Raw genomic sequence first — 56,658 nt, forward strand, 5'->3', positions numbered from 1 at the left:
GCGGCGCACGATGCGGGAGGGGGCGGGGGCGACGGGGAAGCGGGCGGCGGCGACGTAGCTGAACTTCTCGTCCTCGTAGGGCAGTGATCCGCCCTTGACCTTGCGGTGCAGCGAGGAGCGGCTGACCCGGGCGGAGAAGTGGCACCAGTCCTGGCCGGGGACGATCGGGCAGGCGGCGCTGTGCGGGCAGGGGGCGGCGATCCGGAAGCCGGCGCCGATCAGCCGGTCGCGGGCCTCGATGACGCGGGCGTAGCCGGCGGGTGTGCCGGCCTCGACGATCACGACGGCCTGGGCGGCGGAGGCGGCGGCGTCGACGAGGGCGGCGCGGTCGGCCTCGGTCAGCTCGTTGAGGACGTAGGAGACCGTGACGAGATCAGTGCTCTCGACGTTGAGCGCCGCTCCGATCCGAGAGCGCTGCCAACGGGCGTCGCGCAGGTCGGGGTTGGCCGCCGCGAGCTCCTTGCCGAGGGCGAGAGCGGGTTCGGCCCAGTCGAGCACGGTCACACCGCGCGCACCGGGCCAGACGTCGGTGACGGCCCAGGTGGCGGCGCCGGTCCCGCCCCCGACGTCCACCTGGCTGCCGGGCACCCAGTCGGGCACGGCCGCGGCGAACGCGGCGAGGGCCGACCGCACGGCCTCGAAGGTGGCCGGCATCCGGTAGGCGGCGTAGGCGGCGACGTCGGCCCGGTCGCGCAGGATGGGGGCGTCGGTCGGGGTGGCGCCCCGGTAGGTGGCGATCAGCCGCTCGACGGCCTGCGCGGCCTGCCTGGGCGGCAGACCGTCGAGCAGGTCGGCGAGGGTGCCGCGCAGGGTCTCGGCCGGGGATACGGGGGCGTTCACCGGGCGATTCTAAGGCGTCCCCCGGCGACCCCGGTCAGGCGTCCTCAGTCCGTGCGGCGTTTGCGGACGAGGCCCGTTCAGGGCCGACGGGGGTCCGGGACGGAGCCCCCAGCACGGCCCGCGCAACCCGCGTCGCCGCGGCCGCCCGCGGCCCGCTGTCCCCCCGCCGCCGCCTCGGATGCACCGTGTTCCCGAGCAGCACCACGAACGTGTCCGTGGCCGGGTCCAGCACCAGCGACGTCCCCGTGAACCCGGTGTGCCCCGCCGCCCCCCGCCCGGCCAACTCCCCCATGAACCACGCCTGGTCCACCGCGAACCCCAGCCCGGGAGGGTGCAGCAGCAGCTCCACGAAGTCCGGGCCGAGGATGCGCGCGGGCCCGTACGACCCCCCGGCGAGCAGGGTCCGGCAGAAGACCGCCAGGTCCCGTCCCGTGGAGAACAGTCCGGCGTGTCCGGCGACCCCGCCCAGCGCCCAGGCGTTCTCGTCGTGGACGACCCCCCGCAGCATCCCCCGGTCCGCCTTGGCCCAGGGCCGCCGCTGGTCCTCGGTCGCCGCCGCGCCGGGGCAGGGCCCGAAGTCGGTAGCACTCATGCCGAGGGGGCGGGTGATGCCCTCGTGGATCAGGACGTCCAGCGTCCGGCCGGTGATGCGCTCCAGGAGGTGTTGCAGGAGCAGCATGTTGAGGTCGGAGTAGGTGTAGGTGCCGGGCACGATGGGGGCCTCGGCGCGCAGCAGCGCCATCCGTTCGGCGTCGTCGGCGCAGTCGTACAGGGGGAGTTCGGGCCGCAGTCCCGAGGTGTGCGTGAGCAGTTCCCGCACGGTGATCCCGTGCCGGGCCGCCGCGCGGAACTCCGGCAGGTAGGCGCCGACCCGCGCGTCGATGCCGAGGGTGCCGCGCTCGATCTGCTGCACGGCGGCGACGGAGGTGAACAGTTTGGTGAGGGAGGCCAGGTCGAAGGGGGTGTCGACGGTCATCGGCACCCGGTCCCGCGCGGGCAGCTCCACGCCGGTATCGGTGTCGGGGTCGTAGGCGCAGTAGCGCATGGCGAAGCCCGCCGCCTCCTCGACGGCGATCACCGGTCCGCGCCCGGCGACCACCACGACCCCGGCGGCCCAGGGGCGCTCCCCGGCGGTGAGGTCGTGGACCTCCCGGGCGAGGAGGCGCAGCTCCCCGGGGTCCAGGCCGGCCCGTTCCGGGGTGTCGACCCGCAGTTTCGGCGCGCTCAGCTCTCCGCTCCCTCCGCCGTCGCACGGCTGTTCCAGGGACGGCACATTCCCACGAAGCAGGCCAGCGCCACCAGTGCGCCCACCAGTTGGACGACGGCCATCGGGACGGCGGAGTGCTCGCCGGCGATGCCGACCAGCGAGGAGGCGACGGCGCCGATGAGGAAGGAGGTCGTGCCGAGCAGCGCGGACGCGGACCCGGCGGCGTGCCGGGTGCGCATCAGGGCGAGGGCCTGGGCGTTGGGGAGGGTGACGCCCATGGCCGACATCAGCACGAACAGCGCGGCGGCGACCGGCACGAGCCCGGTCTCACCGAAGACGCCCGTCGACATCAGCAGCAGGGCGGTGGCGGCCGCGATGACGACCGCGAGGCCGATCCCGAGGACCTTCTCCAGGCTGACCCGTCCGACCAGGACCTTGCCGTTGATCTGGCCGACCGCGACCAGCCCGACGGAGTTCAGGCCGAACAGCAGGCTGAAGGTCTGCGGGGAGGCGCCGTAGATCTCCTGGATCACGAACGGCGAGGCGGCGATGTAGGCGAACAGCGCCGCGAAGGCGAACCCGCCGGCCAGCATGAACCCGCTGAACGGCAGGTCGGCCAGCAGCCGCCGCATGGAGTGCAGCGCCTCGCCCACTCCCCCGCCGTGCCGCTCGCCGGCCGGCAGCGTCTCGGGCAGCCGCGCCCACACCAGGCCGCCCAGCAGCAGCCCGACGACGGTGAGGACCAGGAACACGCCTCGCCAGTCCGTCACCCGCAGGATCTGCCCGCCGATCAGCGGCGCGACGATCGGCGCGACGCCGGAGACCAGCATCAGGGTGGAGAAGAAGCGGGCCATCGCCACCCCGTCGTACAGGTCGCGTACGACGGCCCGGGCGATGACGATCCCGGCCGCGCCGGCCAGGCCCTGTGCCAGCCGGAAGGCGACCAGGGCCTCGACGGTCGGCGCGAGGGCGCACAGGGCGGTGGCGACGACGTACACGGCGAGGCCGGTCAGCAGGGGCCGTCTGCGCCCCCACTTGTCGCTCATCGGGCCGACCACCAGCTGCCCGAGGGCCATGCCGAGCAGGCAGGCGGTGAGGGTGAGCTGGACGGTGGCGGCGGGGGCGTGCAGGGAGCGGGTGACCTCGGGCAGGGAGGGCAGGTACATGTCCATCGCCAGCGGGGGCGTGGCGGTGAGGCCGCCCAGGACGAGGGTGACCAGAAGCCCGGTGCGGCGCGCGGCGGCACCGGCGGCCGGTTCCGTGTCCGGACCGGCCGCCCGCTGTATGTGGGGTGTCGGTGCGCCCTGCTCGGGCATGCGCCCCTCCCTTTCCGAGTGGTCCGGCACCTATGCTCTCAGCTCGTACAGGGTGCCGGGCGTCACATGAGCGAGGGTGGGCATGACGGCGGAATGCGTGCGGTGGGGGATTCTGGCGACCGGCGGGATCGCCGCCGCGTTCACGGCGGACCTGGTGGACCTGCCGGACGCGGAGGTCGTCGCGGTGGCCTCGCGGTCACAGGCGTCGGCGGAGGCGTTCGCGGAACGGTTCGGGATCGAGCGGGCCTACGGCGAGTGGGGCGCGCTGGCCGAGGACGCGGACATCGATGTCGTGTACGTCGCCACCCCGCACGCGGCGCACCGGGCGGCGGCCGGCTTGTGCCTGGAGGCCGGGCGGAACGTGCTGTGCGAGAAGGCGTTCACCCTGAACGCGCGCGAGGCGGAGGAACTGGTCGCGCTGGCGCGGGGGCGCGGGAGCTTCCTGATGGAAGCGATGTGGATGTACTGCAATCCGCTGGTGCGGCGGCTGAAGGCGCTGGTCGACGACGGTGCGGTCGGCGAGGTGCGGCATGTGCAGGCGGACTTCGGGCTGGCCGGGCCGTTTCCTCCCGCGCACCGGCTGCGCGACCCGCTGCAGGGCGGCGGGTCGCTGCTGGACCTCGGGGTGTATCCGGTGTCGTTCGCGCACCTGCTGCTGGGTGAGCCGTCGGACGTCACGGCGAGAGCGGTGCTCTCCGACGAGGGCGTCGATCTGCAGACCGGAGCACTGCTCTCGTGGGAGAGCGGCGCTCTCGCCTCGGTGCACTGCTCCATCGTCGGCGGCACGGCGACCTCGGCGTCGGTGACCGGCTCGCAGGGCCGCATCGACATCCCGAACGGCTTCTTCTTCCCGGACCGCTTCGTGCTGCACCGGGACGGCCGCGACCCCGAGGAGTTCGCCGCCGACCCGGCCGACGGCCCGCGCAACAGCCTCCGGCACGAGGCCAGGGAGGTCATGCGGGCCCTGCGCGCGGGCGAGACCGAGTCCCCGCTCGTCCCGCTCGACGGCACGCTCGCGGTGATGCGGACGCTGGACGCGATCCGGGAGCGCGTCGGCGTCCGCTACCCCGGCGAGAGCCCCGAAGGGGAAGGCCCGCTGCGGCCGGTGGAGGCCGTCACGCCGGCTTGAGCCCCTGGTCGCCGACCTCCGTCACGAAGGAGGCGGCCGTGGAGATCGGCGCGCCGGTCGTGGTCACGTACGGCACGGTCTTGAAGTCGGCGCGCGCCTGCAGGGTGAAGGGGTCGCCGTCGATGCGGGCCGCGTCCAGGGTGGTGGCGGCTGCGGTGCCGGTGGCCGGCAGGTCGACGGCGAAGGCGAGCGCGGCGGCGGCCGCGGTCAGGGTCAGAAAGCGGCGGCGGCCGAGCTGCCGGGCGGCGGCGCGGACCTCGGGGGTGTGCCACCGCGAACGGCGTGTGGTGATGGTCCTCCAGTCCTCCCCTCGCAGTTGAGGGAGCGGGGCTGTCACCGGCCACGGCCGACACACCTTGTCGGGTGCACAACACCCGGATGGCGGGCGGGCCGGTCCCGGATGCCGGACACTCGCCTACGCTGCCGGGCATGACTGAGACGGGATCGAGGACCGCGGTGGTGACCGGCGCCGGATCGGGGATCGGGCGGGCGGTCGCCGTGGAACTGCTGCGGGCGGGCTGGTCCGTGGCGCTGGCGGGGCGGCGGCCGGAGACACTGGTGGGGACGGCGGAGCTGGTGCCCCAGGGCGCCTGCGTCACCGTACGCACCGACGTCTCGCGGCCGGAGGACGTCACCGCGCTGTTCGCCGCCGCCGTGGAGCGGTTCGGGCGGGTGGACCTGCTGTTCAACAACGCGGGCACGTTCGGGCCGGGCGGGGTGCCGGTGGAGGAGCTGTCGTACGACGCCTGGCGGCATGTGGTGGACACCAACCTCAACGGGGCGTTCCTGTGCGCGCAGGCGGCGTTCCGGCAGATGAAGGAGCAGCGGCCGCAGGGCGGGCGGATCATCAACAACGGGTCGATCTCCGCGCACACGCCCCGGCCGTTGTCGGTGGCCTACACGGCGACCAAGCACGCCCTGACCGGCCTGACCAAGTCGCTGTCCCTGGACGGGCGGCCGTACCGGATCGCCGTCGGGCAGATCGACATCGGCAACGCGGCCACCGACATGACGCAGCGAATGCAGGCGGGCGTCATGCAGGCGAACGGTTCCGTGGCGCCCGAGCCGGTGATGGACGTCGCCGATGTGGCGCGCACGGTGCGGCACATGGCGGAGCTGCCGCTGGAGGCGAACGTGCAGTTCGCGACGGTGTTGGCGACCGCGATGCCGTACATCGGTCGCGGCTGAGCGCCTTCCTGAAGCACCGAAGAACCGTCAACTCCTCAACGTGCACAAACGGAATTGAAGCGTCCGTACCATTGCGGCCGGTCGTGGATCTATGCTCAAATCTCCTACACAAGAGCTTCACACTTGGAGCAGTGAGGTTCCGTAGGCCCAGGCTGCTCGCACGTCTCGCAAGGCCAAACCGAGGGGGGAGGCGGCAGTCGTTCCGCCGCATCGGGTGGGGGTGGATCCCGCGTGACATCGCGGGATACGCACCGGTGCGCGGAACGGCTGCCGCACGCATCTCACCGGCGGCCCCGCCCCGTCAACCGGCGTGTTCGCCCGCGTCCTTGCGTCGCCGGCGCAGCGCCCACGCCCCGCCAGCCAGCAGCGCGACCGTGCCGCCCGCGCCCTCCAGCAGCCGCCAGCCCGAGGGCGAGCCGGAGCCCGCGTCGGAAGCGCCGGCCGCCCCCTGCACCGCCGTGCGGCTCGGCGTGGCCCGGGCTCCGCCCTCGCTCAGCGGCTCGACCAGCCGGCCCACCGCTTCCACCGAACTCCCCCGCCCGAATCCCCAGTCGAGGAGCGCGGCCGTCTCCTCGTAGACCGCGTTGTAGCCGCTCGTGGGATGCATCACCGTCACCAGCAGGGTGCGGCCGCCGCGGGTCGCGGCACCGGTGAAGGTGTTGCCGGCGTGGCTGGTGTAGCCGTTCTTGACGCCGAGCAGCCCGTCGTACGTCTTCACGCCCCACGCGCCCGTCAGCAGGCGGTCGGTGTTCTGTATCTGGAAGGTCTTCTTCCCACCGGCCGGGAAGTCCGCGGTCCTGGTGTGGCAGTAGGCGCGGAAGTCGGCGTTCTTCAGGCCGTGCCGGGCGAACAGGGTCAGGTCGTAGGCGGAGGAGAGCTGGCCCTTGTGGTCGAAGCCGTCGGGGCTGACGACATGGGTGTCGAGGGCCTGCAGGTCCTCGGCCCTGGCCTGCATCTCGGCGACCGTCTTCGCGATGCCGCCGTTCATGTGGGCCAGCACGTGCACGGCGTCGTTGCCGGAGCGCAGGAAGACGCCCTGCCACAACTGCTCGACGGTGTAGGTGATCCCGGGCTTGATGCCGACCAGGCTGGATCCGGAGGGGACGTCGGCGAGGTCCGCGTCGGTCACCTTGTAGCGCTCGGCGCGGTCGAACTTCTTCAGGACCGTGTCGGCGAAGAGCATCTTCAGCGTGGAGGCGGGGGCGAGCCGCCTGTGCGCGTCGCAGGAGGCGAGGACCTCTCCGGTGTCGCCGTCGGCCACGAGCCAGGCGGCGGCGGTGAGCTTCTTCGGCAGCCCTTCGCCCTGGACTCCGGGGCGGGCGAGACGCGCCCCGCCGACGACGGTCGTGGCGTGCGCGGGGGTCGCCGCGGCGACCGGCAGCGCGGCGGCGGCCAGGCCCAGAACGGCACGCCGGGAGAGGGGTGAAGAACCATGCACCCCGGGACCGTACTGCATCTTTCTGAGGGACAGCCCTCGGACCCCCGGGCCACTCAACTGGGGTTTCCTGGCAGGAGCCCCTCTGCTGCCCAGGAATCGCCTGTCTGACGAAAATCTGAGGGCACACGCCGCTTTCTCAGCTGTGACACATCCTTTACTCAGTCCGGCGCAAAGGTTCCTCCCTAGCTTGTGGCAGCGCCCACAGCGGGCGCCAAGAACCTTCGAGGAACGGGATGTTTGGCATCTATCTCAAGCGCGAACTGGGCCGCAGAAAGAAGGCGGCCCTGGTCATCGCACTGGGTCTGGCGCTCGGTATCGCGCTGGTCATCACCGTCGACTCGGTGTCGGCCGGTATGACGCAGGCACAGGACAAGGTCCTCAAGTCGCTCTACGGCCTCGGCACGGACATGACCGTGACCAAGGCGCGGTCGGCCCCCACGGCGGGCAGCTCGCAGGGCCCGAACTTCAAGTTCGACGCGAAGTCGAGCAGCGGCGACAAGCAGAGTTCGGACCGCGTCATGACGCAGGGCGGTCAGGCCCTGTCGTCCTCGCTGGTCGGCAAGGTGGGCGCGCAGAAGGGCGTGGCGAGCGCGGTCGGCGCCCTCACGCTGAACGTCACCAAGGTCGACGGCTCCTTCACCCAGGGCAAGGCCAAGTCCTCCACGTCGTCCTCCTCGGGCTCCCAGCAGCAGGGCGGCCCGGGCGGCGGCACGAGCAGCGGCGGCGGTCAGCCGCAGGTCCAGGGCGGCGGCGCGAACTTCAGCGTCAACTCCTACTCCGTGGCCGGCATCGACGTCACGAACCAGGACCTGGGCCCGCTGGCCACCTCCAAGATCACCTCGGGGACGACCTTCACCTCCGCGCAGACGAACGCGAAGGTCGCCGTCGTCGGCAAGTCCTTCGCCAAGACGAAGAAGTACAAGGTCGGTTCGACCTTCAAGATCTCCGGCACCAAGTTCACGGTCATCGGCATCGCCACGCCCGACAGCGGCGACTCCACGACCGACGTGTTCGTCCCGCTCAAGCAGGCGCAGACGCTGGGCGACGCGAAGAACAAGGTCACCACGATCTACGTCAAGGCGACCGACTCCCAGCAGATCTCGGCCGTGAAGAAGGCGATCCAGTCCCACATCTCCGGGACGACGGTCACCACCTCCGCCGACCTGGCGTCCACCGTCTCCGGCTCCCTGTCCACCGCCTCCGACCTCGCCACCAGTGTCGGCAAGTGGCTGTCGGTCGCCGTGCTGGCCGCGGCGTTCCTGGTGGCGGCGCTGCTGACCTCCGCCGCCGTCTCCCGGCGGGTGCGTGAGTTCGGCACCCTGAAGGCGCTGGGCTGGCCGAGCCGCAAGGTGACCCGGCAGGTCGTCGGCGAGTCCATGGTCAACGGCCTGATCGGCGGCGCCCTCGGCATCGCGCTCGGCCTCGCCGCCGCCTACACGGTCACCGCGATCAGCCCGAAGCTGACCGCGCAGCTCGGCAGCGGCAGCGGTGGCGGCATGGCCGGGCCGGGCGGCGGCCCCGGCGCCGGCCCCGGTCAGCAGTCGGCCTCCAGCTCCATGGAGATCGCCCTGTCCGCCCCGGTCTCCCTGACCACCATCGCGCTCGCGGTGGGCCTGGCGGTCACCGGCGGCCTGATCGCCGGCGCGATGGGCGGCTGGCGCGCCTCCCGCATGCGCCCGGCGGACGCCCTGCGCAGCGTCTCGTAGCCCCCGCCCCCGAACCGGGGCGTCGCCTCCGTACATCCCCCCGGGAGGCGGCGCCCCACCCCTACCTTCCTGTGGAGAAGCCCATGTACAGACTCACCGGCGTCACCAAGCGCTACACGCGGGGCAAGGAGACCGTGGAGGCGCTGCGCGGCGTCGACCTCACCATCGCCGACGGCGACCAGCTCGTCATCCAGGGTCCCACCGGCGGCGGCAAGTCCACCCTGCTGCAGATGATCGGCGGCCTGGACCGGCCGACCGAGGGCAGTGTCGAGCTGGACGGCGTCGATCTGGCCCGCATCAGCGAGACGAAGCTGACCCGGGTGCGCGCCGAGAACATCGGCATCATCTTCCAGTCGTTCAACCTCATCCCGACGCTGACCGCGCAGGAGAACGTCGAGACGGCCCTGGTGCCGCTGGGCGTGAAGCCGGCCGAGCGCCGGGAGCGCGCCGCCGAGGCACTGCGCTCGGTCGGTCTCGGAGAGCGCCTCGGCCATGCCCCCTCGGAGATGTCCGGCGGCCAGCAGCAGCGCGTCGCCATCGCGCGGGCGCTGGTGAAGAAGCCGAAGGTGCTGCTGGCCGACGAGCCCACCGGCAACCTCGACGAGGGCACCCGCGACGACATCATGGCCCTGCTGGAGGGGCTGTGGCGCGAGCACGGGCTGACGTTCGTCATGGTCACCCACGACTCCTCCATCGCCCGCCGCGCACCGCGCCTGGCCACCATCGCGGCGGGGCGGCTGACGCTGACGGAGCAGCAGCCGTACGGCGTGGGGGCGTACGACGGTCAGATCGCCAACTGACCCCGTCCGGCGGGCCCGTCGGGGCCGCTCACCTCCCCAGGATCCGGTCGATCTCGGCCAACTGGCCTGCGGTGAGCGGCCCCTTGGCGAGGGCGCCGGCGTTCTGCTCGGCCTGGGCGACCGACCGGAAGCCGGGGACGGGGACCGTGCGCGGGCTGCGGGCCCAGATCCAGCCGAGGGCGCCCTGGGCGAGCGTGCGGCCGTCGCTGCCGAGGATCTCCCTGATCGCGTCGACGCGGGAGAGCCAGTCGGAGGCGGCTCCCGAGCCCTCCTCGAAGCCCGGCAGCCAGGCCGGCGGCCTGCTGCGGATGTCACCCGCCTCCAGCTCGCCCTGACGCCTGCCCGCCAGCAACCCCATCGCCAGGGGGCTGCGGTTGATGCTCGCCAGGTCCGCCTCCTCGCACAGCGCGAGCATGGCGGGGGCGTCCTGGAAGACGTTCAGCGCGTGCTGGACGGCGGCGCAGTGGGCGCCTTCGGCGAAGACGGCGGCGCGGTCGGGGTCGTCGGTGCTCCAGGCGTAGGCACGGATCAGGCCCTCCCCGACCAACCCCTCGCAGGCGTCGCGGAGTCGGGCGGCCTGTTCGGGGTGGGCGTCGGAGATGTGGAGCTGGTACAGGTCCACGTGGTCGGTGCCGAGGCGGGCGAGCGAGGCGGTGAGCGCCTCACGGACGTACTCCGCCGAGACGTCCGCGCCCTTCAGGGTGCGGGTGGTCTCGTCGAAGACGTTGCCCCACTTGGTGGCGATCACGACCTCGTCGCGCCGCTTGCCGAGGGCGCGGCCGAGGACACGCTCGCTGTGCCCGGCGCCGTAGGTGTCGGCCGTGTCGAAGAAGGTGACTCCGAGGTCGAGGGCGCGGTGGATCGCCCGTACGGACTCCTCGTCGTCGACCTTTCCCCAGCCGAGAGGCTGCCCGCTCGGGTCGGACCACTCACCGCCGATCGCCCAGCAGCCGAAGCCGAGGGCGCTGACCTCCATGCCGCTGCGTCCCAAAGTCCTGTTGGTCTCCATGGGCACAGACGCTAGGAGTTGGAGTGCACCCCAGGGCAAGCCCTTTCACCGGACGTGTCACGCCTGCCCGGTCTCGAACCGGGCGATCCTGCCGTCGTCGGTGACGTCGAAGCTCCAGCGGGTGCGCATCTCGCCCCAGGTGTCGTTGCGGTAGTGGGCGACGAACGCCCGGCCGCCCCGGGACTCGTTGTCCACGTCCAGGTGGCCGTGGGAGGAGAAGATCTCCCGGTCGATCCAGTCGCCGAGGTCGCGGTCGGAGCCGTCGTCCGACATGGTCGCGTCATCGGTGAGCAGGGCCATGAACGCGTCGCGGTCGTGGGCGTTGACGGCGGTGACGAAGGCGCGCACGACCGGGTCGCTGAGTTTGGCCGGTTGAATCGTCATACCGGTCAGACTCACACCGCTCCCCTGCCGCCGCCACCCGAACGGCGGCGCGGAACGGTCTGCCGGGGGCCGGCGATGCGACGGTGAGTACGGGGAGGGGATCGTCCTGTGTCTTGTGCGGAGGGGACTGCCCTGTGTCTGCTGCCATTGTCCGTTCCTGTTCTTCCCGGGAGTCATCGTGACCGCTTTCGACCGACGTGATGTGGGCCTGCTGCTGCTCCGGCTGGGGGCCGGAGGGGTGCTGGCGGCGCACGGCGCGCAGAAACTGCTGGGCTGGTTCGGCGGCCACGGCATCGAGGGGACCGGCCGTTTCATGGAGTCCGTCGGCTATGCGCCGGGCCGGGCGAGCGCCACGGCGGCGGGCCTGGCGGAGGCGGGCGGCGGCACGCTGCTGGCGCTGGGACTGGCGACGCCCGCGGCCGGTGCGGCGGCGGCCGGCGCGATGGCGGGAGCGGCCGCCGTGCACGCCCCGAACGGCTTCTTCAACCAGGAGGGCGGCTACGAGTACGCGGCCACCCTGGGCCTGGCCGCCACCGGCCTCGCGGTCACCGGCCCCGGCCGGCTCTCCCTCGACCACGCCCTCGGCCACGCCCTGGACCGCGGCTGGATGGTCCCGGCGGCACTCGGTGCGACGGCGGCCGTCACGGCGATGGTCGTGGGCGCGCGGAACCGCAGGCTGAGGAAGCCGGAGCAGGACGACTCGGCGGGGCGGTTCGACGCCCAGGAGTCGCTGTCCGGGGAGTGACCCTCCTTTGGGAAGGTGGGCCCATGACCGATCAGCACATCCCCACCCCCTCCCGCCCCTCCTCGCCCTCCTCCCCCGACGTCTGGTCCTCGGTCGACGCCCTGTGGACCTGGCTGGACGGCGAACAACCGCACGGCGGCCAGGAGGGGCTCCTGCTGCGCGTCCTCAAGCTCTCCGAGGAGGTCGGCGAGGTCGCCCAGGCGGTGATCGGCGTGACCGGCCAGAACCCCCGCAAGGGGGTGACCCACACCTGGGAGGAGGTCCAGGGCGAGCTGTGCGACGTGGTGATCACGGCCCTGGTGGCCCTGCGCACGCTCACCCCGGACACCCGCGAGGTGTTCACCCGGCATCTGGAGAAGGTCACGGCACGCTCCCTCGGACCGTCGGCGCCCCGATGACGGGACGTCAAAGTGCCTGTGCCGCAGGTGACTTGCGCCGGATACTGACGCCATGATGGCGACGTCGTACCAGCAGGGCGCATCCGACGAGGAACTGCTCGGCGAGACCGTGGGGGCGCTGCTGCGCCGGGCGGCAGGGCTGGCGCCGGACACGGTCGCCCTGGTCGAGGGCGTACCGGAGCCCGCCGAACGGCGCAGATGGACGTACGCTGCCCTCCTCGACGAGGCCGAGCGCGCGACCCGGGCCCTGCTCGGCCGGTTCTCGCCCGGCGAGCGGGTGGCGGTGTGGGCGAACAACATCCCGGAGTGGGTGATCCTCGAACTCGCCGCCGCCCTCGCGGACATCACGCTCGTCACGGTCAACCCGGCGCTGCGCGCGGCGGAGTTGCGGCACGTACTGGGCCACTCCCGGGCGAGCGGCGTCTTCCTGCGCCGGGAGTACCGCGGGAACCCGATGGCGGCGACGCTGGACGAGATCCGCGCCGACCTGCCCGGCCTGCGCACGAGCGTGCTGTTCGAGGACTGGGCGGAGTTCTGCGCCGAGGGCTCCCCCGGCCTGGCGCTGCCGGAAGTCGCGTCCTCGTCGCCGGCCCAGATCCAGTACACCTCGGGCACGACCGGCGTACCCAAGGGCGTGGTGCTGCACCACCGGGGCATCACCGACAACGCGCGCCTGGCCTACGTCCGCACCTTCGGTCTGCGGCCCGGCGAGGCCGCGCTCAACCCGATGCCGCTGTTCCACACCGCGGGCTGCGTGCTGGCCACCCTGTCGGCGATCGCCGGTCTCGGCACGCAGGTGCTGCCGCCGTACTTCGACCCGGGGCTGATGCTGGAACTCACCGCGTCCGAACGGCCTGTCATGACCGGCGGTGTGCCGACCATGCTCCTGGCCATGCTGGAGCACCCGGCGTTCCCCGAGAGCGACCTCTCCTCGTTGCGCTTCGTGCTGTCGGGCGGCGCCACCGTGCCGCCCGAGCTGGCCCGTCGGGTCGAGCAGGCCTTCGGCGTGCCGATGGCGGTCGTCTACGCCCAGACCGAGGCCTCCCCGGCCATCACCATCACCCGACTCGACGACACCCCGTACGACCGCACCCACACGGTCGGCAGGCCGCTGCCGCGGACCGAGGTGAAGATCGTGGACGCGTCGGGCGCGGTCGTGCCGTCGGGCGTCACCGGGGAGCTGTGCACCCGCGGCTACCACGTCATGACCGGCTACCTGGACGCCCCGGACCACACGGCCGCCGCCGTGGACGCCGACGGCTGGCTGCACACCGGCGACCTGGCCTCGATGGACGACCGCGGGTACTGCCGCATCGAGGGCCGTCTGAAGGACATGATCATCCGAGGTGGCGAGAACATCTACCCCCGCGAGATCGAACAGGTCCTCGCCACCCATCCCGCGGTCGCCGAGGCCGCCGTCGTCGGGCTGCCGGACCCGGTCTGGGGCGAGGGGGTCGCCGCCTTCGTCCGCCGCGCCCCGGGCGGCCGAGTCGGCGAGAAGGAGCTCTTCGACCACGTCCGCGCCCAGCTGGCCCCGCACAAGACGCCCCGCACCTGGGTGTTCGTCGACGCCTTCCCGCTGACGGGCTCGGGCAAGATCCGCAAGACCGCACTGCGGGAGGCGTACGTCGCGGGGCGGCTGCCGGAGTCGACCGGGGGCGAGTGACGGGCCTCTGAGGCGGGTTTCCGCAGCTGAAGGACGTACTGCACGTTCTTCGCGGGCACCCGTGTGTGCGGATATTGGGCAACTCATTGACCGGTGTAGAAAATCTGCCTACATTCGCAGCGTTTCCCGGCGCCGCCCCGTCCCCGTCCTCCGCTCGAAGGGGAGCCCCCCGTGTCCACCGAAACCCGCACCCAACCCGACGGCACCGCCACCGAACCGGCATCCGGCGGACTGCCCGTCGGCACGCTGGTGGCCGGCTGTTTCGCGGTCTGCCTGGCCCAGATCGCCCTCGCCATGCCGGCCACCCTCAACGGTCTCTTCCAGGAGGACCTGCACCCCGTCGGCTCGCAGCTGACCTGGATCTCGGACGCGTTCCTGCTGCCGGTATCGGTGCTGGAGCTGACGTTCGGCGTCCTCGGCGACCTGTTCGGCCGCAAGCGGCTGCTGGTCGGCGGCGGCGGGCTGCTCGTGCTCGGTGAGGCGCTGGCCGCCGCCAGCACCGGCATCCATGTCCTGTGGCTGGGCCAGGCCATCGCCGGCCTGGGCGCGGCCGCGCTGTTCCCGACGTCGCTCGCGATGATCGCCGCCGGCACGCACTCGGCCCGGGACCGGGCCCGCACCATCACCCTCTGGGCCGCCGCCCTGTCCAGCGGCGGCTTCGTCGCCCCCGTGCTGGGCGGCATCACCGGCGACTACGGTTCCTGGCGCTGGGCGTTCATCGTCGTCACCGGTCTCGCCGTGGTCAGCACGCTGCTCAGCCAGCTCTTCGCCCGGAACTCCAGTGCCCCGGAGGGCCGTTCGCTCGACCTCGCCGGTCAGGTCACCATCGGCGTCGGCATGTTCGCGCTGCTCTACGCGGTGATCCAGGGCCCCGCGGACGGCTGGACCGCGACACCGGTGGTGATCGCGTACGTCGTCGCCGTGGTGTTCGTCGGCCTGTTCGTGGTGGCCGAACTGCGCTCCGACGCACCGCTGTTGCGTCTCGACCTGTTCCGCAACAGGGCGTTCGCGGTGGCGTCGTTCGTCGCGGTGGTCGGCATGTTCAGCTACCTCGGCACCGCGTACGCCACCAGCATCCGGCTCGGTCCGATCCAGCACCAGAGCCCGCTGCGCGGCTCGTTCGCGTTCATCCTGCTCAACGCCTGGACCCTGCTGCTGATGCCGCTGATCTCCCGGCTGCTGGAGCGGGTCAGCGCGCGCTGGGTGCTCGGCGCCGGTCTGGGGCTGATGGCCGCCGGTGACTTCGTGGCCGCCACCCTCTCGGTCCACGACCGCGCCCTGACCTCGCTGATCCTGCCCATCGGCCTGGTCGGCATCGGCTTCGCGCTGACCGTCTCCTCGATCACGGCGACCGCCGTCAACACGGTCGAGGTCCGCTACGCCGGTATGGCCAGCGCCTCCACCAGCCTGCTGCGCGACTTCGGCTTCACGCTCGGCCCGGCGGTCATCGGCGCGATCGCGCTCAGCCGCGCCGCCGACGAGTTCACCCGAAAGCTCGCCGCCTCCGACCTGTCCGCCCAGGCCAAGGCCGCGGCGGCGCAGGTCGCGGCGGAGGGCGGCCCGCTCGCCTCCAACTCGGTCCCGCCGGCGTCCCCGCCGGGCGGCGGGGTGCCGATCGCGCTGGAGGCGCTCGGCAACGGCTACGCGATCGGGTACGTCGTCTGCGGCATCGCCGCCCTGGCCTGCTGCCTGCTCAGCGTGGTCGCGCTGGGCGGCAAGGGCGACGAGGACGCGACGGTGGGCATCGTCAAGGAGGAGGAAGCGGCGGCGACGGCGGTCTGATCGGCGGTCCGACCTGCGTTGTGTCACCGCTGCGTCACAGGTGACCCACAGGGGAAACCCGTCGCACCCGAGATCGGTCTCCCTCGGCGAAAGCCGGCGGAGACCGGCTCGTGCGAACCGACCTCGGGGGACCCCATGCATCACGTCGACACTGTCCGCAAGGCCGCGCTGGCGGTGGCCGCGCTCTCCGCGACGCTGGCGATGACCGCCTGCCAGCCGGGGGACTCCACGTCCGGCACCGGCGGCTCCTCAGCGACGCCCAGCGCCTCGGCGCCCGCCTCCTCCACGCCGGGCTCCGCCTCCTCGGCGCCGCCCGCGACCGCCTCCCCCGCCTCCCACTCCAGCTCCGGCACGGGTACCGGCACCGGCACGGGTACCGGCACCGGTTCGGGCTCCGGCTCCTCCTCGGGTACGTCGGTGAAGACCTGTGCGGCGACCGCCCTGGACGTCACCGCCCACCAGGCCGCCAACCGGCCGGTCGGCACCGGGACGGGCGCGGCGGTCTTCGAGTTCACCAACACCTCCAAGCAGACCTGCGTCCTGCAGGGCCACCCCACGGTGGCCGGTGCCGGCAACGGCTCCCCGCAGCACAACGCCCCGCTGAAGGTGACGCCCACCGGCACCGCCACCCAGGTCAAGCTGGCCCCCGGCGGCAAGGCGTGGCTCAAGCTGACCTTCGTCCAGGTCCAGGGCGAGGCCGACGGCTACTGCAAGTCCGGCGCCACACCGACGACGTACCCGACGATGGTGATCGGTCTGCCGGGCGCCGGTGCCCACCAGGTCGCCCTGGACGACGGGGTGTTCGCCGAGTGCGACAACACGGTGACGGCCACCGCGGTGTCGGGGGCGGCGCTGTCCTGACCCCTGTCCTGGAATAGCCGTTCGAAGGTACGAACCACGGTTTCTGCGGCTACTGTCCCCGGCGTGGACACAAGTGCAATGGTGTCGTTCCGGTTCTCTCTGTTGGGTCCGCTGCGCGCCTGGCGGCAGGATGCGGAGCTGGCGCTCGGCCCCCCTCAACAGCGGGCCGTTCTCGCACTGTTGCTGCTGCGCCGGGGACAAACGGTCGGCGTCGGCGAACTCGTGGACGCGCTGTGGGGCACCGACGCGCCGGCGGCCGCCGTCTCCGTGCTGCGCACGTACGTCTCCCGGCTGCGCGGACTCCTCGAACCCGACCGGCCCGCGGACGGGTCACCGCGGCTCCTGGTGTCCTTGGGCGACGGTTACGCCCTGCGCCCCGACGCCGTCGCCAGCGACCTCGAACGGTTCGGGGACCTCGTCGCCCGGGCCGGGGCGCGGCAGGCCGAGGGCGACGACCTGGCCGCCGTGGAGCTGCTGCGCACCGCGCTCGACCTGTGGGAGGGCACCCCGCTGGCCGGGGTGCCCGGACCGCGTGCCGAGACCGAGCGGCGCCGCCTGGAGGAACGACGGCTGGCCGCCCTGGAGACGCGGCTGCGCATCGAGCTGGACCTCGGCCGGCACGCCCGGGTGCTGCCCGAACTGACCGCCCTGTACGAGGCGCACCCCCTGCGGGAGGAGCTGTGCGAACTCCTCGTCCGCGCCCTGCAGCGCGGCGGACGCCGGGCGGAGGCTCTCGCCGTGTACGACCGAACCCGGCGCACGCTCGTCGACGAACTCGGCATCGAACCGGGCCCGTCGCTGCTGGCTCTGCGTGCCGGGCTTCTCGCCGAGGGGGGTTCCGGTTCGGCGGAACCCCCCGCCCGGCGGGAAGCACCGGGCACCGGGCACCCTTCCGGTACGGCGACGGGCGGCGGCGACGTCCCCGGCCCGACCACCGGGACCGGCGCACCCTTCGGTGCGGTGGCTGAAGCGGGCGGGCCTGACGAAGTGCCCTTCGGTGACGGCGGGCTCACGGACGTGGCGAGCACGGACGGGACCGGCGACGGCCCGGGCGGTCCCGGTTCGGTCGGTCCCGGTTCGGCCGGTCCCGGTTCAGGCGGTCCCGGTTCGGCCGGGAGTGTCGTACGGCCGTCCCAACTGCCCACCGACCTCGCGACGTTCACCGGGCGCAGGGCCCAACTGGACAATGCCGTCGCGCTGCTGCCCGACCGGGGGCAGCAGCGGACCAGCGTGATCGGCCTGATCAGCGGAATGGCCGGCGCGGGCAAGACGACCCTCGCGGTGCACTGGGCGCATCGGATCGCCCACCGCTTTCCCGACGGCAGCCTCTACGTCAACCTCCGCGGCTACGACCCCTCCGGCGCGCGGATGGCCCCCGGCGAGGCGATCGAGTCGTTCCTCGTCGCGCTCGGCGTCGCCCAGCAGGCGGTGCCCGAGGAACTGGAGGCGCGGGCCGCCCTCTACCGCGGTGTCCTCGCCGGCCGGCGCGTGCTGATCGTGCTGGACAACGCCGCCGACAGCGAGCAGGTGACGCCCCTGCTGCCCGCCGCCCCCGGCTGCCTCGTCATCGTCACCAGCCGCAGCCGGCTCAGCGGTCTGGTCGCCCGGCACGGCGCGCATCCCCTCGCCCTCGCCCCGCTGTCCGCCGAGGAGTCCCTGGAACTGCTCGCCCGGCGGCTGGGCGACGCCCGGGTCGACGCCGAGCCGGAGGCCGCCCGGGCCATCGTCGGGCTGTGCGCCGGGCTGCCGCTGGCCCTGTCGATCGTGGCGGCGCGGGCCGCCCTCCACCCCGGCTTCCGGCTCGCCGGCATCGCCGCGGAACTCCGTCAGGACCACGGCAGCCTGGACGCCTTCGCCGGCGGCGACGCCGGCACCGACGCCCGCGCCGTCTTCTCCTGGTCGTACCACGCCCTGTCGCCGGAGGCGGCCGCCCTCTTCCGGCGGCTCGCCCTGCACCCCGGTCCGGACATCACCGTCGCCGCGGCCGCCGCGCTGGCCGGTGTGCCCCGTCGCGCGGTGCGCGCCCTGCTGACCGAGCTGACCGGGTCGAGCCTGCTCATCGAACGCGCTCCGGGCCGGTACGTCTTCCACGATCTGCTGCGCGCCTACGCGGCGGAGCTCACCGAGGCCGAGGACGACGAGGCGGTGTGCGGGGCGGCGCTGCTGCGGATGCACGATCACTTCCTGTTCACCGCCCACGACGCCTCCATGGTCCTCGACCCGTTCCGGGAGGCCATCCCCCTCCCGGCGAGCACAACGGAGGCCGCGCCCCTGCGGTTCAACGACCGGGCGGAGGCGACCGCCTGGCTGCGCACGGAGCGGTACGTGCTGCGCGAGATCGTCACGCACGCCGCCGCGCACGGCTTCGACACGCACGCGTGGCGTACGGCGGCGGCCCTGGACGTCTACTTCAACCGGCTCGGCTACTGGCACGACCTCCTCGAGATCAACGGCGCGGCGCTGCGCTCCGCCCGGGCGGTCGGCTCCGTGGCGGGTGAGGCGTACTCGCTGTGCGGGCTCGGCGTCGCGCACTCCCAGCTCGACCACGCGGCGCAGGCGCAGCGGTATCTGGAGGACGCGCTGGGGCTGTTCCGGTCGGCGGACCACGCCGGCGGGCAGGCCCGGGTGCACCGCGGTCTCGCCTATCTGTGCAACCGCACGGACCGCCGTCCCGCCGCGCTCGACCACTACGCGCGGGCGATCGAGCTGTACCGGTCCGAGGACGACCGCAGTGGTGAGGCCGGTGTGCTCAACCAGGTCGCGTGGACGTACATCCTGCTGGGAGAGCACGAGAAGGCCCTCGAACACTGCGAGGAGGCCGTCCTGTCCTACCAGGAGCTCGGCGACCCCTACGGCGAGGCGTCGACGCAGGACACGCTCGGTTACGCCCTGCACCATCTCGCCCTGCACAGGGAGGCCATCGGGCACTTCGAGCGCTCGGCGCGGCTGTTCCACGGGATCGGCGACCGCTATCTCGAGTCCGAAGTGCTGCGGCACCTCGGCGACGCCCATCTCGCCACCGGCGACCGCGACGCCGCCCGGGCGGCACGGCGGGCCGCGCTGGCCCTGCTGGAGGAACTCGGCCACGCGCAGGCGGACGAGGTCCGGAGGGAACTGCGCGAGCCGGCCGAGGTGAGCCCGGTCGGCGAGGTGAGCGGCTCGGCGCCGGGGGAACCGGCGGTCTGAGGCGCGGCGCTCACCTGACCCCGCTGTCCTCCAGGGCCGCCTTCAGGCTGCGCAGGGCGTAGTAGACCCGCGACTTCACCGTGCCCTGCGGGACGCCCAGCGCCTCGGCCGCCTGCTGTGTGGTGCGGTCGGCGAAGATCGTCGCGCGCAGGGCCTCGCGGTGGGCCGGCGTCAGCGACCGCAGGGCGTCCTGCACCACGATCGACGACAGCATCCGCTCGATGTCGTCGGCCTCGGCGCACATGTCGCTCAACCAGGAGTTGCCGCTGATCTCCGTCGGCCGCGCCGTCCGGGTCCGGTGCGCGTCGATGACGAGGTTGCGGGCGACCCGGAACATCCACGGCCGTACGGCCATGCCCTCGCCGTCGGCGAGGGTCTGCTTGTTCCAGCAGCGCAGCAGGGTCTCCTGGAGGATGTCCTCCGTGCGGTGGGTGTCTCCACCCAGCATGCGCAGGACGTACGAGTAGAGCGCCGGACCGTGTTCCAGGTAGAGGTCCCGCAGCGCCCGTTCCTCGGGCGAGACCGCGCTCGCGGATCCGATGACCGTCACGTTCATGGTGTGCTCCTGCTCCTTCGGGGCGGCCTGCCCCGGTCCGCGGACGGGGGGCGGGGCCGCCTGGAGCTCGGAGTGTTGCGACGGGCGATGCACATTCGTTCGACGAGCGGGCCACGAGCCGGTTGACGATCGGTCCACGCGGTGGACGGATCGATATACGCGCAGGTCGTGGGCGTCAAAGGGGAGCGGGACCGCGGTCAGACGTAGGCGGCCTCCAGAGCGTCGACGCGTCTGCGGACCCGGTCGGCGAGCTCCGCGTCGGCCGATGCCAGCAGGCCGCGACGGTGCAACCGGTCCCACATGTGCAGCAGTTCGCGGCCGTGGGCCACGGCCGCGCGGTCGTCGTCGATGCCCTGCCAGGCGGCCGCCGCCCGGGCCACCTCCTCGGACGCCCGCCGGTCCCCGGCCCGGCACCGGATCCTCGCCACGGCCAGGGCCAGCACGGTGGCCTCCCGGTGGTCGCCGCGCAGGTGGGCGATGTAGGCCTCCACCGCCCGCGCCTCCACCGCGCGCGGATCCTCGGCCCCCGCCTCCTCGGTGAGGTGCTCGCGCAGCCGGCTCGCGAGGAGGTGGGCCTCCTCCAGCCGACCGACGGTCACGAGAGCGTTGATCCGGCCGACGGGCCCGGCGAGTTCGGCGGGCGGCGCGACGACGGGGACGGAACCGGTGGCGCGGCTCGGGGCGACCACCTGGCGCTCGGCGGCGGCCCGGGCGACGGCGGTGGCACGGGCGACGGCGGTGGCGACCGCCGAGCCCAGGGCGGAGGGGGGCGTGGCCGGGCGGCCGGGGCCGGTGGCTGCGGACCCCTCCGGGGGTCCGTCCTCGGGCATCAGCCCGGAAACGGCTTCGGTCTCGGCGCACACCCCCGTCGCCGGCACGGGGAGCCCCGGCTCCGACACGGGGAAGCCCGGCTCCGGCACGGGGAGCCCCGGCTCCGGCACGGGGAGGCCGGTCTCCGGCACGGCCTCGGCATCCGCCCCCGGCTCGGGCTCAGGCTCGGGCTCGGGCTCGAGCGCGGCCTGGGGCGCGACTTCGGGTTCCGGCTCGGCAAGCGATCCGAACGCGGCCCCGGCCGGGGGTTCCGCCTCGGCCGCCGGGCCGGCCTCGGGCCCGCCCTCCCCTTCGAGATCCGCCGCTCCAGTGGGGTCCAGGACGCGGCTGGAGCCGTCCGGGAAGACCTCCAGGACGAAGTGGCCGGTGTCGGGGCCGTCGTTCACGGTCGCCTCGACGGCCTCGCCGCGTTCGGCGGCGTACCGCTGCAGCCGGTCCAGGACGGCCTCGTGCAGGGACTGGCCCGGCGCGGGGAGGAGGGGTTCGCCGTCGATCGCGGCGAGCCCCTCGTCGGAGATGTACACCTCGTAGCGGTCCATGGCGTTCCTCCTCAGGGAGTGGGGGTGGGGGTGAGGGACTCGGTGGGGACGGCGGTGGGCAGCGAGGTCTGGATGCCGGTGGGGGTGGGGGTGCCGGACGGGATGGCGGCGACCCCCGCGTACTTGGCGAACTGGGCGCGTACGGCGGCCACATAACCCTGGGCCTCCGCGGTCTTGGGCACGCCCTTGGCCGCGCGGACGGCGTCCATCCCGACGTCGTAGCCGGCCAGAGCGAGGTCCAGGACGCTGCCGGTGGCCTCGTTGGCGTCGATCATCTTCTGGGCCTCGTCGGCCATGGCGCAGATGTAGCGGCCCTGGGCCATGATCGAGTCCTTCGCGTCCAGCGCGGAGGTCTTGCCGTTGTCGTCGTCGTCCTTGCCGTACGTGGTGAAGACGTCGGGCGGCAGCTGCGAGATGCCCTGCCTGCCGTCCGGGCCGACCAGGGAGGCGTTGAAGCCGGACGCCTTCTCGATCTGGGAGGCGATCACGATCGGCCCGATGGCGCCGCACAGTTGGCCGGCCTTCTGGATGGGGTCGACCAGGTCCTCGGGGACCGTGGAGGTGTCCAGGTCGCCGTGGCCGTCCCCCTGGAAGACGGCCAGCACCGAGCTCGCGTCGCTCGGGCCGGGCAGGTCACCGCCCCCGCCACCGCCGCCGAAGATGCTGTGGAAGAGCAGGTAGATGGCGATCAGCGGGGCCAGCAGGACACCGAAACCGCAGAACACGATGACGATGACGGTCCCGCCGGCCAGGCCGACCGGGAACAGCAGGCAGCCCGCGCCGCCGGCGGCGATCGCCGTGTTCCTGACGGCGTTCGACCCGCCCTCCCCGTCCGGCTGAGCCGGTGCCTGCGCCGGAGGGCCGCCCTGCTCGCCCGTGTCCACGCCCATGGGTGTCCGCCTTCTTCCCCTCGCCTTGAACCGCTGTGCCGCAACGGCCCGTTGTGCTGTCCGTCGGGCTCGGCAGATCGAAACGGGCCTCAGAACAAATAAGTTCAAAACGGTGGAAACCAAATGAGTCAGAGCAGCGGACGTACGAGGCAAGAGGGGGGCGGGGCACACATGGGCACACCTTCGGCGACGCCGTCGGGCCGGGGAGGTTGGGTGCGGGGGCCGAAACCCGCTTCCCCGCACCCCGCCCCCGGGAGCGAGGGCGCCGGTATGCCGGCGGGACCGGCTCCCGCCGGCCACGGAGTCAGCGGCGCACCCGCGCCCGCACCGGCGCCCGCCACCGCACCGGCCGCCGTGTCCGCGGCCCCCGCCCACACCGCGGCCGGCACAGCCGTCCAGACGGCTGCCGCGCCCCACACCCCGAACCGCACCGGCGGTCAGGGCGGCGCCCTACCCGCCGTCCAGCCCCGCACCAAGCGTCTCTCGGCCGCCCCGGCCGCCGAACCGGCCTGGGGTGAGCCCCGGCGGCCGCGGACGGTCCGGGGCCGGTCCCGCAACGAGGTCGGCTGGGTCAAGGCCCACGGCGGCGCCGGGGTGACCTCGCTGGTCGAGGTGCTCGGCGGCGTGGACGTCGGGGCGCGCTGGCCCGATCCGGCCCGCGGCGAGCCGCGACGGGTCGTCCTCGTCGGGCGGACCAGCGCCCGCGGACTGAAGTCGGTGTCCCAGGCGCTGGGCTCGCTGCACGACGGCCGCGCCCCGCAGGGGCTGGAGCTGCTCGCCGTCGTCCTCGTCGCCGACGCCCCCGGCCGGCTGCCGCTCGGCCTGCTGCGCCGGGTCCGGGTGCTGCGCTCCGCCGCCCGGGTGCAGCGGGTGCCGTGGATACCGGCGTGGCGCACCGGCGGCAGCCCCAAGATGCTGCCCCGGCAGTTCGACCGGCTCGCCGAGCTGGTGGGAAGCGAGCTGTACGCCGAGGGGGCCGCGTCATGACCCGTGCCCTGCCCGTCGCCCGCCTCCTGGCCGACACCTACACCCCGCCCGGGGGCGCGCAGACCATCATCGACACCCTCGCCTGGTGCGTCACGGCCGCCGGCGTCTTCGGCCTGATGGCCGTCGGCATCAACATGGCGATCCAGCTCAACCGGGGCGACCCGGGCGAGGGCGGCGCGCACTTCCGCGGTGTCTTCTACGTCGCCCTGGCCTGTCTGGTCGCCGCGACGGCCGGTCCGCTCGTCGCCTTCCTCGGCGACCTCTCCCTCCTCGGGCCGTAGGCCCGCCGCACACCTTCCCTACCCCGGTCATTTCTCGCCCGCCGCTCGCGCGGGGCGCCGACTCCACGGAGATCTCCCATGTCCTCACTGCTCATCGAAGCCTCCAACTACCTCGCCGCCGGCGTGCCCCAGCCGGTGAGCAACGCCCCCGGCGAGCTGTCCACCAAGGTCGACAAGGTTCTCGGCATCGTCGCCTGGGCGGGCACCGCGGCCGGTGTGCTGGGCGTGCTGATCACCGGCGCGATGATGGCCGTCTCCCTCAAGCGGGGCGAGAGCTCGGAGCACATGAGCCGCCTCGGCATGGTCCTCGGCGGCTGTGTGCTGGTCTCCACCGCCGGGCCGCTGGTCGGCTTCGTCTTCAACTGAGCGGGCGGACGGTCGAGATGCTCATGCGCAGGCAGCGACGGGTCGAGCCGTCCGGGCCGTACTGGAGGCAGCGCAACTGGCAGGTGTCGGCGGGGTTCCTCGCCGTCGTGGTGCTGCTCGGCGTGTTCGTCGCGCTGACGTCCGACGGCGACGGCTCGAAAGCGGCCGCCGCCGAGGGCCCGCTGTCCCACGGCGCCGTGCTGAAGGACGGCCGCCCCCAGGGGTGCACCACCGACGACAGCGCGGGCGACGCGCTGCCCAAGTCGGCGCCGAAGGACATCAGTTGGCAGACCCTCGGTATCGCCCGGGTGCCCGTCTCCGCCTCGCTGGGGCCCACCCGGACGACCGGGCCGATGCGCTGGTGCTACGCGCACACGCCCGTCGGTGCCGCCCTGGCCGCCACCGTCATCCCCTCCCAGATGAGCGGGTCCGGCTGGAAGACGGTCAGCCGGCAGCAGGTGGTGGCGGGGCGTGGGCGCGACCTGTTCGAGTTCCAGCGCGCGACCGTCCAGGACATCGACAGCGCCGCCCAGAGCGGCGGCACCTCCGCCGGCTCGTACGCCGGCTTCTCGGTGACGTCGTACACGCGCGCGGCGGCGAACGTCAGCCTGCTGATCAGGACCGGGCAGGGCTATGCGACGACCACGATCGCGCTGCGCTGGACCGGCGGCGACTGGAAGGTCGTACCCGATGACGGCGGGTCCCTGCACACGCCGGTGACGACGGTTCAGGGCAGCCCCTCCGGCTATGTCCTGTGGGGAGCGTGAGATGAACTGCGGTTCGACCGGAAATCCGGTCCTCGACCTGGTGAAGGGCTTCTTCGACTTCCTCGGTGACCCCATCGGGACCATCGTCGAACTGATCGCGAAGACGATCCTCGCGGGCGCGATCGCGGTGTTCGGGGCGCTGACCACCGGGGTGCCCACGCTGACGGGCACGACCACGGCGAAGGACGTCAACGGCCAGACGCAATGGCTCGTGGTCTATCTCGCCGTCGGCTCGCTGCTCTTCGCGTCCGCGCGCATGGCCATCGAGCGGCGCGGCACGGCGGGGACGACCGCCCTGAAGGGCATGCTCCGGGTCATCGCGGTCTCCGGCGGCGCCACCACGATCGTCACCGCCGCGGCCGCCGTCGCGGACGACTACTCCACGCACCTGTTCAACACGGGCGCCCAGGACGTGCTGACGAAGGTAGGCGCCTGCTCCAGCGGCTCCGGGATCGAGGCGTTCCTGCTCCTGATCCTTGCGTTCCTGCTGCTGATCGCCGGGATCATCCAGACGATCCTGATGTACATCCGGCTCGGCGTCATGATCCTGCTGCTCGGCACGCTTCCGCTGGCCGCGGCGGCGTCCATGACCGACTGGGGCGGCGGCTGGTGGCGCAAGCACATCGGCTGGATGATCGCGTGGCTGCTGTACAAGCCCGCGGCCGGTCTCGTGCTGTACGCCGGTTCGCAGATGATCGTCTCCAGCCAGACCGGCGGGCAGGGCGGCAACGCGGTCAACGAACGCATCGCCGGTATCGGCGTGATGCTGCTGTCCGCGGTGGCGCTGCCCGCGCTGCTGAAGCTGGTGGTGCCCGCGACCGCCGCGCTCGGCGGGGCGTCCGCGTACTCCGGCGCGATGCAGTCGGTGGGCGGCGGCCTGGCCACCGGGGCGCGGTCGCTGGGTGGCAGCGGCGGGTCCGGCGGCCAGGGCAGCCCCGGTCCGAGCGGCGCGTCCGGCGGCTCCGGCGGCTCGGGTTCGTCCGGCGCGTCCGGCGCGTCCGGCGCGTCCGGGTCGGACGGGGCGGGCGGCGCCTCGGGCGGCGGCAAGTCGTCGGCCGGTGGCGGCGGGTCCGCGGCCGGTGGCGGAGGCGCGGCGAGCGGGGCCGGCCGGGCCGCGGCGGCGGCCGGCGGACCGGCCGGTGTGGCCGTCGCGGCGGCGGTGACCGCGGCGCAGGTCGTCGGCCGGGCCGCCTCCGGCTCCCTGGAGGGCGCCGACGGCGACCAGGGCCACAACCCGAGCCCGCACCGCTGACCGGGCGGCGGCCCGCCCGCACGCCGCTCCCCTGATCGGGCCGCCGGACTCCCGCTCCCCCCGGAGAGTCCGGCGGCCCTCCCCGCTCTGCGGCTCACCCGGCCCAGCGCCGAGGCCGTATCACCTCACGAAGGGAAACCGGACCCCCATGTCCACGGAAGCCGTCACTCATCCGACCTACGGGAACTGGCGCCGGCCACGGCGGCCGGGGCTCGGACCGCTCGGGCTCGTCGGCACGTTCGGTGTCTTCGGCGGGCTCGTCGTCACCCTGCTCGCGTCCCTGATCTCGCTGTACGCGGCGCTGACCGTGCTCGTCCCGGTCGTGCTGTTCCTGACGCCGCTCGCCCTGCGCACCCAGGACGGGCGCAACGTCTACCAGTTGCTCGCCCTGCGCATCGGCTGGCGCAGCCGCAAGGCCAAGGGCGCGCACCTGTACGTCTCCGGGCCGCTGTCCGCCCGGCCGGGCGGCCGGTTCCGCCCGCCGGGCCTGCTCAACAAGGTCGCCGCGATCGAGGGCCGGGACGCCTACGACCGTCCCTTCGGCGTCCTGCACCACCCGGCGCGCAACCTGTACACGATCGTGCTGGGCTGCGACCCGGACGGCGGCTCGCTGGTCGACCCCGACCAGGTCGACGTATGGGTCGCGCTGTGGGGCGAGTGGCTGGCCCGGCTGTCCCACGAGCCCGGGCTGCGCGGCGCGTCCCTGATCGTGGAGACCGCGCCCGACCCGGGCACCACCCTGGCCCACGAGGTGCTGCCGCGCATCCGCCCCGACGCACCGCCCGCGGCCCGCGCGGTGATGGAGGAGGTCGTCGAGCGCTATCCGACCGCCTCCTCGGAGATGCACACCTACGTCACCCTCACCTACGGCATGCCCGCGGGCCAGAAGCGCAGCAAGGAGGACGTGATCACCGACCTCGCGATCCGTATCCCCGGCCTGCTCAGCGGGCTCGTCGCGGCCGGTGGCGGGGCCGCGTACCCGCTGTCGGCGGAGCGGATCGCCGAGGTCGTGCGGGTCGCCTACGACCCCGCGGTCGCCGCCGACGTCCTCGACGCCCGTGCCCAGTACGGCGGTACGGGCCTGGAGTGGGAGGACGCGGGTCCGGCCGCCGCCGTGGAGACGGTGGGCAGTTACCAGCACGACTCGGGGGTGTCCCGGACCTGGCTGCTGACGCTGGCGCCGCGCGGCACCGTACGGTCCTCGGTGCTGCGGGGGCTGCTGGAGGCCGCCCCCGGCACCCGCCGCAAGCGGGTCGCGCTGGTCTATCGGCCCATCGACCCGGCCACCTCGGCGCGGATCGTCGAGGCGGACCGGCGCGCCGCCCAGTTCATGGCCACCTCGGGACGCGGCATGGTGCAGGCGCGGGCCGCCTCCGAGATGCGGGCGGCCGAGCAGACCGCGGCGGAGGAGGCGTCGGGCGCCGGACTCGTGGAGTTCTCGCTGATGCTGACGGTCACCGTCGACGACATGGACCAGCTGGCGGACGCGACCGTCGCCGTACGGAACCTGACCGCGGCCTCGCGGGTGCTGATGCGTCCCGCGGACCGGATGCAGGCGGCCGCGTTCGCCTGCACGCTGCCGGCCGGGATCCTGCCGTGGGAGCAGACCCTGATCCCGCACGAGCTGCAGGAGGCGCTGTGAGCCGCCGGAGCGAGGAGAAGAGGGCGGAGCGGGCGGACCGGCTCGCCGAGGAGTCGGCCTGGCGGTCACCGGCGGGGGCGGCTTCTGCGGCGTCATTGGCGGAACTCGACCCGTCCTGGGCGGAGAAGAAGCCGGGGGGAAAGAAGGCCGACGGCGGTAAGAAGGCCGCCCGGCCCAAGGAGCTCTACGTCCCCCCGCGCGGCTGGTACGGCCCCGGTGGCGGCCGGGTCGGCTATATGGATCCGCCGACCATGTGGCGGGCCACCACCGTGCAGGCCTGCGGCATGTGGCCGTTCGCCGCCGGTTCGGGCTCGCCGATGACCGGAGTGCCGCTCGGGCAGCACCTGTTCACCGGCGCCACCGTGTGCGGCGACCCGCTGAACTGGTTCACCCGGGCCCGCTACATCTCCAACCCGTCGCTGTTCATGCTCGGCATGCCGGGCCTGGGCAAGTCCACACTCGTCAACCGGATGCTGATCGGGCTCAGCGCCACCGGCGTCGTACCGCTGGTGCTCGGCGACCTCAAGCCCGACTACGCCGACACCGTGCGCGCGCTGGGCGGCCAGGTGATCTCCATCGGGCGTGGCCGGGGCGGCATCAACGTCCTGGACCCGGGCGCGATGGGCGCGGCGGCGGCGCGGATCGGCGGCGAGGCGGGCGAGGTCCTGAAGGCCGAGACGCACGGCCGTGTGCTGAACATGGTGGCGGCGCTGGTCACCATCGTGCGCGGACGTCCCATGGACGACCACGAGCAGTCCGTGCTGTCCGCCGTGCTGCACCACCTGCGCGAGCGCACCCCGAAGGGCCGCGCGGCGCTGCTGCCGGACCTGCTGCGGGTGCTCACCGAGGGCCCCGACCGGGTCCGGGCGGTGACCCTGGACCGCGGGGACGACACCCGTTACCGGGACGCGGTCGACCCGCTGCATCGCTCCCTGCTGGGCATCCTCGACGGTCCGCTGGGCGACACCTTCGCCTCCGAGACGTCCACCCGGATCGATCCGGACGCGCCGGCGGTGTGCATCGACATCTCCGGCATCGGTGAGGCCGACACCCAGCTGACCGCTGCCGCGATGCTCGCCGCCTGGTCGGACGGGCTGGGCACGGTGGCCGCCTCGCACGCCCTGGCGGACGCGGGACTCGCGCCCCGGCGCTGGTTCTTCACCGTCCTGGACGAGCTGTGGCGTCCGCTGCGGGCCGCCTCGGGCATCGTCGACCGCATCGACGCGCTGACCCGCCTCAACCGGTCGCTGGGCCTCGGCGACGCCAAGATCACCCACACCCTCAAGGACGCCGAGGCGCTCGGCACCGACTCCGACCGGGCCAAGGCGCGCGGCTTCGTCGAGCGGGCCGGAATGGTGGTCTGCGCGGGACTGCCGAAGGCCGAGATGGAGGACCTCGGCAAGGTGGTGGGTCTGTCCCGGCGCGAGATCGAACTGGTGTCGTCGTGGTCCTCGCCGCCCGGCTGGGGCGTCTCCGGCGAGCACGAGGAGCCGCCCGGCCGGGGCCGTTTCCTGATCAAGGTCGGCGGCCGGCCCGGCATCCCCATCAAGGTCGCCATCACCGACGCCGAACGGCGGCTGCACAACACCAACACCCGCTGGACGCCCAACGAGACGGCCGTCGAACAGGCCGTCGCGCACACCGCCGCGCAGGTCGCGCGGGCCGCCCAGGAGGAACCCCGTCCGCTGCCCGGAAGGTGGACCGCATGACCGGCAGGCCGCCCTCGACCGGCGGCGTCCACGAACTCGCCCCCTGGGCGATCGTGGCCGTCGCCGCGGCATCCCTCACCGTGTTCACCGTCGGCTGGGCCGGCGGCACCCTGGGGGCCGGGATCACCGGGCACGGCTGGGACGCACCGCCGTTCGCCCTGTCCACCGCCTCCCGCCTCGTCGGCGACGGTCCCGGAGCGCTGTGGCCGGGCACGCCGCCCGCCGCGGTCTACGGCGGGATGCTCGCCCTGCTCGCCCTGATCGCGGTTCCCGCGGTCGTGGTCGTACGGCTGCTGCTGGCGCGGACGGGACGCGCCCAGGGGCTGGCCGGCCGGCGCGAGCTGGCGGGCATGTGCCCCAAGGGCATCGAGGCCCGGGCCCGGGAGCTGCGCCCCAGCCTCAAGGGCAGGGACGAACTCCACCCCGACGAGACCGGCAACCTGCTCGGCGACCTCGCCCCCGACGGGCCGGAGCTGCGCAGCAGTCACGAGGACGTCGAACTCGACCTGATGGCCCCGCGGGCCGGCAAGTCGACCGGCATCGCCGTCCCCCGCGTTCTGCGCGCTCAGGGCGCCGTCCTGCTGACCTCCAACAAGTCCGACGTGTACTCCGTCACCCGCGCCGAACGGGCGAAGGCGGGCCGGGTGTGGACGTTCGACCCGCAGGGCATCGCCCACACCGAGCGCGCCATGTGGTGGAACCTGCTCGGCGACTGCCACACCATCGAGGGTGCCCGCCGGCTGGCCGGGCACTTCGTCGCGTCCGTCAACGACGACACCGCGAAGAAGGACTTCTGGATCTCGGCCGCGCAGAACACGCTCACCGCGCTCTTCCTGGCCGCGGCGCGCGGCGGCGCCCCGGTCACCGACCTGCTGGGCTGGCTCGCCGACCCCGCCGACCGCACCCCGATCGACCTGCTGCGCGACGCGCGTCTCGTCGCGATGGCGGAGCAGTTGCAGGGCACGGTGCGCGGCGCCGTGGAGACCCGGGACGGCATCTACGAGACCGCCCGGCAGACCGTGTCCTGTCTCCTGGACCCGGAGATCCTCGCCTGGGTCACCCCGGATCCGTATCTGCCCGAGTTCCGCCCGGACCGGCACGTCGTCGGCAAGGACACCCTCTACCTGCTGTCCAAGGACGGCGGCGGCTCGGCGGGCCGGCGTCATCGCGGGCCTCGCGGACGCGACGATGCGGGCGGGCGTGGTGGCGGCGGAGCGCATGGGCGGACGCCTCGACCCGCCGCTGACCGCGGTCCTCGACGAGGCCGCCAACGTGTGCCGCATCTCCGATCTGCCCGACCTCTACTCGCACTTCGGCTCCCGCGGCATCAACGTGGTGACGTTGCTGCAGAGTTACCGGCAGGGCGCCCGGGTGTGGGGTGAGGTGGGGATGGACGCGCTGTGGAGCGCGGCGACGGTGAAGCTGCTCGGCGCGGGCCTGGACGACGCCGACTTCGTGCAGAAGATCTCCACACTGGTCGGCCAGCACGATGTGAAGACGCCGAGCCTGTCCCGCAGCAAGGACGGCACGCAACGCTCGTACTCCTACCGGCAGGAGTCGATCCTGCCGCCCGACAAGATCCGCGCCCTGCCCAAGGGCACCGCCCTTCTGCTGGCCACCGGTGTCCGGCCGGCCCTGATCCGGCTGCGCCCCTGGTACAAGGAGCCGGGCGCCGCCGTCATCTCGGCGCAGGCGAAGGCCGAGGCGAACGCCATCACGGCCCGGGCGGCGGCCCGCGCGACCGGCGGGGTGCCGCTGACGAAGAAGAGCCGCTGGGAGCGGGACGCCACGCCGGCGTGAGGGCGCCGGCCGGGCGGCCGGTACGGCGGCGGCGGTGTCAGGGGGACACCGCCACCGCCGTGCCGAAGGCGACGGTCGAGGACAGGAACCAGCCGAACGACGGTGCGAGCAGGTGCCGTACGGTCCACAGCCTGGCCGTCGTGGGCCGCTCGCGCACGAAGACCACGGGCACGGTCCGGCCGAGCGGCGGCAGCCCGCACAGCGGCGCATACGCACCCGGATCGAGGACGAGGTCGCGCCCGAGGTGGTCGGAGAAGGCGACGAGCCCGCCGCGCCGCCGGTCGGCCGCCGTACGCGCGGTGACGACGCCCATCACGCGCAGGCCGCGCGCCCACAGCCGGCCGGCCGTCAGCAGGCCGCGGGCGGCGAGCAGCAGGCAGCCGAGCCCGAATCCCGTGCACAGGGCTGTCAGCAGCAACTCCGCGTCCATCGCGTCCCCTTGTCCTCGACACCGGCGTAGGCCCCCACGACAGGGCACAACGGGCCACGGCCCACCCCGGTTCACGCGGTCTCCTTGAACCACTGCGCACGGCCACCCCGTTGTGTGAGCGAAGCCGTCACCACGTCGGCTGTGAAGGGAGCTTCGGACGGCATGAGACGGATTCGGCGCGCGCACCGCAACCGGACGGCGGCGGCCCTCACCCTGTTGTGCGCCCTGACGGCGACGACCCAGTCGGCGGCCCTCGCGGCCCCCGCCCCCGGTCCCGTCACCCTCGAAGAGGTCCGAGCTCAGCTCGACGACCTCTACCACCAGGCGGAGGTGGCCACCGAGAAGTACAACGCCGCCGACGAGAAGGCCACCGCCCAGCGCAAGAAGGTCGACACGCTGCACGGCCGGATCAAGCAGGCGGAGCGGCAGGAGGCGCGGCTGAAGGCGCTGCTCGGCGCCGCGGCCCGGGCCCAGTACCGCGGCGGCGGACTGCCGGCCGAGATGCAGTTCGCACTGGCCCCGGACCCCGAACACGCCCTGGACGACGCCGCGTTGGCCCAGCGGGCGCAGCAGGGTACACAGGACCGGCTGACGGCGCTGGAGGCGGCCCGCAAAGAACTGCGCACCCGCACGGACGAGGCCACCGCCGAACTGAAGGGCCTGCGGGCGAGCCGTCGCGCGATGGACGACAACCGCGACAAGATCGAGAAGCGCATCGCGACCGCCCGCGCCCTGGAGTCGCAACTGCGCGCCGAACAGCTTCAGAAGCTGGCCCAGTTGGAGAAGCGGGCGCAGGACAAGGCGCAGGCGAAGTGGGAGGACACCGGCGTCCTCGACAAGGTCTCCTCGAAGGCGACCCCGGCCGGCCGGAAGGCCATCGCCTACGCGACCAAGCAGCTGGGCAAGCCCTACGTGTGGGGCGCCGAGGGCCCCGACTCCTTCGACTGCTCCGGCCTGACCTCCCAGGCCTGGCTGCACGCGGGCGTGGTCATCCCCCGCACCTCCGAGGAGCAGTGGGCCCGCCTCCCCCACGTCCCGGTCTCCCAGATGCGCCCCGGCGACCTCATCATCTACTTCTCCGACGCGAGCCACGTGGCCCTCTACATCGGCGACGGCAAGATCATCTCCGCGCCGCGGCCCGGGCGGTGGGTGTACGTGTCGCCGGCGGGGTCGATGGAGATCCTGGGGGTGGTGCGGCCGGGCACGTGAGGGCCTGCGGGGGCCGAGCGTACGAAGAGCGGCTGTGCACGTGGTGTGTACAGCCGCTCGGCACGAAGGGCGCGCGAAGGGTCGGTGCTCCACCCCGGTCCGGGGTGGAGCACCGTGGAACGGCACACGGCCGCTCCATGTGCTCGGCGGCACGCGGTCAGGACTTCACAGATCGCGCTGCCGCCTGGCGCCTGCCGTCCGTTCCGGACGGTCGGCAGGTCCGGTGCACGGGTTGATCACGCAGCGCCACCACCACCGCCACGGCCTCGCCGCTGCGCGGCCTGATTCTGGTGGCGACCGGTGTGCTGGGTGGCCTGCGTGGCCGAGTTGCCGTATCCGTCGCCCTGCTGCTGTGCCGCCTGGCGCGCGAGGTACCGCGGGTCGACCTGCTGGTTGTACTGGGGCAGGCCGGGACCGTAGTTCTGCTGATCGGCGCTCGGGTAATGCATCTGCTGGGACGACAGCCCCGCGATCGTGTGCCCGAGGGCCGCGGTCGCCGCACCACCCGCCTGCCAGTACGGCGCGGTTCCGTTCTGGGCGGCCTCACCCGAGGCACCGTAGCCATAGGCTCCCCAGCCGGCCGAGGCGATGGCGTTTCCGGCGGCAATGCCCGGGCTGAAGGCGGGCTGCGTCGCTTCCGGGTGCCGATGCGTCTGGACCGCATAGTAGGCCTGTTGCGCCACCGCTCCCATGGGGGCCATCGCGGTCGCGCCGATCGTGCCGCCGTAGGCGTTTGCGGCCCTCACGGTCGCGGGGTCGTTGCCCTGGCCGGCGTAGTGCGCCACCATGCCCTGCGCGATGGACTGACCCGCCAGGGGCACTGCCACCGCGGCGGTGTTCCAGCGCTGGGCCGTCGCGTTGGCGGCCTGCTGGGTCGGGTACGCGTAGGAGTGCGACGACGTGGTCGATCCCAGGTACGACGAGGCGTCCTCGGTGTCGGACTCCTCGGAATCGCTCGCGGAGTACCCGGACGCACTGGCGTCGTATCCGGAATAGCTCTGGCCGCTGTTTCCCGTGGAGGACGGATACCCCGACGAGGACGCGCTGTGGTGACTTGCGCTGCTCTGCTGACTGTGGGCGGAGTAGTACGATCCGCTCGAATCGCTATCTGACATATCACTCTTCCTGTTTGCTCATGGAGCGCAGCGACCACCGCGTCTCCAGTGCCAGGTCCCACACGGTGTCCCGGGAAGCCTTTCCGGCGGCATTCACCAACTCCTCATACGCTTCCCCTCCGCAAATACCACCCCTTTCCTTTGTCGTCGCCGAGGACTCCGTTGTGGGGTCAGGGGGCATAACGGACCCCGAGCGGCAGGGGTTCAAAACCTCGACGCCGCGCTCGGCGGATGAACCGCAAGCGGTGGGCACACGTTTCGACCGTGTACCGATCCAGCCGATGCGGACGAGAGGAACCAGGACGGCCATGTCCACCGAGACTGTCGCGGTCCCCGCCGACGAGCGGGGAGCCGCTCCCGAGACGGGAGCGATTCCTCGAGAGGAACCTGCGAACCCGCCGAACTTCATCCTCTACCTGGACGGGCCCGCATACGTCAGCGCCTTGCGGGAGTTGACCCTGTGGACCCACCACGTCCTGCTCCCGGTCTACGGCAGAGAGGTCACGTCCACAGCCCCTTGGTGCCCCCGCTGGTGGGAACATCCCGAAGCGGTCGCCCAGCTGCACGGCCTCCGGCTCGCCTGGAACGAGTTGACCGGTCCCGGCTCCGGACTGTGCGGGCCCGCGAACTGGCACCGCGACTACCTGGGGCCGGCGATGAACTCCCTGCGGGACCCGATGGGCCCCTTCGCCGGCTGCAAGCCCGGTTCCCACCGGGCCAAGGAGAAGCCGGCTGTGGACGCCCTCGACCCCTTCGGGCCGCCACCTCCGCCTGCCCGGGCCTGAGACGCGCGAGGCGGACCCGAGCAGGCCGACCAGTGTCGGTGTCGGCATGCCGTCCGCCCGGGGCCCGCCGTATTGAACCGTTCGCCCGCGCCTCCCGTCGTGTCTCGTGCCAGAACCCATGCCCGCAGGGGTGCCGTTCACGGAAGGCGAGAGGGAGGCCAGCATGGCCATCGACAGTCCAGGCCCCCGGTCGGCGCGTCCCGAGTCAAGGTGGACCAGGCCTGCCCCGGCGACGCCGGCGCAGCAACTGGCAGGTGAACTGATCGACGAGGATCTGCGCGCGAGTGCGGCGCAGCCGCAGCCCAACCGGCCAGGTGCGCTGGCCCGACTGCGGGAGTGGCTTCGAAGGAGGTTCTCCTCGGGCGGTACGGCGCCCGCCGTGAGCCGGCAGGAGCAGGCGAACCCTCAGGGCCGACAGGGGGATCCTTCTCCGTACTCCCCTGACAGGTACGCCCCCGGCGGAGCGGACTCCGCCGGTCGCACCCGGTTGACGAAGCAGCCGCCGCCCGGACGCGGCAACGGCGCCTCCGAGGCCGGGAAGTCGGCACGCGAGCAGATGGCCGGGTTCTCGGTCCCGGAGCTCCAGCAAGTCCTGCACGCGGCCCTGGAACGGATCTCGCAGGACCCCCGACTGCAACAGGCGTACAAAGACGGAAGACTGCCGATCGTGGAGGACCTCCTCCGGAGGACCGAACCCTCGCGCAGCGACGCGTCGTCACAGACGAACCCGGTGCCCTCGCGCAGCGACGCGTCGTCACAGACGAACCCGGCGTCCGGGACGACGCAGCGGCCTCCGGTGGACCGGCCCTCGAACGGCAACCAGCCGGCCGAAGGCAACCGCACCGATCACGACCGGACGGGAACCCAGTCACAGGACGCCCCGGGCCGGCAGTCCGAGGCTGCGAGCGCGCGTCTTGAAACCCCGTTCTCCACAGCCGAGTTCTCCGAAGAGGCCCAGCAGTCCCCCACGATGGGGGACTTCGTGACCACGGCCCACCCGGCGGCGCCTTCTGATCGCCCCTCCGCCACGGTGAACTTCGCGGAAAGCACCGCCCATCCCGCCGTGCCGCCGAGTGACCAGCGGCAAGCAACGGCGTCACAAAACCCTTCTTCCCCTCCCACCGCGGGCACCGACGTCGACACCACCCCGTCGAACCCCGTGTCGGACATGCGAGCTCTGACGTTCAACGTCAACATCAATGTGACGCAGGAGGCGCCTCGGTCGAACTCAGGGAGCGCAACCCGCCCCGCCGTCACGCAGACCCGGCAGGCCACGGCTCGATCCCGGACAGCCCGCTGACGGACCGCCCAGCGGCATCGCGTGTCTCACACGGGGATTGAACCGCGCACCCGGTGGCGCCCGTTGTACTCGCAGCCGGAACGCCAGGAAGGGATGGGCATGAGCCGGGACGAAGAGACGGACGACCGCGGCGCGGTGGGCGAGCCCCCCGCACTCGGGCGTCCGGTGGACATGAGCAAGCGCGAGCCCTTCGCGGAGGTGCCGGAACCGGCGCCGTACCTCTCGGTGGTCATCACCGCCGACGGTTCGGCCGCCATCGACGGAGTGCCCGTGCCGGCGAGGGACGGGGAATCCGTCGACGCGGCGATCCTCGACGCGCTGCACGCACACGCGGTCGGTCGTGACTCCCCGGTCACTGCGGCCATTTCCGACCCTGCGGTCGAACAGGTCACCTTTGTCGAGGTGGCCCCCGACGGTTCGAGCAGCCTGGTGGACGGGCCGCCACTGCCGGCACCGGGCCGCTCGCAAGGCCCTGCCGGTGTACTCGGCGAACCGGAGGGTCCCGCAGGGTATGGCCACGAACACGGACCTGGAGCCCCCGACTTCGACGATGCGGCTGACGACGACCTCGGCGACGAGGAGGCATACGGTAGGCCGCACGCCTCCCCGGTGCCGCCCGTAGGCGGCCCCCTGCTGCGCCGCGAAAAGCGGGACGGCTCCAACGCCTCGCGGCAGTCCGACGACGAGTACCGGGCGTCCGGTCTGCTGCACCGCCCCCTGGTCGTCGGGCCGGTGGCGCTCGGCGTGGCCGCCCTCGTCGTCGTACCGCTGGTGCTGCTGGGCAGCGGCGGTTCGGGGGGCGGGGAGAACAAGGCCGCCGGTGCCAGCGACGAGCTGACCAAGGGGCCCTCGCGCCAGAGCCCTTCGGCGACACCGACGCCGACCGTCTCCGTCTCGCCCAGCCTGCTGTCCCCCTCACCCAGCGCCTCCCCGTCAGGGAAGGGCAAACGCGGAGGGAAGGGCAAGAAGCACACCGACGGTGCCACCGGCGTGACGACCACGGTGACCGTACGGCCCCCCGCGGCCACGGCGACCGTGACCGCCAGGCCCGCCGCGGACACCGCCGCCTCCGCCGTGAACCGGCTCGCCAGGAACGACCCCGGACGGCACATCTGCTACCGCGCGTACGTGTCCGGACAGGGCTGGCAGAAGCCCGTGTGCGACGGCACGGTGGCCGGTACGACGGGTCAGAACCGGTCGATCAAGGCGCTCAACATCGCGGTGCGCGGGACGGGTGGTACGGCAGCCAACGCCTTCGTCCACAAACCCGGTTCGACCGACGGCAAGGGCGTGTGGATGCCGCACTGGACGGCCAACACCGCCGACGGCAAGGACATCTACATCGGCCATGCGCAGAAGAGCGCACCGAACATGCTCGGATTCGCCATCAACATCGGCAGCGGCGGCCAGGTCTGCCAGTCCGCCCGCGTCCACAACTCCGACTGGGGACAGTGGGGTTGTGTCGGACCGCGGCCCGAGTACGTCTTCGGCGGCACCCTCACCAACGACGTGTGGCTGGAGGCGGTCAAGTTCAGCGTGTGAGCCGCGTCATGGGTGTGACGTACTGAATGTCACGTCGTGTGGCGTCCCCGGAAGGAAACAGTTCAACACCCGGGCAACATTGAGCACATGAAGTGTCACTAGAGTCCGCAGCGTGAACGCAGTGAACTCGACCGACTTACGTTTCTCCGTGCTGGGTCCCGTCCGGGCCTGGCACGCGGACCGGGAGCTTGACCTCGGTTCACCGCAGCAGCGGGCGGTGCTGGCCGCGCTGCTGCTGCGGCGTGGGCATCCCGTCTCGCTCGCCGAACTCGTCGACGCCGTGTGGGGTGTCGAGCCCCCGGCCGCCGCCGTGTCCGTCCTGCGCACCTATGTCTCACGGCTGCGCAAGGTGCTGGAACCCGGCCGCGGCCCGCAGGACCCGCCCCGCACGATCGTCTCGGTAGGGGACGGCTACCGCGCCTGTGTCCCCGAACAGGCCCTGGACCTCGCCGTGTTCGAGCGCAGTACGGCGGACGCGGCGAGGGCTGCCGCCGCAGGGGACGAGTCCACCGCCGCGCGGCTGCTGCACGACGCACTCGGCGGATGGCCGGGCGCCGCACTGGCCGGCCTGCCCGGCCCGCTGGCCGAATCGGAGCGGGCCCGGCTGGCCGAGGAGCGGCTGAGCGCGCTGGAGGCGCGACTGGACCTCGACGTCCGGCTCGGCCGTCACGGCCAGGTCGTCGCGGAGTTGCTGTCGCTGACCGGTGAGCACCCGCTGCGGGAGGAGCTGTGCCGGCTGCTCATGCTGGCCCTGTACCGGTCCGGCAGGCAGGCCGAGGCCCTCGCCGCGTACCGCAGGACCCGTGCCACGCTGGTGACGGACCTGGGCATCGAACCGGGCGCACCTCTGCAGGAGTTGCACGCACGCATACTGGCGACGGACGCCGGCCTGATCTCGGGGACCTCGCCGCGGTCGGCTTCGGCAGCCGGTTCTCCCAAGCAGTCGCCTTCGGCCGCCGATCCTCTCGGGCAGGCGGCTCCGGCCTCCGACGCTTCCTCGCAGCCGGTACCGGCCATGGACACTCCGCAGTACCAGGAGTCCCAGGAGTCCCAGCCGTCGGCCGCCCCGTCCACGCCAGCCGCCCAGTCCGTCCCGGCCGCCTCTGCCGCCGTACCCGCCCCCTCCGCCGTACCCGCCCAGGCCACCGATGAGCCGCAGCCCGCCCCCCGCCGCCCCGCCTACGCACCCCGCCTCGCCCAACTCCCGGCCGACCTGCCCACCTTCACCGGCCGCCAGGCCGAACTGAAAGCGACACTGGGCATGTTGCCGCTGGACGGCAGCGCCCCCGCCACCCTGGTGATCACCGCGATCGGCGGCATGGCCGGCGTCGGCAAGACGACCTTGGCGGTGCACCTGGCGCACCAGGTCGCCGACCGCTTCCCGGACGGACAGCTCTGCGTCAACCTGCGCGGCTTCGACCCGACCGGCTCGGTGATGTGCTCGCAGGATGCGATCCGTGTGCTGCTCGACGCCCTGGGCGTCCCCCCGCAGCGGCTGCCCGCCGGCCTGGAGGCGCAGACGGCGCTCTACCGCAGTGTGCTCGCCGAGCGGCGCGTGCTGATCCTTCTCGACAACGCCCGTGACGCCGAGCAGGTCCGCCCGCTGCTGCCCGGCTCCCCCGGCTGCTTCGTCATCGTCACCAGCCGCAACCAGCTCACCGGCCTGGTCGCCGGTGAGGGAGCGCACCCGCTGACGCTGAACCAGCTGACGCCCGCCGAGGCCCACGAGTTCCTGGCCCGGCGGCTCGGCGCCGCGCGCCTGGAGAAGGAACCCCGGGCGGTGGACGAGATCATCGCGCGCTGCGCACTGCTGCCGCTGGCCCTCGCCGTGGTCGCGGCCCGCGCCGCCACCCACCCCGACTTCCCGCTCAGCGCCATCGCGGAGGAGCTGCGGGACAGCGACGACAGCCTCGACGCGTTCGCGGGCGACGACATCACCATCGACGTACGAACGGTCTTCTCCCTGTCGTACGAGGCCCTCTCCCCGCCCGCCGCACGGCTGTTCCGGCTGCTTGGCCTGCACGCCGGCCCGGATCTGTCCTCTCCCGCGGCCGCAGCGCTCGCCGGGCTCACCCCGCGCGAGACCCGCGGCCTGCTCGTCGAGCTGACCCGGGCCCACCTGCTCACCGAGCACTTCCCCGGCCGGTACACCCTGCACGACCTGCTGCGGGTGTACGCCGCCGAGCGCGTCCGCGCCGAGGAGACACCGCGGGACCGGGACCTGGCGGTGGAACGGCTGCTGTCCTGGTATCTGCACACCGCTGCCGCGGCCTATCCCCTGATCACCCCGAACCGCAACCCGATCCCCCTCGAACCGCCGCCGGCCTCCTGCCGCCCCCTGTCGTTCAGCACCCTCGACCAGGCCGTGGACTGGTGCGAGACCGAACGGCCCAGCCTGGTCGACGCGGTCCACCAGGCGGCCGCCTCCGGGCAGCCGGGCATCGCCTGGCGGCTGCCCGCCGTGCTGTGGGGGTTCTTCTACCTCCGCAGCCATCTGGGCGACTGGCTCGACACCACCCGCACGGGCCTGTCCGCCGCCCGGGCCGCGCAGGACCGCCGGGGCGAGTCGCAGGCGCTCGCGGACGCGGCCGCGGCGCTGCGCAGCAACGACCGCTTCGACGAGGCCATCGCGCTCTTCCACCGGTCGATCGTCGTCTGCCGCGAACTCGGTGACATCGACGGCCGGTTGCGTGCCGTGGGCAACCTCGGGGACGCCTACCTCCAGACCGGCCGGCTCGACAAGGCCGTCGAGTACAGCCGCCGGGGCCTGGTACTGGACCGAGCGCTGGGCAACACCTGGGGCGAGGGCATCGCCCTGAGCAACCTGGGAGACGCCTACCAGCGGCTCGGCCGGTTCGACGAAGCCGTCGACTGCCTGGAACAGGCCCTGACGGTGTTGCGCGCGAGCGGCAACCGCTGGGTGGAGGGGGTTGCCCTCGACGTGCTCGGCACCGTCCACCACCGGCTCGGGGCGCGTGATCGCGCTGTGGCGTACTACTGGGAAGCGCTCGCCGCCCACCGGGACATCGGCAACCGCTGGGGAGAGGGCCACACCCTGGGCCACCTCGGCGACGTCCAACTGGCCGCCGGCGAACCGGAGGCGGCCGACGGCAGCTGGCGTCAAGCCCTCGGGATCTTCGCGGAGTTCGACCATCCGGACGCCGCGAAGATCCGAGAGAAACTGCACTCCCTTCAGCTGGCGTCGCGGTAGGCCTGGCCGGCGGCGTTCGCGGTGGTCCCGTCGTACAGGCCGGTCGGACTGGTCGTGGTGGACAGCGTGAACCAGGCGTAGCGCTCGACGTAGTCCAGGCCGTCCAGCATCCGCGCGGAGGAGTTGATGAAGGCGGCCTCTTCCTGCTGGCTGGGGTAGCGGGGGGTGGCCTGGGAGAAGTCGATCAGGCCGTACTCGGTCAGCCAGATCGGCTTGTGGTAGCGGTCGTGGACGCGCTGGATGTACTGGCTGAGCTGGTTGGCCGCGTCGGGGCCGAAGTCGGCGCCGTACCAGTGCAGGGGGATGAAGTCGACGCGCATGCCGCGCTGTTCGGCTCCTTGCATGAAGCGGTCCAGCCAGCCGCCGGGGGTGTCGGCGCCGGTGGCGACGGCGGGGGCGCCCAGGCGCATGCCGGTGCTCTGCAGCCGGGGCCACAGGTCCAGGGCCTGCTCAACGGTCATGTTGGCCTGCGAGCCGGAGTCGGGCTCGTTGAAGCCGAGCAGCTCACTGCCCTCGTTCTTGGCGCTGCCGAGCTGCTCGTCGGTGACGGAGCCGGGACCCCAGATCATCGGGACGTACTCGACGCCGTCGGGCTTCGTGACGCTCCCGGTGGACGAGGCCCAGTTGAAGTACCAGGAGGCCTTGGAGTCGACGAGCGCCTGCGAGGCACCGTCGACGGGGTTGAGGCTGACGCCTTTACGGGTGGAGGTGGCCGGGTGGTTCGTGGTGGTACCGGGATCAGAAGTACTCGGACCGTTGGCCCCGTTGAAGGTGACGGTCATACCGCTGCACTTGGTGCACTGGTACATGGTCCGGTTACCCGGCTCCGCGTCCTGCTTCGACCAGGCATAGGCGGTAGGGCACTTCTGATTGATGAAGTCGCTGTAGGACGTCTTGGCGTCCCGATTGGGGTTGACGCACACCAAGGGCTTCCCCGAAGCCTGGTCCTTGACCAGGTCCTCGGCCGGACAGGCGGACAGCAGGTCCACGGCACACCCCGCCGCCGCGCACTCCCCCGTCTCGGGCGGGGTCATGTCGTTCGGCGTGATGGTGACGGCGGCGGAGACGGCGTCGACGTAACTGACGTCGTACCAGGGCGCGAGCGAGTCACTGGGGTCGAAGTTGAACTCGGCCAAGCTGGTGGGCTGTTGCCCGGTGGAACAGTGATCGACGTACGGCCCACAGTCACCGACCGCGCAGTGGAAGGTGCTGCCGTCGTCCCCGGAACACCCCTGCCGGGCGAAGAAGGTACCGCGCCAGTGCCCGGCACCCTCACGCTCGGGGACGGTGAGGGTCGCGGACTGTCCCGGCTCGAGAACGGGCAGCCCGGTCAACGCGGCCGACCCATCAGCGTTGACATTGCTCCCCACCCAGATACGACTGTCCGTCCTGTTCTGCAGGGTGATGGAGTGTTCCACGTTCCCCACGTCGGCGGCCGGCGCGCCGTGCAGACGGGCGGCGTCGGAATGCCTCCCGCTGAGCCCGACCGCGGTCGCGGCGGTCGCCCCGACGACAACCAGTAACAGCACCAACAGAATTGAGCGTCTGCGCATAAAACGCATGAACCATGCCTCTCAGATCGCGCTTGCGGCGGATCGCAGGCGATCGAACGCCGCCTGCGGAGGCACGACGGATGCGGAGGAAGGACGGTTCAGCTCGAACCCCTCTGGGAGGGGCAGGAGGGCGGCGGGCAGAGGGGAGCAAGGAGGCTCTGGCACCCGAAGGCAAGGTGCCAGAGCGCCGTCCTCTGCTTCCGTCTCCCGCTCCGCGCCGGGGACGGCCCTACGACGACACAGCAGACCGTGCGGACCGAGACGGGGACGAAAGCCTCTCTCGGCGGCAGAGGCAGTGAGCGGCATGACCACGAACGCGACCTCCCGGACTCGACGACGGCCCACCGGCCATGCCCGCACAACGGGGCGGAGGTGGCCGGGGTTCACCCGGGAACGAAGTCCGGCAGCCCCGTCGACGTGAACGGCATCACCTCGGGGTCACCCGGCTCCTCCGCAGGACACCGCTGCGCCGGGCGTGACGCCCCGATCACGTCCGTAGCCACCGCCCAACTGCACATCCACGCGACGCGCAGCACGTCTCCCCAGACGCTGCCTCGTTACGGCAAGGCATGCGCCCTCCTCCGCCCCGACGGAGTGCGCCAGACCGCCTGTCCCGCATGACGAGCACGACGCAATCAACAAAGCGGTGGAAAACGGCAGTTGAGGACGGTTGAAAGATTGACGAGAGCTGTGAGGACCGGCGACAATCCGGCTCACTCACTGTTTCTGAAGTGAGCGAAGTGACGCGAGTGGCCCCGCCCCCACGAACTCCTCGTCTTCGTGCCCGTCGGTCGGCCGCGCGCGCCCACTCACCTCCCACACCCCTGATTCCACAGAGGCAGATCTTGACGCGCTCTCCCCGCCCCAGAACCTCGGTCGCCCTTGCCGCAACCGCTTTCCTCGCCGCTGCCACTCCGCTGCTCGGAGCAACCACGGCGAGCGCCACGACGGCCGGCGACTGCCAGTCCGCCACCGTGCAGTACCGCATCGTCGACGCCGACGGAAAGCCGGTCGGCGCCGACTGGACCTCGCAGGGCGGCTTCCACCAGTGGACCGCCGTCCCCGGCACCGTAGAGGTGCGCCTGGCCCCCGGACAGACCGTCGGCGACGGCTGCAAGTACCCGGTCTCCCTGGCCGAGTACACCACCGAGGGCTCCAACTGGTACACCTCCGGCCACCAGACCCTCGTCGACCACGCGACGGTGTACCTCACGGCCGCCGACATCGCCGACAACAGCGGCGACAGCAAGCGGACCTGGCAGAAGCTGGCGGTGAAGACGCCCGACTGCTACGGGCAGATCGACCTGTACGGCGACGACGTCATCTACGACGGCAAGTCGGGCGACGGGCACGGCCCCGCCCCGTACCAGCCCGACAACATCGTCACCCCGTACCACCTCATCGCCGCGTGGAACGGCGGCGACAAGCCCTGCACCCCGGACAAGCCCAGCTCCCCCACGCCGTCGGAGTCGACGCCGGCCACCCCGAGCACGCCCCCCGCGAGCCAGCCGCCGACCGACGAGACGACCCCGCCGGCCACCCCGACGAAGCCGTCCTCGGCCACCACCCCGCCGACCACCCCGGACGTCCCACCGCTCCATTCGACGCCGCCCACCACCCCGGCCCCCTCCCCCAGCGACAGCACTCCCCCGCTGGCCGAGACCGGCTCCAACGCACCGGTCGGCCTGATAGCCGGCGGTGCCGCCGTGGTGATCGCCGTCGGCGCAGGCGCCCTCTACACGACGCGCCGCACCCGCCGCTCGTAGAAGCGTCGGCCAGGAAAGCTCCGTAGAACACCCGACAGCTCCGCCGCACACCCCCTCCCAGCCACTGCGTGGGAGACAGGGCGGCGGAGCTGTCGCAGCACCCCCGGACTCCATTCGTCACGGTCACCCCGGCGACCACCCCGTCCCTGTCGTCCTGCTCGTCCTGGTCCAGTCGGGGTCCGCCGGACGCGTCGGACGGTCCCACACCAGGGCCTGATCGACGAGACCGGGCACCTTCTTGTCCTGGTGCCCGTCCGCATACTCCACACCGCGGTTCTCGTACAGGGCGTCGGCGACTTCGATGAGGTAGTCGGCGAACGACGGCCACACGCCCAGCGCGGGGATGCCGGCCTCCTCGAAGGTGCCGATCCGTCCGTGGCCGGGTCCCGGGGTGCAGTCGGTGAACAGTCCGTAGAGGCAACTGCGGTCGGTCGCGGCGAAGGCGCGGTACCGCATCGCGGGGTCGACCGGCATACCGACGGTGTGGGGGCCTTCGGACCAGTACGGCAGCTGCTGTACCGGAGGGATCGCGTGCTTCCTCGGCAACAGCCAGGCCGTTCCCTGTCCCTGGGGCGGAAGCCCGGTTTCGGGTTCGGGCGTCCAGCCGAAGTCGGCGGGGTGGCCGGTGCCGTTGCGGAGGCGGTAGAAGGCTCTGAGGCCCGGCGGCATGGCGAGGTCCAGCTCCTGCTCGACCTCAAGGATGTCCGCTTCCGGAGCGGGTGGCGGAAGCATCCGACAGGAACGTGGGGCGTTGCGCCCCAGCCACGCCTCGATCCTCGCCCAGGCGCCCGCCACGGCTTCTTCCTGCTGCCGGTCGTCGGTCATGCCCGCGACCCTACGGGTCTCCTGCCCCGCGTATCCGTGCCCGCATCAGAACAACGTCCGCTCGTGCGGGGTTGGTTGGAACGAGTCGCCCCCTCAGAGAACACCGCGCAGATCGACCACCGACCGGTCCTCAGCCAGGTAGCTGCGATAACGGCCCTCGGCGAACATCTCCCGCAGATACATTCCGGGGAAGTCCAGGATTTCGTCTCGCTCGGCCAGGGCGATCCGGACGCGGTAGCGGCTGTCGCCATCGAGGACCAGCACATCGCACCAGTCCGGCTCCGGTGCCTCGATGCCGACCAATGTGATGCGGTCATCGGCCATCTGACCTACCCAAGCCGCCAGGTCCTCCAGCAGCCAAGCCATGTTCATCCAGGACGGCGCGTCGGCGGCGGGCTGCCAGTCATACGTACGACGCGCCTCGCGCCCGGTACCGGGCGGCTCGCCCTCGAAGTAGACAGGCGGCTCCGACGGGCCGCTGATCTCGGTGAACGCAATGGTGCGGGACCGGAGGGTGAGCGCGGTGACGCGGAAGCGGTCACGGCCGAGGTCGAAGGCGACCTCTGACGCATGAGTGAGAAATTCACTGTCCCCGTCGGTCACGAATTTCCCTTCCTGGACGGCGGAGCGCCGCCCCCGACCGACTGACGGGTCGGGGGCGGCCGAGTTGATTGACTCCTTATCGCAGCCGCAGATGCTGCTGCAGGACCCGTTCCACGGCTGGCACGTTGCCCGGCGACACCGCAACGGCGCATCGATACAGACGGCGGGGACCTGCAGCAGCACGAGCAACTCGGACCCGTGCACTGCCCACCGGAAGCCGAAGGACGTTCGGGTGCAACGGTTGCCGTTGCCTTCGAGCGGCAGACGAGTCGGGCTGTACGCCGGGTTCTGTTCCCCGGTTCCCTCGCGGGGGCCGGGGCGACGGCCATCCATCTAGGGCCGGCGTTGCCGCCGGCCTCGTGCGGTCTACCCGGGGACTCGGGCGGGCAGCCCTCGAACGTCCCCGCAGGAGCACCGAGGTGCTCCCTCTTGACCTTGCTCCGGGTGGGGTTTACCTAGCTGCCCAGGTCACCCTGGGCACTGGTGGTCTCTTACACCACCGTTTCACCCTTACCGAGGGCCGAAGCCCCCGGCGGTCTGCTTTCTGTGGCACTGTCCCGCGGGTCACCCCGGGTGGCCGTTAGCCACCACCCTGCCCTGTGGAGCCCGGACGTTCCTCGGGAAGCCCCTCAAGGGGACTCCACGCGGCCGTCCGCCCGGCTCGTCTGCCGTGTCGACCATGTTACCGGGCGGGCCGGACGCGTCCGACCAGTCGTCGTGGCGAGGACCGAGCCCGCCAGGATCAGCGCGAACGCCGCCCCGATGCCCCAGGTCAGGTCCTCGCCCAGGAACAGCGCTCCCGCCGCGACCGCCACCGCCGGGTTGACGTACGTGAAGACCGTCGCGCGCGTCGGGCCGACCTCCTTGATCAGCTCCAGGAACGCCACGAAGGCGAGCGCCGTGCAGATCACGCCCAGGCCGGCGAGGGCCGCCAGCACCGTTGCCGACGGCATTCCGGACGGCCGGGTCGCGGCGGCCGGTCCGGCGTACACGAGCGCCGCAAGCGCCAGGCAGGGGGCCGTGAGCTGGAACGTGGAGACGTTCTTCAGCCAGCGGGCCGCTATCAGCGGGGCCGTCGCATAGCCCACCACCGTCAGCAGGACTTCGGCGAGGGAGCGGGCGTCGCCGCCCGTCAGGTGCGGGACGGTCAGGACCGCGACACCCGCCAGACCCAGCGCCAAGCCCGTCGTCCGCCGCGCCCCCAACCGCTCCGTGTCCCCGAAGAAGCGGGCCAGGGCCACTCCGACGATCGGTACGCCCGCGATGAGCAGGCCCGCCGTCGAGCTGGACAGGTGCCGTTCGGCGTCCGTCAGGGTGAACCACGGGCCGATGATCTCTATGCACGCGAACGCGAGCATCGGCAGCCAGTGGGCGCGGACCGTCCTGGCCAGGCCGCCCTGCCGTATCGCGAAGGGCAGCAGGAGGGCCGCGCCGAGCGCGCAGCGGGTGAAGACGACCACGGAGGGGGACAAGGGAGCATCCACCGCCACCTTGATCATCAGGTAGGGGATGCCCCAGACGACTCCCATCAGGGAGAACAGGAACCAGCCGCGTGCAGTCATACGGCGAGTTTCGGCCCGTCCCCTAACGGCCGTCTTGAACGCTGTTGCGGTACGCCGCCGGCGTGACCCCCAGCACCCGCCGGAACCAGCGTGTCAGGTGCGCCTGATCCGCGAAGCCGACCAGCGCGGCGACCTCGGCCGGGCGCAGGCCCGACTCCAGCAGCCCTCGGGCCCGGGCCACCCGGTACTGGGCCAGCCAGGCGTACGGCGGCACGCCCATCGTCGTACGGAAGGCGCGCAGAAGCTGGTAGCGGGACAGGCCGAGGTCGGTCGCGAGGTCGGCCAGGGACGGGGGTGAGAGCAGTTCGTCGGCCAGGCGGTCCCGGACGGCCAGGGCGATGCCGCCCGCGCCGGGGACCGCGTCCGGCACCGGGCGGGCCGTGGAGTGGCGGCGGGCCAGGGCCGTCAGCAGCCAGGGGAGGCGGGACTCCGCCTCCAGCGGGTCGGGGCAGGTGCCCAGGTCGGTGTGGGTGAGGCGGAAGGCCGAGGCCAGTTCGGGATCGTCGATCAGCGGCTCGTGGAAGTGCGGGCGGCCGCCGAGGGTGCCTTCCGTCAGCAGCGACGGTTCCGCGTACAGGGCGCGGTAGGCGTAGCCGTCGGTGGAGTTGCCGGGGCCGCCCGTGTGCATCTCGCCGGGGGCCAGGACGACGATGGAGCCGGGGCCGGGGCGGATGCGGCCGCCGCGGTAGTCGATGACCTCGGAGCCGGCCACGCACACGCCGATCGTGTACTCGTCGTGGGCGTGCGGGGCGTAGACGTGCCGGCGGAAGCGGGCCGTGAGCATGTCCAGCTGCGGTCCGCAGCGGCCCAGCCGCGCCCTGGTCCACAGTGCCTGTTCCACCCCGCACCCCTTTCGTCCTACGGGTGCAACGCCGGGCCCTTCAGAGAAAGTCCGCCGTGTCCAGGTCGAAGGCGAACGGCTCCGGGAGGGTCAGCGGTTTACCGAGGGGACGAGTGCAGTGCTCGCGGTAATCGTCCTTCTCGGGGTCGCTGAACACCGTGATGGACGATGCCTCCCGGTCGACCAGCAGATACAGGGGGATTCCTCCGCGGGCGTAACAGCGGCGTTTGGCCTCTCGGTCGGCCTTGGGCCTCGTGGACGTCACCTCCAGGACCATGGTGACGCCGTCGCAGGGCATCCAGGAGTCGGCGCCCCTGTAGAGGCGCAGGCGCCTCGGAGCGAACGTGCCGTCCGGAATCACGTGGTCCTTCGGGCAGCCGCTGCCGCTCTGCAGCTTCAGCCCTTTGTTCCCGGAGAACTGCATGTCGGTCCGCGAGCGCCTGTACACCTGGTTCACGATCAGTTCGATGTAGTCCTCGTGGTCCCCGTCCGGCGGCGGCGTCACGACGATCTCCCCCTCGATCAACTCGGCCCGAAAACCCTCCGGGGTGTCCAGGGCGAGAAAGCCCTCCAGCAGGACTTGTTCCTGCGTGAGCGGCTCGTGGGCCATGGCAGTCATGTCACGCCCCTCCTTCGGTCGCTCGCCAGACTGGGACATCGGAAGATCACCTGTCCGAGAGATCGGGAACCGTTCCCTCGATCGTGGCACACGTACACCTCGGCCGTCAGGGACCGCCTCCCGCACGATCACGCCGGCGCGAAGCGCACCTTCGTCTCTCCCGGGTCCGCCTGGGTGAGGCGGACGCGGAGGCGTTCGCCCAGGGGCAGGTGCTCGCCGTCGATGCGGCCGATCACCGCCGGGGACTCCAGTTGGACCGTCCCGACGGTCGGTTGGCGGTCGTCCACGTCGACCACGCAGCCCTCGAACACCTCCCCCACCCGCCCCGCCAGCAGGGCCGCCTCCACGATGTCGACGCACTCCCGTTCGACCGTTCCGGCGCGGCGGGTGCCGTCGGCCATTTCGTGGGGCAGCGTGTCGAGGGCGGCGAGGACCCAGTCGGGTGGGGGTTGGCCGGACACCGCCGCCAGGCAGATCTCCGACGCGTAGCGGTCGGCCAGGCGGCGTAGAGGAGCCGTGCAGTGGGCGTAGGGGGCTGCGACCGCGGCGTGGGTGGTGATGGCGGGGAGGGCGCCGTCACGGAAGACGGTGTAGCCGGCGCCGCGCAGCAGGGTCGTGCATTCCTGGAGGAAGGCCGCGTGGCGCGGGTCGTGCGGGTCGAGGGAGCGGATGAGCCGCGCGTAGGAGACGTGGTGCGGCCAGTCGATGTGCAGCGCGTGCGCGGTGCGGCGCAGGCGGCCGACCGCGCCGTCGGGGGCGGCGGGGAGGGTGCGCAGGATGCCTGTGCCCGCCGTCAGCATCAGGTCGGCCGCCGCCATGCCGGTCAGGAGGGAGAGCTGCGCGTTCCAGCCGTCGGCGGGGAGCGGGGCGCGGTAGGAGAGTTCGTAGGTGTGGTCGCGCTCTGCGATCTCCTGCTCGGGCACGTTCAGGGAAATGCCGCCGCGCTCCACCTCCAGGCGCTCCCGCAGCTCGCCGATCTCCTTCAGCAGCGCCAGTGGTTCCTCCGCCGTCCCGTCGTCGATACGTCTCTGCACGGCGGCGTAATCGAGCTTGGCGCGGCTGCGGACCAGGGCGCGGCGGACGTCGACGGTGTGGGTGCGGCCGTCCGCGTCGAGGTCGATCGTCCAGAGGGCGGCGGGGCGGGTCACGTTCGGCAGCAGGCTGGCCGCGGCCTCGCTCAGCACCTCGGGGTGGAGCGGGATCTTCTCGTCCGGGAAGTAGAGGGTGGTCACCCGCCGGTGTGTCTCCGCGTCCAGTGCTCCTCCGGGTACGACGAAGGCGGCGACGTCGGCGATGGCGTACCGGACGCGGTAGCCGGGGCCCTGCCGGGAGAGGTGCATCGCCTGGTCGAGGTCGGTGGAGGTGGGCGGGTCGATGGTGAAGAGCGGGATGTCCGTGGCGTCCAGGGCCGGGAGTGTCGGGGCGTTCGCGGCGTGTTCCGCCTCGGCCAGGGCCTCGGGCGGGTAGCGCTCGGGGAGGGCGAGTTCGGCGCGCAGGGCGGTGAGGGCGGCCCGGAGGGGGGCTTCGGGGGCACCGGTCACGCGGATGTGGCGGCGGGGCATACAGGGAGAGTAAGGAAATCCGGCGCCGTACGCTGTGCGGGAGCTCAATCGTGAGGAGATCTTCCGTGCTTGTCCTGCTGCCGCCCTCCGAAGGCAAGGCGTCCTCCGGCCGTGGCGCCCCGCTGAAGCTGGAGTCGCTGTCCCTGCCGGGGCTGACGGAGGCCCGTGCGGCCGTGCTCGGGGAGCTGGTGGAGCTGTGTGCCGGGGACGAGGAGAAGGCGCGCGAGGTGCTCGGGCTGAGCGAGGGGCTGCGGGGCGAGGTCGCGAAGAACGCCGGGCTGCCGAGCGCCGGGGCGCGGCCCGCCGGGGAGATCTACACGGGCGTGCTGTACGACGCCCTCGGCCTGGCGTCCCTCGACGCCGCAGCGAAGAAGCGGGCCGCCCGGTCGTTGCTCGTCTTCTCCGGGCTGTGGGGTGCCGTCCGGGTGACCGACCGGATTCCCTCCTACCGCTGCTCGATGGGCGTGAGGCTGCCCGGTCTCGGCGCGCTCGGCGCGCACTGGCGCACGCCCATGGCGGCCGTGCTGCCCGAGGCCGCCGGTGACGGGCTCGTCCTCGATCTGCGGTCCTCCGCCTACGCGGCCGCGTGGAAGCCGAAGGGCGAGGTCGCGGGCCGGACGGCGAGCGTGCGGGTGCTGCACGCGCCGACCCGGAAGGTGGTCAGCCACTTCAACAAGGCGACGAAGGGGCGGATCGTACGGAGCCTGCTGACGGCCGGGGTCGCGCCGAAGGACCCGGCCGGGCTGGTCGAGGCGCTGCGGGACCTCGGGTACGTGGTGGAGGTCGAGCCCCCGAAGGGCGCCGGGAAGCCGTGGATGCTCGACGTGCTGGTGGACGAGGTGCACTGAGCCCGTCCGTCACGCGTGGCCAAGGTCCACTGAGCCGACTCCTCCATGCGTTGCAGCATGTGCAATGTGCTTTGCGCAGGATGCACCGCGCGGGCACGATGTCGGCATGGTCTCGTCGTTGCTCGATCTCGCCCCCGTCGTCCCCGTCGTCGTGATCGAGGACGCGGCGGACGCCGTACCGCTCGCGCGGGCGCTCGTCGCGGGCGGGCTGCCCGCCGTCGAGGTGACGCTGCGGACGCCGGCCGCGCCGGACGCGATCCGGGCGATCGCCGCCGAGGTGCCGGACGCGGTGGTCGGGGCGGGGACCGTGATCACGCCGGAGCAGGTGAGGGAGTCGGTGGCGGCCGGGGCCCGGTTCCTGGTGAGCCCGGGCTGGACGGACGTCCTGCTGGAGGCGATGCGGGCGTCCGGGGTGCCGTTCCTGCCGGGGGTGTCGACCACGTCGGAGGTCGTGGCGCTGCTGGAGCGCGGGGTGCGGGAGATGAAGTTCTTCCCGGCGCGGGCGGCGGGCGGTACGGCGTATCTGCGGTCGTTGGCCGGGCCGTTGCCGCAGGCCCGGTTCTGTCCGACCGGGGGGATCGGGCCCGACGACGCCCCCGACTATCTGGCGCTGTCCAACGTCGGCTGCGTCGGCGGCAGTTGGATGCTCCCCTCGGACGCCGTCGCGGCCCGCGACTGGGGGCGTGTGGAGGCGCTGGCCCGCGAGGCGGCGGGGCTGCGGCGCGGGGCGTGACGCGCCCCGCGCGGGGGCCTCAGCGCAGGTGGGACGTGTCGTTGAAGAGCCGTACGCTCGCGTTGCCGTCCGCGTAGTACGCCACCGCCGACAGGGACGCGGCCGACAGTTCCATGCGGAACAGAGCCTCCGGCGGGGCGCCCAGGGCGAGTTGGATGAAGGTCTTGATGGGCGTGACGTGCGAGACGAGCAGGACGGTGCGGCCCGCGTAGGCCGCGACCAGCTTGTCGCGGGCCGCGGCGATACGGGTCGCCGTCGCCGCGAAGCTCTCGCCGCCGCCGGAGGGGGCGACCGTGGGGTCGGCCAGCCAGCGGGTCAGGTCGTCCGGGTAGCGCTCGCGGACCTCGCCGAAGGTCAGCCCCTCCCAGGCGCCGAAGTCCGTCTCCCTGATCTCGTCCTCGACGCTCACCTCCAGGCCGAGGTGGCGGGCGACGATGGCGGCGGTCTCTCGGGTACGGGCGAGGGGCGAGGCGACGATCGCCTGGACCGTGCCTCGGCGCGCCAGCGCGGCGCCGACCCGTTCGGCCTGCTCCCGTCCGACCTCGGAGAGGGAGGGGTTCGTGCCGCCGCTCCCCGAGAACCGCTTCTGCGGGGTCAGCGGGGTCTCACCGTGCCGCAGCAGTACAAAGGTCGCCGGGGCGCCCATGTCGGCGGGAGCCCAGCCGGGGCTCGCGACGGCGGTCGCGGCACGGGCGTCGGAGGCGGCCTTCCCCGTATCACCGACCCCGGCCACGTCCACGACAGCGGCTCCGTCGCCCAGGCTCTCCGCCGCACCGTCCAGCTCGGCCGTCGACTCCGCCGCCGACCACTGCTCCCCCCGGCCACCGGCGTCCATCGCCTCATTGGCCAGCCGGTCCGCGTGCTTGTTCCGCTCCCTCGGGATCCACTCGTACGTCACCCGCTCCGCCGGGAACACCCGCGCGGCCTCCATCGCCAGCGGCTTCAGGTCCGGGTGCTTGATCTTCCAGCGACCCGACATCTGCTCGACGACCAGCTTGGAGTCCATGCGGACGTGCACGGACGCGGAGGGGTCGAGGTCACGGGCCGCTCGCAACCCGGCCAGCAGCCCCCGGTACTCGGCGACGTTGTTCGTGGCGACGCCGATGTACTCGGCCGCCTCCGCCAGCGTCTCCCCCGTCGCCGCGTCCAGCACGACCGACCCGTAGCCCGCGGGGCCCGGGTTGCCCCGTGACCCGCCGTCGGCCTCGACGATGAACTCCCGCACCGCACAGCCTCCTTGAGAGACGACGAGAGACGCCTACAGGCCGGACTCGGCCGTGCGCACCAGGATGCGACGGCAGTTCTCGCAGCGCACCACCGTGTCGGGGGCAGCGGCGCGCACGTCGTTGAAGTCGGTGATGGACAGCTCCTGGCGGCAGCCCTGGCAGGTGCGCTGGTACAGCTTGGCCGCGCCGATGCCGCCCTGCTGCTCGCGCAGCTTGTCGTAGAGCTTGAGCAGGTCCGCGGGGATGGTGCCGGCGATGACCTCGCGCTCCTTGGTGACCGTGGCGATCTCGCCGTCGATCTCCTCGAGGGCGGCGTCCCGGCGCGCGGTGGCGTCGTCGATCTTCGACTGCACGGAGGAGACCCGGTCGGTCAGCTCGCGCACCCGCTCCTGCACGGACTCGATGCGCTCCATGACCTCCAGGACGATGTCCTCGAGGTCGCCCTGGCGCTTGGCGAGGGAGGCGATCTCGCGCTGGAGGTTCTCCAGGTCCTTGGGGGAGGTGACCGCGCCGGAGTCCAGGCGCTGCTGGTCGCGGGCGGCGCGCTGGCGCACCTGGTCCACGTCCTGCTCGGCCTTGGTCTGCTCGCGGGCGGTGTCGCTCTCCTCGGTCTGCGCGGCGACCAGGAGGTCGCGCAGCTGCGTGTGGTCCTTGGTGAGCGACTCGATCTCGGCGTGCTCGGGCAGCGACCTCCGCTTGTGCGCGAGCTGCTGCAGGCGCACGTCGAGGGCCTGGACGTCGAGGAGGCGGATCTGGTCGGCGGGCGCGGCGTTCAGTTGGGGGCTCCAGGTGAAGGGGAGTGGCTGGTCCAGGGGTCGGTGACCGTCTTGGAGACGTGGACGCGCAGGTCCCATCCGTGGCGGTCGGAGATTTCGTCGAGCTGGGTGGCGGCCAGCTCGCACCAGGGCCACTCGGTGGCCCAGTGCGCCGCGTCGAGCAGCGCGAGGGGGCTTCGGAGGACGGCCTCGGAGGCCGGGTGGTGGCGCAGGTCGGCGGTGAGGAAGGCGTCGACGCCGGCCGCGCGGACCTGGTCGAAGAGGCTGTCGCCGGAGCCGCCGCTGACGGCGACGGTGCGGATCGTGGCGTCGGGGTCGCCGGCGACGCGGATGCCCTGCGCGGTGGCGGGCAGGCGTGCGGCGGCCCGGGCGGCGAGGTCGCGCAGCGGCAGCGGGTGGTCCAGTTCGCAGACGCGGCCGAGGCCCCGGCGGCCGTGCGGGTCGCTCGGGTCCGGCACGAGCGGTCGTACGACACGCAGGTCGAGGGCGCCGGCGAGCGCGTCGGAGACGCCAGGGTCGGCGGTGTCGGCGTTGGTGTGCGCGACGTGCAGCGCGATGTCGTTCTTGATGAGGGTGTGCACGACGCGGCCCTTGAAGTGGCTCGCGGCCACCGTCGTCGTACCGCGGAGGTAGAGCGGGTGGTGGGTGACGAGCAGGTCGGCGCCCAGCTCGACCGCCTCGTCGACGATCTCCTGGACCGGGTCGACGGCGAACAGGACCCGGCCGACCTCCTGCTCGGGGTCGCCCACGACGGTGCCGACCGCGTCCCAGGACTCGGCCCGCTCGGCGGGCCACAGGTTCTCCAGCGCGGCGATGACTTCAGACAGACGGGGCACGGACAGAAGGCTACCTGCCTGATCCGTGCCGCTGAACCGATGTCCGCGGCCGGGCGCGCACCGGCCCCGGCGGCCCGGTCCCTCGTCGGCCACCTTCAGCACACGGGCCGGCCTTCCCTCAGGCGAATCGTTCCTCTACCACCCTTATGTGTGAAGCAGGAGCCTCGTGGTTCCCCGTGGGTGCGCGCGAAAACTAGCGTCGTGACCGGAGGTGAGCAGACCATGACGGCCTGTGCGATCGAGCCCGAGGCTGCCCCCGGTGACGGTGCTCCGAAGGTGGGCTGCACCATCACCGCGGACGGCGCCTACGCCGCCCGCCTCACCCTGGACGGCGACTGCTGGTTCCCGGAGCGCTGGACGCTGGACGGCCCCGAGCCGTACGCGGTGCCGCTGCCCGGCAACCAGCCGGAGGAGCCCGGCACGGAGGTGCAGCCGATGGGCGACGGGCGGGTGCTGATCCGCCGGCCCACGGACGGGCGGCACGTCTTCTCCCTGCTGTACCCGACCGGCCCCGGCACCGGCGAGGTGCTGCTCGGCGCGGTGGAGTGCCCGGACGAGGACGCCCCGCTGCGGCTGCTGCCCCCGGCGCCGGGCGGCGCGAGGGCGTACGCCCTCTCGGTGGGCCGGCGTTGCAGCACGCTGTGGCTCGTGGCGGGCGGGGCCTTCGGGCCGGAGCGGCTGGCGGAGATCCCGGGGCGCTGCTCGGGCGGGGTGTGGCTGGACCACGCGGGCCGGATGCTGGCGCTGGACCGGGAGGTCGGCGGGCGGACGAAGACGGTCGTGGTGGACCTGGGGCGGGGCGGCGAGGTGTCGCCGTTCCTGCAGATCACCGAGGGCAGCGACGACCGGCTGCTGCTGGCGGACCCGGACAGCGGGCTGCTGCTGATCCGCTCGGACGCGCCGTCGCCGGGCGAGGACCGGCTGGGCTGGGGGGTGCTGGGCAGCACGCTTCCGGTGCGGTTCCCGGAGTGCCTGCGGGTGCCGGACTGCTCGGTGACGCCGTTCGCGATCCAGCCGGGTCTGGTGCTGATGCCGGAGAGCTGTGCGGTGGCGCTCCGCGTGCAGGGGCCGATGGGCGGCTGGCTGGGGCTGTGGCGGCCGGACGGGCGGCAGGTGCACCATCTCCCGGCGCCGGCCGGGTGGTTGGCCGGGACGGGGCTGTGGACGAGGGACGGGGTGCTGCAACTGCCGTGCGCGACGGCCGAGATGCCGTGCGGACTGGCGCGAGTTGTGGCGCCCTCGGGGGGCGCGACGGACCCGGGGGGCGCGGGGGACGCGGGAGGAACGGGTTCGGCGAGTCCGCAGGGTCCGGAGGGTCCATTGGAGGGCGGTGCGGCCGTGCGGGCGCTGTCGGGGTCCGCCCCCTCGGCGACGGACGAACGGTCACGGGCGGGCCTCCCGGCGGACGAACGGTCACAGGCCGGCCTCCCGGCGGACGAACGGTCACAGGCCGGCCTCCCGGCGACGGACGAACGATCGAAGGCCGGCCTCCCCGCGACGGGCGAACGATCGCAGGCGGGCCTCCCGGCGGCGGACGGACCGTCGGTGCCGGGCCTCCCGGCGGCGGACGAGCCGTCCGAACCGGAGCCCGCGGAACCGGTCGTGGCCCGTCCGGTGCCGTTGCGGGAAGCCCCCTTGGGACGTCTTGTAACGAACTAGTGCCGATGGGCGTGGCCGCCTGGATCCGGGTGCCGGGGTGCTGGTTAGACTCGCCGGGCTGTTCGAAAGATCATGTTGACGGGGTGAATCCTTCCGATGAGCGACACCAGCACCATGCAGCCGCTGTCCGCCGAGACCCAGGGGGACGCCGGTCACGGTCGTCACCGAGGTCCGAACTCGGCCCAGGACGGTGACTCGGCCCCTCGTGGCCGGCACCGCAAGCCGGCCGAGGACACCGAGGCAGCTGCCTGAGGGTACGCAGGGAAGGGCCCGCACACCGGCCGGTGTGCGGGCCCTTCCGCGTGTCCAACCTTCCTGGACGTCGGCTTCAGGTCGGCTCTACGTCCGCTTGAGGCCGAGCACCTCCGCCGCCGCGAACGTC

The 56,658-nt window shown here is 72.7% G+C and carries 48 protein-coding genes, 1 other RNA gene and 3 pseudogenes (2 of these 52 cut by a window edge); 28 read left to right on the forward strand and 24 right to left on the reverse strand.

Features of this window, described 5'->3' with window-relative positions; translation table 11 throughout:
• The 3 genes in view from LN251_RS05840 to LN251_RS05850 are tightly spaced (at most 34 nt apart) and all read right to left on the reverse strand, a layout consistent with a single transcriptional unit that may run on beyond the window.
• On the reverse strand, positions 1-840 hold the 5' portion of the coding sequence (locus LN251_RS05840) for a small ribosomal subunit Rsm22 family protein (protein ID WP_458243427.1). It extends 156 nt beyond the left edge of the window; 840 of the gene's 996 nt are visible here — the first part of the coding sequence; its start codon is at positions 838-840; its stop codon lies beyond the left edge, outside the window.
• Positions 841-874: 34 nt separating this feature from the next.
• On the reverse strand, positions 875-2,113 hold the full coding sequence (locus LN251_RS05845; protein WP_458243428.1) for a serine hydrolase domain-containing protein: 1,239 nt from the start codon (positions 2,111-2,113) through the stop codon (positions 875-877).
• On the reverse strand, positions 2,065-3,363 hold the full coding sequence (locus LN251_RS05850) for a multidrug effflux MFS transporter (RefSeq protein ID WP_458243429.1): 1,299 nt from the start codon (positions 3,361-3,363) through the stop codon (positions 2,065-2,067). Before LN251_RS05850 ends, LN251_RS05845 begins: the two co-directional genes overlap by 49 nt.
• A gap of 82 nt (positions 3,364-3,445) precedes the next feature.
• Here LN251_RS05850 and LN251_RS05855 point away from each other — a divergent pair, with 82 nt between their 5' ends.
• On the forward strand, positions 3,446-4,492 hold the full coding sequence (locus LN251_RS05855; RefSeq protein ID WP_458243430.1) for a Gfo/Idh/MocA family protein: 1,047 nt from the start codon (positions 3,446-3,448) through the stop codon (positions 4,490-4,492).
• A gap of 100 nt (positions 4,493-4,592) precedes the next feature.
• Here LN251_RS05855 and LN251_RS05860 read toward each other — a convergent pair.
• Positions 4,593-4,808, reverse strand: a pseudogene (locus LN251_RS05860) (alkaline phosphatase D family protein); the annotation flags it as partial.
• A 113-nt stretch (positions 4,809-4,921) separates the two neighbouring features.
• On the opposite strand from LN251_RS05860, the gene LN251_RS05865 reads away from it, so the two are divergent.
• Positions 4,922-5,680, forward strand: coding sequence for an SDR family oxidoreductase (locus LN251_RS05865; protein WP_458243431.1), 759 nt, complete (start codon positions 4,922-4,924; stop codon positions 5,678-5,680).
• A gap of 301 nt (positions 5,681-5,981) precedes the next feature.
• Here LN251_RS05865 and LN251_RS05870 read toward each other — a convergent pair whose 3' ends face one another.
• Entirely contained in the window at positions 5,982-7,136 is a 1,155-nt protein-coding gene (locus LN251_RS05870) for a D-alanyl-D-alanine carboxypeptidase family protein (RefSeq protein WP_458243432.1), read from the reverse strand.
• 215 nt (positions 7,137-7,351) lie between these two features.
• Here LN251_RS05870 and LN251_RS05875 point away from each other — a divergent pair, with 215 nt between their 5' ends.
• On the forward strand, positions 7,352-8,824 hold the full coding sequence (locus tag LN251_RS05875; RefSeq protein ID WP_458243433.1) for an ABC transporter permease: 1,473 nt from the start codon (positions 7,352-7,354) through the stop codon (positions 8,822-8,824).
• Positions 8,825-8,907: 83 nt separating this feature from the next.
• The gene (locus LN251_RS05880; RefSeq protein WP_458243434.1) at positions 8,908-9,624 is read left to right on the forward strand and encodes an ABC transporter ATP-binding protein; all 717 of its coding nucleotides are present in this window, start codon (positions 8,908-8,910) and stop codon (positions 9,622-9,624) included.
• Between the two features lie 28 nt (positions 9,625-9,652).
• On the opposite strand, the gene LN251_RS05885 is transcribed toward LN251_RS05880, so the two are convergent.
• Together LN251_RS05885 and LN251_RS05890 are read right to left on the reverse strand one after the other, a co-directional pair.
• On the reverse strand, positions 9,653-10,633 hold the full coding sequence (locus tag LN251_RS05885) for an aldo/keto reductase (protein ID WP_458243435.1): 981 nt from the start codon (positions 10,631-10,633) through the stop codon (positions 9,653-9,655).
• 57 nt (positions 10,634-10,690) lie between these two features.
• On the reverse strand, positions 10,691-11,017 hold the full coding sequence (locus LN251_RS05890; RefSeq protein ID WP_458243436.1) for a nuclear transport factor 2 family protein: 327 nt from the start codon (positions 11,015-11,017) through the stop codon (positions 10,691-10,693).
• A 178-nt stretch (positions 11,018-11,195) separates the two neighbouring features.
• Between LN251_RS05890 and LN251_RS05895 the strand changes: the two genes are divergently transcribed.
• The 6 genes from LN251_RS05895 (at position 11,196) to LN251_RS05920 (ending at position 19,655) form a co-directional block, all read left to right on the forward strand.
• Positions 11,196-11,762 carry a DoxX family protein gene (locus tag LN251_RS05895; RefSeq protein WP_458243437.1) on the forward strand — a complete coding sequence of 189 codons (567 nt, stop codon included), beginning with the start codon at positions 11,196-11,198 and terminating at the stop codon, positions 11,760-11,762.
• Between the two features lie 23 nt (positions 11,763-11,785).
• Entirely contained in the window at positions 11,786-12,160 is a 375-nt protein-coding gene (locus LN251_RS05900; protein WP_458243438.1) for a MazG-like family protein, read from the forward strand.
• Positions 12,161-12,212: 52 nt separating this feature from the next.
• Positions 12,213-13,826 carry an AMP-binding protein gene (locus LN251_RS05905; protein WP_458243439.1) on the forward strand — a complete coding sequence of 538 codons (1,614 nt, stop codon included), beginning with the start codon at positions 12,213-12,215 and terminating at the stop codon, positions 13,824-13,826.
• 171 nt (positions 13,827-13,997) lie between these two features.
• Positions 13,998-15,608, forward strand: coding sequence for an MFS transporter (locus LN251_RS05910; protein ID WP_458243440.1), 1,611 nt, complete (start codon positions 13,998-14,000; stop codon positions 15,606-15,608).
• A 135-nt stretch (positions 15,609-15,743) separates the two neighbouring features.
• A complete protein-coding gene (locus tag LN251_RS05915) occupies positions 15,744-16,469 on the forward strand; it encodes a DUF4232 domain-containing protein (protein ID WP_458243441.1) in 726 nt (241 codons plus the stop codon).
• Positions 16,470-16,532: 63 nt separating this feature from the next.
• Positions 16,533-19,655 carry an AfsR/SARP family transcriptional regulator gene (locus LN251_RS05920; RefSeq protein WP_458243442.1) on the forward strand — a complete coding sequence of 1,041 codons (3,123 nt, stop codon included), beginning with the start codon at positions 16,533-16,535 and terminating at the stop codon, positions 19,653-19,655.
• A 10-nt stretch (positions 19,656-19,665) separates the two neighbouring features.
• On the opposite strand, the gene LN251_RS05925 is transcribed toward LN251_RS05920, so the two are convergent.
• From LN251_RS05925 to LN251_RS05935, 3 genes are all read right to left on the reverse strand, one after another.
• Positions 19,666-20,211: a sigma-70 family RNA polymerase sigma factor gene (locus LN251_RS05925; protein WP_458243443.1), complete on the reverse strand. Its 546-nt coding sequence runs from the start codon at positions 20,209-20,211 to the stop codon at positions 19,666-19,668.
• A gap of 197 nt (positions 20,212-20,408) precedes the next feature.
• Positions 20,409-21,581 carry a hypothetical protein gene (locus LN251_RS05930; RefSeq protein WP_458243444.1) on the reverse strand — a complete coding sequence of 391 codons (1,173 nt, stop codon included), beginning with the start codon at positions 21,579-21,581 and terminating at the stop codon, positions 20,409-20,411.
• 11 nt (positions 21,582-21,592) lie between these two features.
• A complete protein-coding gene (locus tag LN251_RS05935) occupies positions 21,593-22,471 on the reverse strand; it encodes a lytic transglycosylase domain-containing protein (protein WP_458243445.1) in 879 nt (292 codons plus the stop codon).
• A gap of 270 nt (positions 22,472-22,741) precedes the next feature.
• Between LN251_RS05935 and LN251_RS05940 the strand changes: the two genes are divergently transcribed.
• The 8 genes and pseudogenes from LN251_RS05940 to LN251_RS05975 all read left to right on the forward strand — a co-directional run bounded on the left by LN251_RS05940 (position 22,742) and on the right by LN251_RS05975 (position 31,275).
• Complete coding sequence (locus LN251_RS05940) at positions 22,742-23,458, forward strand: hypothetical protein (RefSeq protein ID WP_458243446.1); 717 nt, start codon at positions 22,742-22,744, stop codon at positions 23,456-23,458.
• The gene (locus tag LN251_RS05945) at positions 23,455-23,739 is read left to right on the forward strand and encodes a hypothetical protein (RefSeq protein ID WP_458243447.1); all 285 of its coding nucleotides are present in this window, start codon (positions 23,455-23,457) and stop codon (positions 23,737-23,739) included. Before LN251_RS05940 ends, LN251_RS05945 begins: the two co-directional genes overlap by 4 nt.
• A 78-nt stretch (positions 23,740-23,817) precedes the next feature.
• Positions 23,818-24,105: a hypothetical protein gene (locus LN251_RS05950; RefSeq protein ID WP_458243448.1), complete on the forward strand. Its 288-nt coding sequence runs from the start codon at positions 23,818-23,820 to the stop codon at positions 24,103-24,105.
• 23 nt (positions 24,106-24,128) lie between these two features.
• Positions 24,129-24,872: a hypothetical protein gene (locus LN251_RS05955; protein WP_458243449.1), complete on the forward strand. Its 744-nt coding sequence runs from the start codon at positions 24,129-24,131 to the stop codon at positions 24,870-24,872.
• Position 24,873: 1 nt separating this feature from the next.
• Complete coding sequence (locus LN251_RS05960) at positions 24,874-26,124, forward strand: hypothetical protein (protein ID WP_458243450.1); 1,251 nt, start codon at positions 24,874-24,876, stop codon at positions 26,122-26,124.
• Positions 26,125-26,272: 148 nt separating this feature from the next.
• Entirely contained in the window at positions 26,273-27,766 is a 1,494-nt protein-coding gene (locus LN251_RS05965; protein WP_458243451.1) for an SCO6880 family protein, read from the forward strand.
• A 236-nt stretch (positions 27,767-28,002) separates the two neighbouring features.
• On the forward strand, positions 28,003-29,475 hold the full coding sequence (locus LN251_RS05970; RefSeq protein WP_458244136.1) for an ATP/GTP-binding protein: 1,473 nt from the start codon (positions 28,003-28,005) through the stop codon (positions 29,473-29,475).
• Positions 29,472-31,275, forward strand: a pseudogene (locus LN251_RS05975) (type IV secretory system conjugative DNA transfer family protein). The gene LN251_RS05970 and the pseudogene LN251_RS05975 overlap by 4 nt, the downstream one beginning before the upstream one ends.
• 37 nt (positions 31,276-31,312) lie before the next feature.
• Here the strand turns inward: LN251_RS05975 and LN251_RS05980 are convergent.
• A complete protein-coding gene (locus tag LN251_RS05980) occupies positions 31,313-31,705 on the reverse strand; it encodes a hypothetical protein (RefSeq protein WP_458243452.1) in 393 nt (130 codons plus the stop codon).
• 162 nt (positions 31,706-31,867) lie between these two features.
• On the opposite strand from LN251_RS05980, the gene LN251_RS05985 reads away from it, so the two are divergent.
• Positions 31,868-32,914 (forward strand): NlpC/P60 family protein, encoded by a 1,047-nt coding sequence (locus LN251_RS05985; protein WP_458243453.1) that lies wholly within the window; start codon positions 31,868-31,870, stop codon positions 32,912-32,914.
• A gap of 236 nt (positions 32,915-33,150) precedes the next feature.
• Here the strand turns inward: LN251_RS05985 and LN251_RS05990 are convergent, their stop codons facing one another.
• Positions 33,151-34,029, reverse strand: a complete 879-nt coding sequence (locus LN251_RS05990) for a hypothetical protein (RefSeq protein WP_458243454.1) — start codon at positions 34,027-34,029, stop codon at positions 33,151-33,153.
• A 308-nt stretch (positions 34,030-34,337) separates the two neighbouring features.
• On the opposite strand from LN251_RS05990, the gene LN251_RS05995 reads away from it, so the two are divergent.
• The 4 genes from LN251_RS05995 (at position 34,338) to LN251_RS06010 (ending at position 40,867) form a co-directional block, all read left to right on the forward strand.
• On the forward strand, positions 34,338-34,814 hold the full coding sequence (locus LN251_RS05995; RefSeq protein WP_458243455.1) for a DUF4913 domain-containing protein: 477 nt from the start codon (positions 34,338-34,340) through the stop codon (positions 34,812-34,814).
• 487 nt (positions 34,815-35,301) lie between these two features.
• Positions 35,302-36,114 (forward strand): hypothetical protein, encoded by an 813-nt coding sequence (locus LN251_RS06000; protein ID WP_458243456.1) that lies wholly within the window; start codon positions 35,302-35,304, stop codon positions 36,112-36,114.
• Between the two features lie 99 nt (positions 36,115-36,213).
• The gene (locus tag LN251_RS06005; RefSeq protein ID WP_458243457.1) at positions 36,214-37,656 is read left to right on the forward strand and encodes a hypothetical protein; all 1,443 of its coding nucleotides are present in this window, start codon (positions 36,214-36,216) and stop codon (positions 37,654-37,656) included.
• Between the two features lie 112 nt (positions 37,657-37,768).
• Positions 37,769-40,867: an AfsR/SARP family transcriptional regulator gene (locus LN251_RS06010; protein ID WP_458243458.1), complete on the forward strand. Its 3,099-nt coding sequence runs from the start codon at positions 37,769-37,771 to the stop codon at positions 40,865-40,867.
• Here the strand turns inward: LN251_RS06010 and LN251_RS06015 are convergent.
• On the reverse strand, positions 40,849-42,396 hold the full coding sequence (locus LN251_RS06015) for a glycosyl hydrolase (protein ID WP_458243459.1): 1,548 nt from the start codon (positions 42,394-42,396) through the stop codon (positions 40,849-40,851). The two genes, LN251_RS06010 and LN251_RS06015, sit on opposite strands and share 19 nt — an antisense overlap.
• 869 nt (positions 42,397-43,265) lie before the next feature.
• Between LN251_RS06015 and LN251_RS06020 the strand changes: the two genes are divergently transcribed.
• Complete coding sequence (locus LN251_RS06020; RefSeq protein ID WP_458243460.1) at positions 43,266-44,186, forward strand: hypothetical protein; 921 nt, start codon at positions 43,266-43,268, stop codon at positions 44,184-44,186.
• Between the two features lie 123 nt (positions 44,187-44,309).
• Here LN251_RS06020 and LN251_RS06025 read toward each other — a convergent pair whose 3' ends face one another.
• From LN251_RS06025 to LN251_RS06055, 7 genes and pseudogenes are all read right to left on the reverse strand, one after another.
• Entirely contained in the window at positions 44,310-45,011 is a 702-nt protein-coding gene (locus LN251_RS06025) for an SMI1/KNR4 family protein (protein ID WP_458243461.1), read from the reverse strand.
• Between the two features lie 93 nt (positions 45,012-45,104).
• Positions 45,105-45,614 (reverse strand): hypothetical protein, encoded by a 510-nt coding sequence (locus LN251_RS06030; RefSeq protein ID WP_458243462.1) that lies wholly within the window; start codon positions 45,612-45,614, stop codon positions 45,105-45,107.
• A 261-nt stretch (positions 45,615-45,875) separates the two neighbouring features.
• An RNA gene (gene rnpB / locus LN251_RS06035) (RNase P RNA component class A) lies at positions 45,876-46,278 on the reverse strand.
• Between the two features lie 112 nt (positions 46,279-46,390).
• Positions 46,391-47,176: pseudogene (locus LN251_RS06040) on the reverse strand (DMT family transporter); the annotation flags it as partial.
• 22 nt (positions 47,177-47,198) lie between these two features.
• Positions 47,199-47,960: a helix-turn-helix domain-containing protein gene (locus LN251_RS06045; protein ID WP_458244137.1), complete on the reverse strand. Its 762-nt coding sequence runs from the start codon at positions 47,958-47,960 to the stop codon at positions 47,199-47,201.
• A gap of 97 nt (positions 47,961-48,057) precedes the next feature.
• Complete coding sequence (locus LN251_RS06050; protein WP_458243463.1) at positions 48,058-48,636, reverse strand: Uma2 family endonuclease; 579 nt, start codon at positions 48,634-48,636, stop codon at positions 48,058-48,060.
• 128 nt (positions 48,637-48,764) lie between these two features.
• Entirely contained in the window at positions 48,765-50,198 is a 1,434-nt protein-coding gene (locus LN251_RS06055) for an RNB domain-containing ribonuclease (RefSeq protein WP_458243464.1), read from the reverse strand.
• 65 nt (positions 50,199-50,263) lie between these two features.
• Here LN251_RS06055 and yaaA point away from each other — a divergent pair, with 65 nt between their 5' ends.
• Both yaaA and LN251_RS06065 read left to right on the forward strand, forming a co-directional pair.
• Complete coding sequence (gene yaaA, locus LN251_RS06060) at positions 50,264-51,046, forward strand: peroxide stress protein YaaA (protein ID WP_458243465.1); 783 nt, start codon at positions 50,264-50,266, stop codon at positions 51,044-51,046.
• 106 nt (positions 51,047-51,152) lie between these two features.
• Positions 51,153-51,779, forward strand: a complete 627-nt coding sequence (locus tag LN251_RS06065) for a bifunctional 4-hydroxy-2-oxoglutarate aldolase/2-dehydro-3-deoxy-phosphogluconate aldolase (RefSeq protein WP_458243466.1) — start codon at positions 51,153-51,155, stop codon at positions 51,777-51,779.
• Between the two features lie 19 nt (positions 51,780-51,798).
• Here the strand turns inward: LN251_RS06065 and LN251_RS06070 are convergent, their stop codons facing one another.
• From LN251_RS06070 to LN251_RS06080, 3 genes are read right to left on the reverse strand one after another with little or no spacing between them, the layout of a single operon-like run.
• Positions 51,799-53,004, reverse strand: coding sequence for a bifunctional RNase H/acid phosphatase (locus LN251_RS06070; protein WP_458243467.1), 1,206 nt, complete (start codon positions 53,002-53,004; stop codon positions 51,799-51,801).
• A 33-nt stretch (positions 53,005-53,037) separates the two neighbouring features.
• A complete protein-coding gene (locus tag LN251_RS06075; RefSeq protein WP_458244138.1) occupies positions 53,038-53,781 on the reverse strand; it encodes a zinc ribbon domain-containing protein in 744 nt (247 codons plus the stop codon).
• Positions 53,778-54,617: a Nif3-like dinuclear metal center hexameric protein gene (locus tag LN251_RS06080; RefSeq protein WP_458243468.1), complete on the reverse strand. Its 840-nt coding sequence runs from the start codon at positions 54,615-54,617 to the stop codon at positions 53,778-53,780. The genes LN251_RS06075 and LN251_RS06080 overlap by 4 nt, the downstream gene beginning before the upstream one ends.
• A gap of 222 nt (positions 54,618-54,839) precedes the next feature.
• Here LN251_RS06080 and LN251_RS06085 point away from each other — a divergent pair, with 222 nt between their 5' ends.
• Together LN251_RS06085 and LN251_RS06090 are read left to right on the forward strand one after the other, a co-directional pair.
• Positions 54,840-56,276: a hypothetical protein gene (locus LN251_RS06085; RefSeq protein ID WP_458244139.1), complete on the forward strand. Its 1,437-nt coding sequence runs from the start codon at positions 54,840-54,842 to the stop codon at positions 56,274-56,276.
• Positions 56,277-56,372: 96 nt separating this feature from the next.
• Complete coding sequence (locus LN251_RS06090) at positions 56,373-56,528, forward strand: hypothetical protein (protein WP_174267319.1); 156 nt, start codon at positions 56,373-56,375, stop codon at positions 56,526-56,528.
• Between the two features lie 87 nt (positions 56,529-56,615).
• On the opposite strand, the gene LN251_RS06095 is transcribed toward LN251_RS06090, so the two are convergent.
• Positions 56,616-56,658 carry the final stretch of a 3-oxoacyl-ACP reductase gene (locus tag LN251_RS06095; protein ID WP_458243469.1) on the reverse strand. The gene runs 896 nt beyond the window's last position, so only the last 43 of its 939 coding nucleotides appear in the window; its start codon lies beyond the right edge, outside the window; the stop codon is at positions 56,616-56,618.

Source organism: Streptomyces sp. MAI_2237 (assembly GCF_054189285.1).

Excerpts from the sequence above, each read along its gene's own strand:
- LN251_RS05930 (WP_458243444.1), bottom strand. The coding sequence starts at position 21,581 with ATGGACCGCTACGAGGTGTACATCTCCGACGAGGGGCTCGCCGCGATC.
- LN251_RS06005 (WP_458243457.1), top strand. The coding sequence starts at position 36,214 with ATGAGCCGGGACGAAGAGACGGACGACCGCGGCGCGGTGGGCGAGCCC.
- LN251_RS05865 (WP_458243431.1), top strand. The coding sequence starts at position 4,922 with ATGACTGAGACGGGATCGAGGACCGCGGTGGTGACCGGCGCCGGATCG.
- LN251_RS05890 (WP_458243436.1), bottom strand. The coding sequence starts at position 11,017 with ATGACGATTCAACCGGCCAAACTCAGCGACCCGGTCGTGCGCGCCTTC.
- LN251_RS05855 (WP_458243430.1), top strand. The coding sequence starts at position 3,446 with ATGACGGCGGAATGCGTGCGGTGGGGGATTCTGGCGACCGGCGGGATC.
- LN251_RS05960 (WP_458243450.1), top strand. The coding sequence starts at position 24,874 with ATGAACTGCGGTTCGACCGGAAATCCGGTCCTCGACCTGGTGAAGGGC.
- LN251_RS05985 (WP_458243453.1), top strand. The coding sequence starts at position 31,868 with ATGAGACGGATTCGGCGCGCGCACCGCAACCGGACGGCGGCGGCCCTC.
- LN251_RS05945 (WP_458243447.1), top strand. The coding sequence starts at position 23,455 with ATGACCCGTGCCCTGCCCGTCGCCCGCCTCCTGGCCGACACCTACACC.
- LN251_RS06050 (WP_458243463.1), bottom strand. The coding sequence starts at position 48,636 with ATGACTGCCATGGCCCACGAGCCGCTCACGCAGGAACAAGTCCTGCTG.
- LN251_RS05950 (WP_458243448.1), top strand. The coding sequence starts at position 23,818 with ATGTCCTCACTGCTCATCGAAGCCTCCAACTACCTCGCCGCCGGCGTG.
- LN251_RS06055 (WP_458243464.1), bottom strand. The coding sequence starts at position 50,198 with ATGCCCCGCCGCCACATCCGCGTGACCGGTGCCCCCGAAGCCCCCCTC.
- LN251_RS05875 (WP_458243433.1), top strand. The coding sequence starts at position 7,352 with ATGTTTGGCATCTATCTCAAGCGCGAACTGGGCCGCAGAAAGAAGGCG.
- LN251_RS05935 (WP_458243445.1), bottom strand. The coding sequence starts at position 22,471 with ATGGGCGTGGACACGGGCGAGCAGGGCGGCCCTCCGGCGCAGGCACCG.
- LN251_RS05870 (WP_458243432.1), bottom strand. The coding sequence starts at position 7,136 with ATGCAGTACGGTCCCGGGGTGCATGGTTCTTCACCCCTCTCCCGGCGT.
- LN251_RS05915 (WP_458243441.1), top strand. The coding sequence starts at position 15,744 with ATGCATCACGTCGACACTGTCCGCAAGGCCGCGCTGGCGGTGGCCGCG.
- LN251_RS06065 (WP_458243466.1), top strand. The coding sequence starts at position 51,153 with ATGGTCTCGTCGTTGCTCGATCTCGCCCCCGTCGTCCCCGTCGTCGTG.
- LN251_RS05880 (WP_458243434.1), top strand. The coding sequence starts at position 8,908 with ATGTACAGACTCACCGGCGTCACCAAGCGCTACACGCGGGGCAAGGAG.
- LN251_RS05850 (WP_458243429.1), bottom strand. The coding sequence starts at position 3,363 with ATGCCCGAGCAGGGCGCACCGACACCCCACATACAGCGGGCGGCCGGT.
- LN251_RS05925 (WP_458243443.1), bottom strand. The coding sequence starts at position 20,211 with ATGAACGTGACGGTCATCGGATCCGCGAGCGCGGTCTCGCCCGAGGAA.
- LN251_RS05900 (WP_458243438.1), top strand. The coding sequence starts at position 11,786 with ATGACCGATCAGCACATCCCCACCCCCTCCCGCCCCTCCTCGCCCTCC.
- LN251_RS06090 (WP_174267319.1), top strand. The coding sequence starts at position 56,373 with ATGAGCGACACCAGCACCATGCAGCCGCTGTCCGCCGAGACCCAGGGG.
- LN251_RS05995 (WP_458243455.1), top strand. The coding sequence starts at position 34,338 with ATGTCCACCGAGACTGTCGCGGTCCCCGCCGACGAGCGGGGAGCCGCT.
- LN251_RS06085 (WP_458244139.1), top strand. The coding sequence starts at position 54,840 with ATGACGGCCTGTGCGATCGAGCCCGAGGCTGCCCCCGGTGACGGTGCT.
- LN251_RS05955 (WP_458243449.1), top strand. The coding sequence starts at position 24,129 with ATGCGCAGGCAGCGACGGGTCGAGCCGTCCGGGCCGTACTGGAGGCAG.
- LN251_RS05885 (WP_458243435.1), bottom strand. The coding sequence starts at position 10,633 with ATGGAGACCAACAGGACTTTGGGACGCAGCGGCATGGAGGTCAGCGCC.
- LN251_RS06025 (WP_458243461.1), bottom strand. The coding sequence starts at position 45,011 with ATGACCGACGACCGGCAGCAGGAAGAAGCCGTGGCGGGCGCCTGGGCG.
- LN251_RS05940 (WP_458243446.1), top strand. The coding sequence starts at position 22,742 with ATGCCGGCGGGACCGGCTCCCGCCGGCCACGGAGTCAGCGGCGCACCC.
- LN251_RS05965 (WP_458243451.1), top strand. The coding sequence starts at position 26,273 with ATGTCCACGGAAGCCGTCACTCATCCGACCTACGGGAACTGGCGCCGG.
- LN251_RS06045 (WP_458244137.1), bottom strand. The coding sequence starts at position 47,960 with ATGCTCACGGCCCGCTTCCGCCGGCACGTCTACGCCCCGCACGCCCAC.
- LN251_RS05990 (WP_458243454.1), bottom strand. The coding sequence starts at position 34,029 with ATGTCAGATAGCGATTCGAGCGGATCGTACTACTCCGCCCACAGTCAG.
- LN251_RS05970 (WP_458244136.1), top strand. The coding sequence starts at position 28,003 with ATGGATCCGCCGACCATGTGGCGGGCCACCACCGTGCAGGCCTGCGGC.
- LN251_RS05905 (WP_458243439.1), top strand. The coding sequence starts at position 12,213 with ATGATGGCGACGTCGTACCAGCAGGGCGCATCCGACGAGGAACTGCTC.
- LN251_RS05980 (WP_458243452.1), bottom strand. The coding sequence starts at position 31,705 with ATGGACGCGGAGTTGCTGCTGACAGCCCTGTGCACGGGATTCGGGCTC.